We start from the raw sequence: 57,671 nt of genomic DNA on the forward strand, positions 1-57,671 counted from the left end.
AGAGACGATGGGGTTGATAGGCCGGAGGTGGAAGCACGGCAACGTGTGGAGCTGACCGGTACTAATAGGCCGAGGACTTGACCACAAAGCACCCAGACACCACACCCCTGCCAACCGATGGTTGGTTGTGGCTGGTGTGTGGGGGATGGTTGCAGCGCTCTGTACTCTTCGCCGGGTCCGGAGCAGCGCACCCCCCACGCGACGGCAAGCCCCTGTCAGGGGCAGGTGTGTGAGGTGTCTGATCTTGCTCGCGTCCACTACGCAATTCTGAGACAGCAAACATGTGCTGTTTCCCAGGGTTGCGGCGGTTATGGCGGGAAGGAAACACCCGGTTACATTCCGAACCCGGAAGTTAAGCTTCCCAGCGCCGATGGTACTGCACTCGGGAGGGTGTGGGAGAGTAGGTCACCGCCGCACAAATCATCACGTTGAAGGGGTCCAACCGTTGGTTGGGCCCCTTTTTCGCGTCCCCACACTGCACGCGCCGCCCTCGTGCCCGCACCTCACACCCCGCTCAGGTCCACTCCTGCCACACGCCCGCTCGGGCCCACGCCTGCCACACGCCTCCACCCGCACGCTCGGCCCGCACGCTTGGCCCGCACACCGCCTTGCCGCGCCGGCCTGCGCACGCCTCTGAGCCAGGCGCCCACACTGCTGCGCCATCACTCCGGCCGCTTCCCCAAGCGCCGGTGCGGCGAGCATCACGACAGGCGTGACCGGCGCAACGCGCACGGCCGCTCAACCACGCCACCGCGCCTGCGGGCGACCCGTACCTGGCCCACGCATCCCGCTTGCCCGCCTTTCCGCCGGACCACGTCTCCGCCTGCCTTGCTTGCTCGTGTCGGTGGGTAAGTGCCGGCGTGATCGGGGTGACGCGTGGGGTGGTCAAGACGCTGTGGAGGGCTGGGGGGTGGTTTGGGGGTGTGGGGTGGTCAGTAGGGTTGGGGGGTGGAATATCGTGCGGTTGAACGCGCGATCATGGATCGGGGCGTCGAGTGGGAATTCGAGCCGACCCTGGATCGGATCGCGGCTCTGTTGGATCTGCTTGGCTCGCCGCAGCGGGCGTACCCTGTCGTGCACATTGCCGGGACCAACGGTAAGACGAGTACGGCGAGGATGGTTGAGGCGCTGCTTCGGGAGCGGAATCTGCGGGTGGGGCGGTTTACCAGCCCGCATCTGGTTTCGATGCGGGAGCGGATCTGCGTGGATGGTGTGCCGCTGAGTGAGGAGCGGTTCGCTGAGGTTTATGAGGAGATCGCGCCTTATGTGGAGTTGAATGACACCACTGGGCGGCGGATTCAGTTTTTTGAGCTGCTTACCGCCATGGCGTTTGCGGCGTTTGCGGATACTCCCGTGGATGTTGCTGTGGTTGAGGCGGGGATGGGTGGCACGTGGGATGCCACCAACGTGGTCGACGGGCAGGTTGCTGTGATCACGCCTGTTTCGCTGGATCACACCGATCGGCTGGGGCCGGACATTCCGTCTATCGCGGGGGAGAAGGCCGGGATTATCAAGGCCGGGTCCACCGCGGTGCTGGCGCAGCAGGAGCTTGAGGCTGCCGAGGTGCTCGTGCGGCGGGCCGCTGAAGTCGGGGCGGTCGTGGCGCGGGAGGGGCTCGAGTTCGGGGTGCTCAACCGGGAGGTCGCCATGGGTGGGCAGCTGCTCACCTTGCGGGGGCTCAAGGGGGTTTATCCGGATGTCTATCTGCCGCTTTACGGGGCTCATCAGGCTGGGAACGCCGTAACCGCGCTGGCGGCCGTCGAGGCGCTGACCGCGGGCGACGATCCGCTTGACATCGAGCTGGTACGGCAGGCGTTCGCCCAGGTGACCTCACCGGGGCGGCTGGAAGTGGTGCGCAGGAGCCCGACCGTGGTCATCGACGCGGCGCACAATCCCGGGGGTGTGCTGGCCACGCTCGACGGGCTGCACGAGGCGTTCGACTTCGCCAAGGTGGTCGGGGTCGTCGCGGTCATGCGCGACAAGGACGTCGACACGATCTTGGACCTGCTGGAGCCGGTTCTGGACGAGATCGTCGTCACCCGCAACTCCTCGCCGCGGTCCATGACCGCGGAGGAACTGGGGGCGCTGGCCGAGGGGTACTTCGGCGCTGATCGGGTGCACGTGGTGGACCGTCTCGACGAGGCCATCGACCGTGGCATCGGGATCGCCGACGCCGAAGGGGAGTTCAGCGGGACCGGGGTGCTGATCACGGGTTCGGTGATCACGGCTGGTGACGCGCGTCACCTGATGAAGGTGGAAGGCCGGTGACGTCGCGCCGGCCGTACCCTGGGAAGAAGGGTGTGAGGTGAGTTTCGTCGTCACGCCGGGCATGCGGAGGCTTGGGGCCAGCGTGCTCGGGATGGAAGCGATCATGGCGGGGCTGATCACGCCCGTCGCGATTACGGTGAGTGGCGTCGCTCCGGCGCTGGCCATGGTGTCGGGGCTGGGGTTGTCGGTGCTGTGCATCGTCGCGATCGGGCTGCTCAAGCGGCCTGTCGGGTACGTGGTCGGCACGCTGGTGCAGGTGCTGGCGATCGCCACGGGGTTCCTTGTGTCCATGATGTTCTTTCTCGGCGCGATCTTCGCGGCACTGTGGATCACCGCGATATTCGTCGCTCGCCGTGTCGAGGGCGTGACTTCCCGCTAAAGTCGGCCTACATGGCCGTCCCCCCGATCCAGCGGTCCCCGAACGCGGCTGCCGCCGGGCCCACCGCAGGCGCGAAGTCGCCTTGGTTGCAGGACCTCGTGCTCGGTCTGCTCATCGTGGCAGCCCTGCCGTTGGCGATCATCGCGATCCCGAACACCGTCTCCGTCGTCGCCGATCTGCTGCCCGTGGAGATCGACCGGGTCGGGCTGATGCGCGCGCACGGGCTCGCCCTTCCGGCGATGATGCTGACCGTGCCGCTGGCCGCGGTGGCGTTGCGGCGCGTGCGTGTCACCTACGTCGTCGTCGCCGGGCTGGCCCTGCTGGCCGCCGCCGACGCGGCGGGCGGCTACGCGGGCACCACGTTCATGGTGGGCGTGCTGCGCGTGCTCCACGGTGTCGGCGCGGGCATCGTGCTCCCCGCCACGCTGGTGGCCGCCTGGGGGCGTCCGCCGGTGATCCGGGCCGTCTGGGCCGGAATGCTGGCCGTCAGCCTCCTGGCCGCCCAGGCGCTGGCGCTGTGGCCGCTGCACCGGGTCGATCGCTGGCAGGTCACGCTCCAGCCGTATCCGCTGCTGAGCGGGGTGGCGCTGGGGCTGGCGGCGGCGTACCTGCTGGTCTGGCTGTTGCAGGGCGAGGGCGTCACGCCGACGCCTCGGGCCAAGGAGCGCAGCCGGTTGCTGCTGGCGGCCGTTCCCGCCGCGGGCATCGCCGTTCTCGCCATCAGTACGGCCAGCCAGGACTGGAAGGCCGGGCTGGTGGTGCTGGTCGCGGTCTTGTCCATCGCGGCGCTGCTGGCGCTGGCCACGATCGGGACCAACGAGAGCCGGACGCTGGCCTACACGTTCGTCGCGGTCGGGGTGGTGCTGCTGCCTACGGTCGCGCAGGTGACCTATGTGGAGATGGGCGGGCTTGGCGGGCCTGGGCTGAAGGGGCTGTGGCTGCCGTTCGTCATCGCGGCGGTGCTGGCGGTGGTGGCCGGGGCCGGGGTGGCGTTGTTCGGCGGGTCGGCCGTGCGGTGGCTGGCGCCGGGCGGGCTGCTCGTGCTCGTGCTGGGGCTGGCCTCGGTGCGGCTCATGGTGCCTTCCGAGGACGGGACGGTGCTGGTGGTGCCGTTCACGCTGATGGCGGTCGGGGCGGCGGTGGCCGTCACGGCGGCGCTTCGGCAGACGAGTGTGGGCGTGGCGCTGTTCGGGCTGGCGTTGTGCTTTCCCGGGGTGCTGTCGGGGTACCTGCTCGGGACCGGGGTTCAGGTCATGATGCTGCGCGGGCAGCGGTCGGCGCAGGGCATCGTGGACGGGTTCGTCGAGGCGCTGCACACCTGGGCGTTGATCGGCGGGTTCCTGACGGTGGCGGTGATCGTGCTGGGGGCGTTGCTGGCTCGGCGGGCCGGTGGGGCTGTTGAGGACGGCGACGGGGAAGAGGCCCGCGAGGGGCTCGTGGTGGCCTTTGATCGGTCCTCGGATGAGGCCGCTGGGGTGGGCTCGGATGAGGCTGGCGGTGCTGGGTCGGGTCGGGACTCTGCGGGCGGTGCTGGGTCGGGTCGGGGTTCGGCGGGCGACGTCGGGGCCGATCGGGACTCGGCGGGCGCTGCTGGGGTGGCGCTGGGCGAAACCGCCGCTGCGACGGTGGACGATCTGGATGCTGCCGGGGACGATCAGGACGATCAGGGCGGTGCCGGGGATGGTCCGGGTGACGTGGATGCCGGCGGGGGCGGTCGGGGTGACGCTGGTGCCGGCGGGGGTGGCCGGGGGGAAGTGAGTGCGGCCGGGGTGGATCGGGATGATCCTCTTGCCGGTGGGGCGGTGCGGGATGAGGGTGATGACGTGCCTGATGCCGCTGAGCTGGACGAAGGGGATCGGCCTACCGGGGAGATTCCCCGGGTTGTGCTGCCTACGCCGGTCAACGGGGACTCGCCGGAGACGGCTGATCCCGCGCGGGCTGCCGGAGAAGTCGATGGGCGTTCGCCTGCCGTACCGCCGCCTGCGCAGTCGCCTGAGGACAATGAGCGGCCCTGAGCGCCGTGAGAGCAGGGGAACCGTCGCGGGACGGTAAGCTGTGCCGCGTCGCCGCTACGCGCGGACGTCGACCGTCCCGTGGCGCGGACTCTCGGAGCGAAAGCCGATGCTCGCCTCCACACATCCGTTCAAAGGAGAACCTCACGTGTCCGAGCGCACTCTTGTCCTGATCAAGCCTGACGGGGTGAAGCGTGGCCTCATCGGTGACGTGATCGCCCGCGTGGAGCGCAAGGGCCTCAAGGTCGCCGCCATGGACCTGCGCACGCTCGACGTCGACACCGCCAAGGCCCACTACGCCGAGCACTCCGAGCGGCCGTTCTTCGGCGAGCTGGTGGAGTTCATCACCTCGGGGCCGCTGGTGGCGCTGGTGCTGGAGGGGCCGCGCGCGGTCGAGGCGTTCCGGGCGCTGGCGGGGCTGACCGACCCGGTCAAGTCCGCTCCCGGCACGATCCGCGGCGACCACGCGCTGGAGATCGGCGAGAACGTCGTCCACGGCTCCGACTCGCCGGAGTCGGCCGCCCGGGAGATCAAGATCTTCTTCCCGGACCGGTTCTAGGTCTTCCCGGGGGATTTCCTCCCGCGCCCACGCAGCCAGTCTGCGTGGGCGTTTTCTTTTTCTGTTGTGCTTTCGTTCGTGGTGCTGGCCGTTGTTTGGGCTTTGGGTGGCTTTTGGGGTTACGGCAGGCCCCCGGACCGCCGACCGCCGCCGTGGGCTGAGGGCCTCGTCCGAGCGGCCGGCAGTCGGACGGGGTGCCCGCCGCTACAAGGCGCCCTTGGCCGGACGCCGTGGCCTGGCTGAGCGCCGTTCAGAGGCGCCGGGCTCCTCCGTGCCACGTCCCGCCGCGCGGCGCCTGAAAAGCGTCCTGGGGGCTGTGGCGGGGGTTCAGGCGTGAGGGCCAGAGCTGGGCGTGCCAGAGCTGGGCAGGCAGGTGCCACGCCTGAGGCTGGCCGGGTCCTGGGGTTGGGCTGGGTTGGGTTGGACCAGCGGATGGTGGCGGGTGGGCGTGGGATCGCGGGAGTGGGGTTGTGGAGTTCGCAGGCGTTGTGGCGTGGGGCGGCTGAAGGTGCGGGGGTTGTGGGTGGGGTGGCTGGAGGGTGTGGCGTTCTGGGCTGGGGGGTTTGTGGGGGTTTGGGGGTTGGGGCGGGGTGATCGCGGGCTGATGGGGTAAAGAGGGCGATACCGGAGGTACGCAAGATTTTTCTGGGGCGGTGGTGCTCATTGCGCTCACTGGTGGGTACGTCACGTTACGATTCGAATGCGATCCGTAGTCATCAGTGAAGGACGTTACGGAAGGCTCGTTCCCCATGGGCAGCAAGCTCGCCTTTCTCGGCCGCGACATGGCGGTCGACCTCGGCACCGCCAACACGTTGGTCTACGTGCGTGGCCGAGGCATCGTGCTCAACGAGCCGTCCGTCGTGGCCATCAACACGGCGACCGGCAAGATCGTCGCGGTGGGCATCGAGGCCAAGCGCATGATCGGGCGGACGCCCGGCAACATCGTCGCCGTACGCCCGCTCAAGGACGGCGTGATCGCCGACTTCGACGTCACCGAGCGCATGCTGCGCTACTTCATCCAGCGCGTGCACAAGCGCCGCCACTTCGCCAAGCCGCGCATCATCATCGCGGTGCCCAGCGGCATCACCGGGGTGGAGCAGCGGGCGGTGAAGGAGGCCGGGTACCAGGCCGGGGCACGGAAGGTGTACATCGTCGAGGAGCCCATGGCGGCGGCGATCGGGGCCGGGCTGCCGGTTCACGAGCCGACGGGGAACATGGTCGTCGACATCGGCGGCGGCACGACCGAGGTGGCCATCATCTCGATGGGCGGGGTCGTGACCAGCCAGTCGATCAGGGTCGGCGGTGACGAGCTGGACCAGGCGGTGATCACCTTCGCCAAGAAGGAGTTCTCGCTGATGCTCGGCGAGCGCACCGCCGAGGAGATCAAGATGGCGATCGGGTCGGCCTGTCCGACGTCCGACGAGTGCCATGCGGAGATCCGGGGACGCGACCTGGTCAGCGGGCTGCCCAAGACGATCGTGGTGTCCGCGGAGGAGATCAGGAAGGCCACCGAGGAGCCGGTGAACGCCATCGTCGACGCCGTGAAGACCACGCTGGACAAGTGCCCGCCCGAGCTGTCCGGGGACCTCATGGACCGCGGCATCGCCCTCACCGGCGGCGGCGCGCTGCTCAAGGGGATGGACGAACGGATCAAGGCCGAGACCGGCATGCCCGTCCACCTGGTGGAGAATGCGCTCGACTCGGTCGCGCTGGGCTCCGGCAAGTGCGTCGAGGAGTTCGAGGCACTGCAGCAGGTGCTCGTTCCGGAGTCGCGGCACTGATGAAGGACACGCGCCGCGCCCGGCTCATTCTAGGACTGCTGCTGACGGCGGCGCTCGTGTTCGTGACGGTCGACCACCGCACCGGCGACGGCTCGCCGTTCACCGCGCTGCGGTCGGCGGGATCGTGGGCCTTCGGCACCGCGGAGCAGGCGGCGACCACGCTGGCCAGCCCGGTGACCGGGCTCGTTCAGGCCCTGGCCAACGCGCCGGGCGCCCAGGCGGACATCGAGCGGCTCAAGGCCGACAACGCGCGGCTGCGCGCCCAGGTCGCGGCCGGACGGCTGGACGCCTCCCGCTCGGCGGAGCTCCGGCGGCTGCTCGGGCTGGCCGGGACGGGCGGCTACAAGGTCGTGACGGCCAACGTGGTGGCCAGGCGCGGGCAGCCGGGGTTCGAGGAGGCCGTGGAGATCGACGCCGGCACCGACGACGGCGTACGCGCCGAGATGACCGTGCTCAACGCCGACGGGCTGGTGGGCCGGGTGATCAGGGCGGCGGCGAGCACCTCGACGGTGGTGCTGCTCAGCGATCCCACCTCGGCCACGGGCGCGCGGTTGGAGGGCGGCAACGAGATCGGCGTCGTGCACGGGGTGGGGGAGAACGGGCGGCTGGTTCGCTTCCGGCTACTCGACTCGACCGCGCCGCTCAACCGGGGCGCGAGGCTGGTCAGCTTCGGCTCGCAGCGCGGCATGCCGTACGTGCCTGGGGTGCCCGTCGGGGTGATCGAGCGGGTCGAGGCGACGCCCGGTGAGCTAACTCGCATCGCGTACGCGCGGCCGTATGCCGATCTGACCGCGCTCGACGTGGTCGGGATCGTGGTGGAGGCGCCCAAGCGGGACCCGCGCGACGCGGTCCTGCCGGCGAGGGCGAGCGCGCGGTGATCGCGGTCCTGGTCGTGGTGGCGGCGGTGCTGCTGCAGCTCATCCTGGTCAACCGGCTGCCGCTGCCCGGCGGCGGCATGCCCGACCTGGTGCTGCTGGCGGTGGTCGGGGTGGCCATGACGCGGGGGCCGGCGATGGGGGCGGCGATCGGGTTCTGCTCGGGGCTGCTGGTGGACGTGGTGCCGCCGACGGCGCACGTGGCGGGGGAGTACGCGTTCGTGCTGACCGTGGTCGGGTTCCTGGCCGGGCGCGGGATGGGCGGCGTGGTGCCGACGGTGGTGGCCTGCGTCCTGGCCGCGCCGCTGCTGGCGGCGGTGGTCGGCGCGCTGGTCGGCGAGCAGGGGGTCACACCGGCCGCGCTCGCCGTGAAGGCGCCGGTCACCGTGGTCTACACGCTGGTCGTGGCACCGGTGGTGATCTGGGCGGTGACCCGGGGGAAGCAGCCGAGGTATGCGGTATGAGCAGGATGAGAACCCGGCTGGTCGTGCTGAACGTGCTGGTCGTCACGCTGATCGCGGTGCTGGCCGTGCGCCTGTGGCAGGTCCAGGTGGTACGCGGCGTCGAGTACGTGTCGGCGGCGGCCGAGACCAGGACCCGGGGCGTGGTCGTGCCGTCGGTGCGGGGGCAGATTCTGGACGCCGCAGGGCAGCCGCTGGTGCGCAACCGCACCGCGCTGGTCGTCTCCGTGGACAGGACCTCGCTGACCCGCATGCCCGGGGGCGGCAAGGAGGTGCTGGAGAAGCTCGCCGACGTGCTCGGGCGGCCGCTCAAGCTGCTGGAGAAGCGGATCAGGTCGTGCGGGCCGGGGGTGACCAGGCCGTGCTGGCCGGGCTCGCCGTACCAGCCGATTCCGGTGGACGAGACGGTCACGACGCGTGAGGCGCTGCAGATCCTGGAGCGGCAGGAGGAGTTTCCCGGGGTGACCGCGGAGGTGCAGGCGGTCAGGGAGTATCCGCACGGCAAGGGGGCGGCGCAGGTCGTCGGGTACCTGCAGCCGGTCACTCAGGAGGAGCTGGAGAAGCGCGACGGGCTCAAGGCGGCCTTCTCCGGCGTGGACCTGGTCGGGCGGGACGGTCTGGAGTCGGTGTACGACGAGGCGCTGCGCGGCAAGCCGGGGCTGCGCCGGGTCCAGGTCGACAGGCTCGGCAAGGTCATCGGGGTGGAGCAGCAGGTGGCGCCGGTGTCGGGGGACACGCTGATCACCAGCATCGACGGCCGCGTGCAGGCGGTGGTCGAGAAGGCGATCGAGGGCGCGATGAAGCGGGCGCCCAAGGCGGACGGCGCGGCGGGCGTGGTGCTCGACGCGCGCACCGGGCGGGTGGTGGCGCTGGCCAGCGCGCCCGGCTACAACCCGGCGATCTGGACGGGCGGGATCTCGGAGAAGGAGTACCAGGACCTGCTGTCGGACAAGGCGGGACGGCCGCTGGTGTCGCGGGCGATCAAGGGGACGTTCGCGCCCGGCTCGACGTTCAAGGTCTCCTCGGTGGCGGCCATGCTGCGCTCCGGCTACCCGCTGAACGGCACCTACGGGTGCCCGGGGTCGTTCATGGTGGGCGACCGGCCGTTCAACAACTTCCGCGGCATCGGGCTGGGCACGCTGACGATGCACACGGCGCTGGTGAAGTCGTGCGACACGATCTTCTACAAGTCCGCCTACGAGCAGTGGCTCAAGGACGGCGGCCTGCATCCGAAGAAGCCGCCGCGCCAGCCGTTCGAGAACACCGCCAGGGCCTTCGGCTTCGGCCGGCCGACCGGGATCGACCTGCCGGGCGAGTCGGCGGGGCGCATCCCCGACCGCGACTGGAAGAAGGACCTCTGGGGTCAGACCAGCGCCGTCAACTGCAAGCGCTCGCGCACCGGCTACCCCGAGGTGAAGAACGCCGCGCGGGCCGCCTTCCTCAAGCGCCTGGCCTACGAGAACTGCGTCGAGGGCTACCTGCTGCGTCCCGGTGACGCCGCCAACTTCTCCATCGGGCAGGGCGACGTGCTGGTCACGCCGCTGCAGCTCGCCGCCGCCTACGCCGCGCTGGTCAGCGACGGCAGGCTGCGCAGCCCGCGCGTGGCCTGGGCGAGGGTACGGCCGGACGGCACGCTGGTCCAGCGCATCGACCCGCCGGTCACCGGCAAGCTGCCGATCAGCGAGAAGGAGCGCGCCTACATCAAGAACGCGCTCAGCCAGGTCGCCTCCGACGGCACCGCGGCCGGGGCGTTCTCCGGCTTCCCCATGGACCAGGTGCGCATCGGCGGCAAGACCGGCACCGCGGAGGTGTGGGGCAAGGAGGACACCTCCTGGTTCGCCTCGTTCGCGCCCACCGAGAAGCCGAGGTTCGTGGTGGTTGCCATGGTCTCGCAGGGCGGGATGGGCGGGTCGACGGCGGCGCCGGCCGTACGGGAGATCTATGAGGGCATCTACGGGATCAAGCGGCCGGCCGCGCTGCCGGACGGGAAACCCGTCTCCAAGCTGCCCATGATCGCGCGGGACGGGACGGTCACCCGATGACGGAGCGGACACTGACGGCCAGGCGCCGCTCGTTCACCACCCGCGCCGTGGGCGCGCAGTCGACCGTGTGGCGGCTCGACGGGGTGCTGCTGGTCTCGGTCGCGGCCCTGTGCGTGATCGGGACGCTGCTGGTGTGGTCGTCCACCCGCACGTGGGCGCCGGGTTCCACGGGGCTGGTCAAGAAGCACGTGCTCAACCTGGCGATCGGCGCGGCGCTGTGCGGGGCGGTGGCGATGATCGACCATCGGCTGCTGCGCGCGTACGCGCCGGTGGTCTACCTGGTGACGCTGGCCGGGCTGGCCGTCGTGGCCACGCCGCTGGGCACCACGGTCAACGGGTCGCACTCGTGGATCATGCTGGGCGGCGGGTTCGCGGTGCAGCCGTCGGAGTTCGCCAAGCTCGGGCTGGTGCTGATGCTGGCGATGTTGCTGGCCCAACCGGCCGAGGGCACCGACCGGCCGCGTGGGCTGGACATGGTGTTCGTGCTGGTCGTGGCGGCGATCACGATGGGGCTCGTGATGTTGCAGCCGGACCTCGGCACCACGCTGGTGCTGGCGGTGATCACGGCCGGCGGGCTGGTGATCGCCGGGGTGCGCAAACGGTGGATGGTCCTGCTCGTGCTGGTCTCCGTGGCGGGCGCGGTGGCGGTGTGGATGATGGATCTGCTGGAGCCGTACCAGGTGGCGCGGTTCACGGCCTTCCTCGACCCGAGCGTCGATCCGCGCGGCGTCGGCTACAACTCCACGCAGTCGCTCATCGCGATCGGCTCCGGCCAGGTGTTCGGCAAGGGGCTGCTGGACGGCGGGCAGACGACCGGGCGCTTCGTGCCCGAGCAGCACACCGACTTCATCTTCACCGTGGCGGGCGAGGAGTTCGGCTTCCTCGGCTCGGTGACCGTGGTGGCGCTGCTCGGGGTGGTGCTGATCCGCGGGCTGAAGATCGCCCGGCAGTGCGAGGACCGCTTCGGGACGCTGGTCGCCGGCACGATCGTGTGCTGGCTGGCCTTCCAGACCTTCGTCAACATCGGGATGACCGTCGGCATCATGCCCATCACCGGGCTGCCGCTGCCGTTCGTCTCCTACGGCGGCACCGCGACCTTCGCGAATCTCATCGCGATCGGGCTGCTACAGGCGATAAGGATCAGGGAACAGGCGTTTAATTAGAAGCATGTTCGTGGCCTACTGCGACGAGTGCGGGGACCGCTTCCTGCTGCCCGCCAGCCACGTCGTCGCCCTGCACAATCTCGCCAGCGGAGTGATCGCCGTCGAGCTGACCTGTTACGAGAACCACCGGGTGCTCGTCCTGAGCGGGAACGACATCGACATCCCGGGCCCTGCCACCGTCTGAGCGCGGATAGGCTTGGTCACATGTCTGTCGAGTCGATTTTCCCACGCCTGGAAGCGCTGCTGCCCAAGGTGCAGAAGCCGATCCAGTATGTCGGCGGCGAGCTCAACTCGACGGTCAAGGACTGGGACGAGGCCGACGTGCGCTGGGCGCTGATGTACCCGGACGCCTACGAGGTGGGGCTGCCCAACCAGGGCGTGGCGATCCTCTACGAGATCCTCAACGAGCTGCCCCAGACCCTGGCCGAGCGGACCTACTCGGTCTGGCCCGACCTCGAGGCGCTGATGCGCGAGCACGGCGTGCCCCAGTTCACCGTCGACGGCCACCGCCCGGTGCGCGCCTTCGACGTGCTGGGCGTCTCCTTCTCCACCGAGCTCGGCTACACCAACCTGCTGACCGCGCTCGACCTGGCCGGCATCCCGCTGCTCGCGGCCGAGCGCGGCGAGGACGACCCGATCGTGCTGGCCGGCGGGCACGCCGCCTTCAATCCCGAGCCGATCGCCGACTTCCTGGACGCGGCCGTGCTGGGCGACGGCGAGCAGATCGCCATCGCCATCACCGAGGTCGTGCGCGAGTGGAAGCAGGAGGGACGGCCCGGCGGCCGCGACGAGCTGCTGATGCGCCTGGCCGAGTCCGGCGGCGTCTACGTGCCCAAGTTCTACGACGTGGACTACCACCCCGACGGCCGGATCAAGCGCGTGGCGCCCAACCGTCCCGAGGTGCCCTGGCGCGTGCACAAGCACACCGTCATGGACCTCGACGAGTGGCCCTACCCGAAGAAGCCGCTGGTCCCGCTGGCCGAGACCGTGCACGAGCGTTTCAGCGTGGAGATCTTCCGCGGCTGCACGCGCGGCTGCCGCTTCTGCCAGGCCGGCATGATCACCCGTCCGGTCCGCGAGCGCTCGATCACCACGATCGGCGCCATGGTCGACAACGGCATCAAGGAGTCCGGCTTCAACGAGGTCGGTTTGCTGTCGCTGTCGTCGGCCGACCACTCCGAGATCGGGGAGGTCGCCAAGGGCCTGGCTGACCGCTACGAGGGCACCAACACCTCGCTGTCGCTGCCCTCCACGCGCGTCGACGCGTTCAACATCGACCTGGCCAACGAGTTCTCCCGCAACGGCCGCCGCTCCGGGCTGACCTTCGCGCCCGAGGGCGGTTCCGAGCGCATGCGCAAGGTGATCAACAAGATGGTCACCGAGGAAGACCTCATCCGCACCGTCACCACCGCCTACTCGCAGGGCTGGCGGCAGGTCAAGCTCTACTTCATGTGCGGGCTGCCCACCGAGCGGGACGAGGACGTGCTCGGCATCGCCGACCTGGCCAAGAAGGTGATCCAGGCCGGGCGCGAGGCGACCGGCTCGCGCGACATCCGCTGCACGGTCTCCATCGGCGGGTTCGTGCCCAAGCCGCACACGCCGTTCCAGTGGGCCGCGCAGGCCGACCACGAGACCGTCGACCGGCGGCTCAAGGAGCTGCGCGACACCGTCAGGAACGACCGCCAGTACGGGCGGGCGATCGGCTTCCGCTACCACGACGGCAAGCCGTCCATCGTCGAGGGCCTGCTCTCGCGCGGCGACCGCCGGGTCGGCGCCGTGATCAGGGCCGTCTGGGAGGACGGCGGGCGCTTCGACGGGTGGAGCGAGCACTTCTCCTACGACCGGTGGATGGCCGCCGCCGCCACGGCCGGCGTGGACGTCGGCTGGTACACCACCCGCGAGCGCGAGGAGAACGAGGTCCTTCCCTGGGACCACCTCGACGCCGGGCTCGACCGCGAGTGGCTGTGGCAGGACTGGCAGGAGGCGGTCAACGAGACCGAGGTCGAGGACTGCCGCTGGACGCCGTGCTACGACTGCGGCGTCTGCCCCACGATGGGGACCGAGATTCAGATCGGGCCCACCGGCAAGAAGCTTCTGCCACTGACCGTGGTGTGAGCGCGACACGCGCGGGCTACCGGACGGGCCAGGGAATTGGTCAAGGTTTCGCCGTGACGGCGGGCTGTGTGTCCGACGTGGGCGGCGATCCCCATGATCGGCGCCCGCGCACGTCGGCGGGTGGCGTGGGGGCGGCTTTGCCGTAACGGTGGGGGAAAGCGGTGACGGAGAGCCACCGACATCGGCGCGCATAGAGAACAGCGCGTACAGTCTCCGCGCGAGGCGGCTTATCCTGTGGGGAGGAAACTCTGACACGGGAAGGACGCAACGCTCTGAAACCTGTTCCCGACGGGCCACCGCCCGCGCCCACGGTGCAGCGGCTTCGCGTCCGCTACGCCAAGCGCGGCCGCCTGCGCTTCACCAGCCACCGCGACATCTCGCGGGCCGTCGAGAGGGCGGTCCGCCGTGCCGGCATTCCGGTTGCCTTCAGCGCGGGCTTCTCGCCCCACCCCAAGATCTCCTACGCGGGTGCGGCGCCGACCGGCGTCGCCAGCGAGGCCGAATACCTCGAGATCGGTGTCACGGAGCCCTGCGACCCGGGGCGGATACGCGCCGACCTGGACGCTTCGCTGCCGCCCGGACTCGACGTGCTCGAAGTGGTCGAAGCACGCTCGGGTGGCCTGGCCGACCGCCTGGAGGTCTCCACGTGGGAGCTGCGGTTGCCCGGTGCGGATCCCGAGCTCGCCGGCGTTGCGGTGGAGAAGTTCCTCGCCGCCGGCACCGTCGAGGTGGAGCGCCTCACGAAGAAGGGCCCCCGCCGCTTCGACGCGCGGGAGGCGGTGCGGGTGCTCGAGATCTCCGAGGGAACGGAGAGAACCGCAGCTCAGGTGCCCGGACAGTCGTGTGTCATACTGCGCATGGTTGTTCGGCACGTGACTCCTGCCGTACGACCCGACGACGTGCTCACAGGATTGCGCCTTGTGGCCGACTTCGCGCCGCCGGTTCCCCCCGAGGTAACCAGGCTGGCGCAGGGGCCGCTGGACGCGTCCGGTGGGCCTGCCGACCCGTTCGACCTTGACCGCGACATCACGCGCGGCGGCGAAGCGGGACCGGCGGGCGAGCACGCCGCCGGATAGGAACCGCCTGGCGGCCCGCCAGGCGTATCCGCTGACAGGACTTGGCGCCAACACCCCACACGGGGCGGGGGCGGACAACGAGACACGAGGGCTCCTGCGCGGCGCGGCGACGCGCCCGGGAGCTGACGGGAGAGCGCCCGCATGCTCGAGAACGAGCCCAACGGCGGGGCCAACGGCCCCGACGGGGAGACAACTGAAGATCAGCCCACAACCAGGCCGCGCCGGGCCGCCCGGCCGGCCGGGCCGCCTCCGGAGTTGCCGGAGGAGGCCGCGCCTTCCGTGCTGACGGTTCCCGCCGGTGCGGCGGCCAGTGCTGCCGAGGAGACGGCTGAACCGCCCAAGCGGGCCACCAGAAGCCGGTCCACGGCGACGACGACGCGCCGCCGTACCAAGAAGGCCGACGAGGCCGAGGAGCCGGTCGCGGAGGAGAAGCCCAAGCGGGCCTCGCGGCGTGCGGCCGGGCCGCCGCCCGAGGTCGAGGATCTTCCCGCCGGTACGGCTGCCGCCCCCGGGAGCGCTCCCGCGGAGGAGGCGCCGGTGGTCAAGCGGACCAGGCGCACCACGAAGGCCAAGGTCGAGACCGCCGCCGAGGAGGAGGCCGCCGCACCGGTCAAGCGGACGCGGCGTACGCGCAAGAAGGCAGAGGAGCCGGAGAGCCCGGTCGAGACCGCGATCGAGACGGTCGTGGCCGAGGCCGCGATCGACGCGGCCGTCGAGGTCGCCGACGAGGTCGCCGCGGTGGCGGCGGCCGAGGCCGAGGTGCTGGACGAACTGCCCGAGGACGAGCCGCTCGACGACGAGCCCGCGGGCGAGGATCTCGACGAGGAGCAGCCCAACCTGCTGGCCGACCCGTTCGGGCTGACCGCGCGGCGCATGGAGCAGGGCGGCGCGTCCTTCCAGCGGCCGGCGGCGATCTTCGCCCCGCTGTTCCAGGCGCCCGACCCCAGCCAGGCACAGCCGGCGGCGCCGCGCCGTCCCGAGCCGGAGCCCGTCGTGGCCGAGGTGGCCGAGGTGGCCGAGGAGAGCGCCGACGCCGACACCGACGCGGAGCTCGACACCGACGCCGACAGCGAGGACGAGAGCGGCGGCCGCCGCCGACGCCGCCGTCGCGGCGGTCGCGGACGCGGCAAGTCGCGCGAGCGTGACGAGTCCGACTCCGAGGACGAGCAGGACGACGACGATGAGCAGGGCGAGGACGACTCCCAGGAAGAGGAGGCGTCCAGCTCGCGCCGTCGCCGTCGCCGCCGTCGCCGCGGCTCAGACGAGACGCCCGAGCCGGCCAGCGACGACCCGCCGAACACCGTGGTGCGCATCCGCGCGCCGCGCTCGGGCAGGGCCGCGGGGCTCGACACCTCCAGCGACGGCGTGCAGAGCGTGCGCGGCTCGACCCGGCTGGAGGCCAAGAAGCAGCGCCGCCGCGAGGGCCGCGAGCTGGGCCGCAGGCGTCCGCCGATCATCACCGAGTCGGAGTTCCTCGCCAGGCGCGAGTCCGTCGACCGGATGATGGTGGTGCGCCGCCAGGGCGACCGCACCCAGATCGCCGTGCTCGAGGACGGCATCCTGGTCGAGCACTACGTCAACCGCGAGGCCAGCCAGTCCTACGTCGGCAACGTCTACCTGGGCAAGGTCCAGAACGTGCTGCCGTCGATGGAGGCCGCCTTCGTCGACATCGGCAAGGGACGCAACGCCGTCCTCTACGCCGGCGAGGTCAACTTCGACACCGCCGGGCTGGAGGGCCAGCCCAAGCGCATCGAGGCGGCGCTCAAGTCGGGGCAGTCGGTGCTGGTGCAGGTCACCAAGGACCCGATCGGCCACAAGGGCGCCCGCCTGACCTCGCAGATCAGCCTTCCCGGCCGCTACCTCGTCTACGTGCCCGACGGTTCGATGACCGGCATCAGCCGTAAGCTGCCCGACAAGGAGCGCACGCGGCTCAAGAGCATCCTCAAGAAGGTCATGCCCGAGAACGCCGGCGTCATCGTGCGCACGGCCGCCGAGGGCGCCTCGGAGGACGAGCTGGCCCGTGACGTGGCGCGGCTGTCGGCGCAGTGGGAGGCCATCCAGAAGAAGGCCAAGTCCGCCAGCCCGCCCGAGCTGCTGTCGGCCGAGCCCGACCTGACGATCCGCGTCGTGCGCGACGTGTTCAACGAGGACTTCACCTCGCTCGTGGTCCAGGGCGAGGAGGCGTGGGAGACGGTCGACGAATACGTCAAGTACGTCGCCCCGCACCTGGCCGACCGCCTGAACCGGTGGGAGGAGGACGGCGACGTCTTCGAGTCCTACCGGATCGACGAGCAGCTGGGCAAGGCGCTGGAGCGCAAGGTGTGGCTGCCGAGCGGCGGCTCGCTGGTCATCGACCGCACCGAGGCGATGACCGTCGTCGACGTCAACACCGGCAAGTTCACCGGCCAGGGCGGCAACCTGGAGGAGACGGTCACCAGGAACAACCTGGAGGCGGCCGAGGAGATCGTGCGCCAGCTACGGCTGCGCGACATCGGCGGCATCATCGTGATCGACTTCATCGACATGGTGCTGGAGTCCAACCGGGACCTGGTGCTGCGCAGGATGCTGGAGTGCCTGGCCCGCGACCGCACCAAGCACCAGGTGGCCGAGGTCACCTCGCTCGGGCTCGTCCAGATGACGCGTAAGCGGGTCGGACAGGGGCTGCTGGAGGCGTTCTCGACGCCGTGCGAGTGCTGCAACGGGCGCGGCCTGATCGTCTCCACGGAGCCGGTCGAGGCCAAGCCGGAACCGCGGGGCACGCAGGGCAAGATGGCGGTCGAGAAGTCCGTCGCGGAGAAGGTCTCCGCGGCTTCCGCACCCGGGAACCGTGATACTGTGACCGGTGCGCTTGATGACGTCCCATCCGAGGATGACCAGGCGAACCAGACTTCCGGCAGGGGGCGGCGACGCTCCCGCCGAGCCAAGTCGGCCGAGTAGCCAGGCGCTCCCGCCAGGGAGCGCTCCTCGGTTGACAGTCCGTCGATCCGTCCGGTTCGACCAGGGCACCGCTCATCCGGTACCCTAGTCAATCGGTGCGTCCAGTGGCGCGCCCTGTTCGCGCGCCTCTCGGATCGTCGGTTTTCCCGACAGGTTCCGAGTGCTGGGCGCAGCATTCGGTGGTCGCCGATGGTGATCGGTGACCACAAGCAGACAGTAGAAGGGTTCCGCGGTGTACGCGATCGTTCGTTGCGGCGGCAGGCAGCAGAAGGTCTCCGTCGGTGACGTCCTCGAGGTGGACAAGGTCGCCGGCGAGGTCGGCTCTTCGGTTTCGCTGCCGACGGTGCTCGTCGTCAACGACGGCGATGTGACCACGGAGGCGGGCAAGTTCCTGGTGAGCGCCGAGATCCTCGGCGAGACCAAGGGGCCCAAGATCCGCATCCTCAAGTACAAGAACAAGACCGGTTACAAGAAGCGCCAGGGTCACCGTCAGCGGTACACCCAGGTGAAGATCACCGGCATCAACCAGGCCTGAGTCACGGGAGTTTTGCGAGATGGCACACAAGAAGGGCGCGTCGTCCACCCGGAACGGCCGTGACTCCAACGCACAGCGGCTCGGCGTCAAGCGGTTCGGCGGCCAGCTGGTCAACGCGGGCGAGATCATCGTCCGCCAGCGCGGCACCCACTTCCACCCTGGCGACAACGTCGGGCGGGGTGGCGATGACACGCTGTTCGCGCTGGCTGCCGGGCACGTGCAGTTCGGTCGTAAGCGCGGGCGTCGCGCGGTGAGCATCGTTCCGGTCGCGGAGTAAATTCCGTCCGACCGATGTTCCCAAGGGTGGGTCCGTAGGCTCGCCCGGTAGATGTTTCCTCCAGGGGTGGGTCCGCAGACCCGCCCCTGAGGCGTTTCTGCGCTTGGTTCTCTCACGCGCTCGGCGCTGTTGGGTTTGCGGCTTGAGCTCGTGGGCTTGAGCTCGTGGGCTTGAGCTCGTGGTTTGGGTTTTGACTTTGGGTTACGGCAGGCCACCCCGCCGCCACCCGCCGTCGTGGGCTCGCGCCGATCGTGGGGATCGCTTCTCACGTCGGACGTGGTGCCCGCCGTTACGGCGGTGCGTTGGGCGGGCACCGTGGCCGGGCTGAGCGCCGTACTTGCGGCGCCGAGTGCGGCCGCACGGCTTCTCGCCGCGCGGCGCCGGACAAGCACGGCTGGGCCAGGGCGCCCTGCCGGACCCCCGGTTGGGTGGCTAGGGGCCTCGTGGCCTGCCTGGCTGGGTTGGCTTCCTGGCTCGCCCAGTTGGGTGGCCAGGGCTGTGCCAGGGCTTTCTGGGCTGTCGGGGTGGGTGGCCAGGGCCCCGGTGGGTTGCCCTTTGGGGAGTCCTGTGGTTGTTGGGTCTGCTGGTCAGCCGGTGTCCCGTTGGTTGGGGTGTGGGCTGGGGTGGCGGGGCTGGGTGGTCTGTGGGATCGCCTGGGGTGTTGAGCTGGGAAGATGGGTTTGTGTTCCGTTCGGGAGCACGTGGGAAGTAAGGGGCGGTAATGCCGGACTTCGTGGACCAGGTGGTTCTGCATGTCAGGGCCGGTGACGGAGGGAACGGCTGCGCCTCCATCCACCGGGAGAAGTTCAAGCCGTTGGGCGGTCCCGACGGAGGGAACGGCGGGCGGGGCGGGGATGTGATCCTGGAGGTCGATCCCAACACCGCCACCCTGCTCGAGTACCACCGCCGCCCGCATCGCAAGGCGGACAACGGTAAGCAGGGTCAGGGGTCCAACCGGGACGGTGCCAACGGGGCGGACGTGGTGCTCACGGTGCCCAACGGGACCGTGGTCAAGGACGCCGACACCGGCGAGGTGCTGGTCGACCTGGTCGGAGCCGGGACGCGGTATGTGATCGCGGAAGGCGGCCACGGCGGGCTCGGGAACGCGGCGCTGGCCAGCACGAAGCGGAAGGCGCCGGGGTTCGCGCTGCTCGGGGAGCCCGGTGACGGGCTGGACGTGATGCTGGAGCTCAAGAGCGTCGCGGACGTGGCGCTGGTCGGGTTCCCCAGCGCGGGCAAGTCGTCGCTGATCGCGGCGCTGTCCGCGGCCCGGCCCAAGATCGCGGACTACCCGTTCACGACGCTGATCCCCAACCTGGGTGTGGTGACGGCCGGGGAGACGGTGTTCACGGTCGCGGACGTGCCGGGGCTCATCCCCGGCGCCTCGCAGGGGAAGGGGCTCGGCCACGAGTTCCTGCGGCACGTGGAACGCTGCGACATGCTCGTCCACGTCATCGACTGCGCCACCCTGGAGCCGGGACGTGACCCGGTCACCGACTACGAGGTCATCGAGGCCGAGCTGGAGGCGTACGGCAAGCTGGAGGACCGGCCCCGCATGGTCGTCCTCAACAAGGCCGACGTGCCCGACGCGCGCGAACTGGCCGAGATGGTCCGGGCCGATTTCGAGGCCAAGGGGCTGAGGGTCTTCGTGATCTCGGCGGCCACGCATGACGGGCTGCGGGAGCTGACGTTCGCGATGGGCGAGTGGGTCGCGGCGGCCCGCGCGCAGAAGCCGGTCGAGGAGCCGACCCGGCTGGTCATCCGGCCCAAGCAGCTCGGCGAGGCCGGGTTCAGCGTGCGGAAGGTCACCGAGAACCAGTTCCAGGTCACCGGCGAGAAGCCGGAGCGCTGGATCCGCCAGACCGACTTCACCAACGACGAGGCGGTCGGGTACCTGGCCGACCGGCTCGAACGGCTCGGCGTCGAGGAGGCCCTGTCCAAGGCTGGGGCCGTGGCGGGGGCCGAGGTGATCATCGGGCCCATGGAGGGCGGCTACGTCTTCGACTGGCAGCCCACCCTCTCCGCCGAATCCGCCCGCCAAGGCCCCCGCGGCTCAGACTCCCGCCTGGCATAGACGACCCGCCGCCCGCCCAGGCCCAGTTGCTTGTGCGGGCCGTGTGCGGCTTTTGCCCGTGCGGGCCGTGTCCAGGTGGGGCGTCCGTCTGTGAGACGTTCCATCCGTTACGGCAAGCCGCCCCCACCCCCGCCCGCCGACGCGCGTCGGGGTGTCGGAGCGGCGCCCGACAGCCGGACGTGGCGCCCGCCGCAACAAGCCACGTATGCCCGGCTGGAGGGGGCTTGCGCCCAGGTGACAACCGTGTTGCCCAGGGCGGCTGCCGGACGCGGGCCCGCCGCTCCGAGCCCCGCGTGCCCGGCTGGAGAGGCCGGCACCCGGGCGACAGCCTTGTTGCCCGGTGGTAGTTGGGCGTGGTGAGCGCTGTGACAAGGCGGGTTTCTCTCCTGGGGGGGTTGGATACTGGAAGGCGGGCGGGTGGGTGGCTCGGATAGGGTCGTGGGGTGCGAGATCGGATCAGCTCCGCGTCCAGGGTCGTCGTCAAGGTCGGCTCTTCTTCGCTGACCACCCCCCAGGGCACCATCGACGTCGACCGGGTCGACGCGCTGGTCGACGTGCTGGCGGCGCGCCGGGGTGTGGGGGCGCAGATCGTGCTCGTGTCCTCGGGGGCCATCGCCGCCGGGCTCGGGCCGCTGGGGCTTGCCGTACGACCTAGGGATCTTGCCACGCAGCAGGCTGCCGCTTCCGTCGGGCAGGGGGTGCTGGTGGCTCGCTACACCTCGTCCTTTGCCCGGTATGGGGTGCGGGTGGGGCAGGTGCTGCTGACCGCCGATGACATGATGCGGCGTTCGCATCACGTGAACGCGCAGCGGACCCTCAGCCGGTTGCTTGAGCTGGGCATCATGCCGGTGGTCAATGAGAACGACACCGTGGCCACCGATGAGATTCGGTTCGGGGACAATGATCGGCTTGCCGCGCTTGTCGCCCATTTGACGCGGGCGGATGCGCTCGTGCTGCTGTCCGATGTGGACGCGCTCTATGACGGGCCGCCCAGCCGGGCGGGGTCGCGGCGGCTGGCGGAGGTCCGGGGGCCGGAGGATCTCGTCGGCGTCGAGCTGGGGAGGAACGGCGCGGCCGTCGGCACCGGTGGGATGATCACGAAGGTCCAGGCGGCCAAGATCGCTACCGGGGCGGGCATTCCTGTGGTGCTGACCGCTGCTGCTCATGCCGCGCAGGCGCTGGCCGGGGCCGACGTGGGCACCTATTTTCACCCTGGCGGGCGGCATCCTGGCACGCGGCTGCTGTGGCTGGCGCATGCCACCACCGGGCGCGGGCGGCTGCACCTGGACGACGGCGCCGTCGAGGCGGTCGTCACGCGGCGCAAGTCGCTGTTGCCCGCGGGCGTGACCTCCGTCGAGGGGGATTTCTCCGCCGGTGACCCGGTCGATCTGTGCGGGCCGCGCGGGCGGGTGGTGGCCAGGGGGCTGGTGAACTTCGACGCCGTGGAGATCCCGGGGTTGCTGGGGCGTTCGACGCGGGAGCTGGGCAGCGAGCTCGGTCCGGAATATGAACGCGAGCTGATTCACCGCGACGACATCGTCATACTGGAGGCCCACCAGTAGCGAATGGAGCGTGCGATGTCCGAAGAGTTCCTGAAGGTTGCCCGCGCGGCACGTGAGGCCGCCGCCGAGCTGGCCCCGCTGCCGCGGGCGCCGAAGGACCGGGCGTTGCGCGCGATCGCCGACGCGCTGGTCGCGCGGGCCGGAGAGATCGTCGAGGCCAACGCCAAGGACGTCGAGCGGGCCCGCGAGCAGGGCACCTCGGAGGCGATGATCGACCGGCTGCGGCTGGACGCCAAGCGGGTGGAGGCCATCGCCGAGGCCGTCAGGCAGGTGGCCGACCTGCCCGACCCGGTCGGCGAGGTGCTGAGGGGCAGCACGCTGCCCAACGGGCTCGAACTCCGCCAGGTCCGCGTGCCGCTGGGCGTGATCGGCATCATCTACGAGGGCCGGCCCAACGTGACCGTGGACGCCGCCGCGCTCTGCCTCAAGAGCGGCAACGCCGTACTGCTGCGCGGCTCGTCGAGCGCGTATGACTCCAACACGGCGCTGGTGCGGATCATGCAGGCGGCGCTGGAGGGCACCGAGGTGCCGTCGGGCGCGGTGCAACTGGTGCCGGGGCAGACGCGGGAGTCGGTCAAGGAGCTCATGCGGGCGCGCGGGCTGGTCGACGTGCTGATCCCGCGGGGCGGCGCCTCGCTGATCAACTCGGTGGTCGAGGAGTCGACGGTGCCGGTGATCGAGACCGGGGTCGGCAACTGCTACGTGTATGTGGACGCGGACGCTGATCTGGGGTTGGCGCTCGACATCCTGGTCAACGCCAAGACGCAGCGGCCGTCGGTCTGCAACGCGGCCGAGACGTTCCTCGTGCACGCCGACGTCGCGGCGGACTTCCTGCCCAGGGCGCTGGCCAGGCTGGCGGAGGAGGGCGTGACCGTCCACGGCGATGAGCGGGTGGCCGCCCATCCGGGCGTGGTGGCCGCGACCGAGGACGACTACTACGCCGAGTACCTCTCGCTGGACATCGCCGCCGCCGTCGTCGACTCGCTGGAGGACGCGGTGGCCCACATCAGGAAGTACGGCTCCGGCCACACCGACGCGATCGTCACCCGGTCGCAGCGGGCCGCCCGCCGGTTCGTGGCGCTCGTCGACTCGGCGGCCGTGGCGGTCAACGCCTCGACCAGGTTCACCGACGGGGGCGAGTTCGGGTTCGGCGCCGAGATCGGGATCTCCACCCAGAAGCTGCACGCCCGCGGCCCGATGGGGCTGCCGGAATTGACGTCAACCAAGTGGGTTTACACCGGCGAGGGGCATCTGCGCACGTCAGAAGGCACGGTTATCTCAGCGTGTCAAGGTGGCGACGGAGAGTGACATTGATTTGACTGGGGCGCATGGAGATTGTGATCGCCCTGGTCTTCGCCGGCGCCGTGCTGTTCGGCGCCGACCGCCTGCTGCTGTGGCTGGAGAGCCGCGGGCACGTCAACTGGCGTCGCAAGGGGCGCAGGGACCTGTCGAAGGAACCCAGGACGGAGCTCGACGACATCTTCGGGGACGCGAGTTTGGGCGACACGAGCGTCGGCGACAAGTCGAACCGATAAACACGGCGCGCCTCGGGCGCTTTCCGGGCACACCCCGCTAGGGTTGTGCCCCTTATGGGTGCGCCGAGCGGGGAGGGACGGTGAGCAAGCTCGGCAAGGTCGGGCCGTACACCCTTCTCGAACGGCTCGGCCGGGGCGGTATGGGCGAGGTGTACCTCGCCGGAACCCGCCGTGGCGAGCGGGTCGCGATCAAGGTTCTCCGGGATCTGGTCGAGGATGAGTCCGCCCGCATTCGCCTGGAACGCGAGGTCCGTGCGCTGCGCCGGGTCGAGAGTCCCTACGTGGCCAAGGTGTTCGACGCCGATCTCGACTGCGCGCGGCCGTACCTCGTGATGGAGCACATCGAGGGCGCGACCCTCCTGGAGGCGGTACGGCAGGGCGGCCCCCTAGACGTCGCCGGCCTGGTCGAACTGGCCCACGGCATCGCCACCGCCCTGGCGATCACGCACGCGGCCGGGGTGATCCACCGCGATCTCAAGCCGGCCAACATCCTCATGAGCGAGCGCGGGCCGGTGCTCATCGACTTCGGCATCGCGCAGGTGCTCGACGCGACCCGGCTGACCATGACCGGCACCTTCCTCGGCACGCCCGGCTACACCGCGCCGGAGATCTTCGCCGACGAGCAGGTCGACTCGCCCGCCGACGTGCACGCGTGGGCGGCGACGGTGGCGTTCGCGGCGACGGGGCGGCCGACGTTCGGGCGGGGGACGGCCGAGGCGCAGATGTACGCGGTACTGAACGGGCAGGCCGACCTCAAGGGCGTGCCGGTGGAGCTGCTGCCGCTGGTGCGGGCGGCGTTGCACCGCGAGCCGGCCAAGCGGCCGACCGCCGCGCTGCTGACCGACCGGCTCTCCCGCCTGGCGCGGGCCACCGCCACGGACGCGGCGCCGGTCGAGGACGGGCGCAAGGTCACGCCGGAGGTGCCGGCGCCCAGGGGGCGGGTGCGGGCTCGGGCCAAGGAGGAGTCCGGGCGCGGGCGGGTGGGGGAGGACGTCGCGACCCCGCCGCCCCGTACGCGGCTGCCGCGGGGGCGGGGCAAGGATGAGCCGAACACGCCGGTGCCCAGGGGGCGCGCGAAGGACGATCCGGGCACACCGGTGCCGCGCGGGCGCGCGGTCAAGGACGAAGGCGCGCGTGGGCGGGCGGTCAAGGACGAGAGTCCGCGTGGGCGGGCGGTCAAGGACGAGACTGCGCGGGCGAGGGCCGTCAAGGACGAGACTGCGCGGGCCAGGGCCGTCAAGGAGGATTCGGGGCGGAGCCGTACCTCCAAGGAGGATCTCGCGCGCGGGCGGGCCAAGGAGGAGCTGGTCAGGGCGAGGTCCAAGGAGGAGGCGCCGCCGCGTACGCGGGTCAAGACGGGGGACAGTCCCAAGACGCCGCGCGTCCGGGCCAAGGCGGGTGAGGGCGCGCGGCGCACGCGCGGCGCGGAAGCCACCACGCTGCCCGCGGGGAACACCGCGTTGCTGCTGCTCGCGGTGCTGGCGGTGCCGTGCGTGGTGGCCTCGGTGGTCTATCCGATCGCCTCGATCGGGATCACCGCCGCGCTCGTGGTGCTGACCAGGACGTTGTGGATGAGCCACTGGATGGTACGCAACCGCGCCAGCAAGCGGGTCAGGGTGCTGCTGCGGGTGGTGCTGTTCCCGTTCGCGCTGGCCGGGTCGGCCGTGACCGCGGTGGTGTGGCCGGGCGCGCCGGTCGCGGTGGCGGCCGGGGGCGCGCTCTGGGTGACCGGCGGCGGCGAGATCGCCTCCGACTGGTGGTTGCAGGCGGCGCCGGTGACGGCCGCGGCCGTGGTGTTCGGGGTCCTGTGCGGGGGGATCACCGGGCGCGAGATCGAGCGGATCGGCGCCCGGCTGCCGAACCTGCGCAGGGAGGGGCTGCGGGCCCTTGCGGTGCTGGGCGGGTTCGTGGCGTTGTGCGCGGCTGCGGTGAAGGCGATCGCGCTGCTGCTGTGACGGTGTAGCGGGTTATGTGGTGCGGCGGGGTACCTGGGCCACGGTGTCCGGTGCACGGATCGCCGTGACGGCGGGTACCCCGTCCGACGTGAGAAGCGACCCCCACGATCGGCGCCCGCCGGCGGCGGGTGGCGTGAGGGTGGCTGCGCCGTAAGGGATGGAAGGCCCTTTGACGGGGTCAGTTGTCGCGGCGGGAGAAGCGGTTGAAGATGCGCTCTCCGGCGTTGACGGCGCCCTCGGCGACGTCGCGCAGGACGCCGATGAAGGGGTCCTGGGACTCCGACCAGGAACGGCGGTAGGACTCGGCCGCGGCCTTGATCTCGTCGGTGACGCGGGCGTCGGCGTCGTCCTCGCGGCGCGGGTAGTCGCCGCCGATGATGCGGTCGTACTCGCCGCTGCGCTGCCACTTGTCCAGTTCGGCCACGCGTACCACGGCGAACGGGTGGGTGGTGCCGAGCAGGTTGAGCACCTTGAGGAAGCCGTCACGCAGGTCGCCCGCGGTGTCGTACTCCTGGTACTGGGCGAGGAAGGCCTCGATGTTCATCTCGTGGGTGTAGTCGCCGCCGGCGAGCTTCATCAGCGCGCGCTTGGCGGCGTCGGGGTTCTGGCCGGTGAGCAGGCCGCCGCGGTCGGAGGACAGCTCCGACTTGCGGTACCACTCCTCGAGCCCCGCGACGATCGCGCGCAGGCCGATGTAGCCGAGCGGGATCCAGGCCACGCGCGTGGCGAGCGTGGTGAGGATGTCGAGCATCGTGCGGTAGACCGCGTGGCCCGACAGGATGTGCGAGGTCTCGTGGCCGATGACGAAGCGCTGCTCCTCCTCGTTCATGAGGTTGAGCAGGCCGGTCGTCACGACGATGAACGGGTCGTCGAAGCCGATGGCCTTGGCGTTGACCGAGGGGTCCTGCTGCACGTAGATCTCGGGGATGCGGTGCAGATCCAGGATGTACGCGGCGTCGCGCCCCATGTCGTACAGGGAGCGGAACTGGGTCTCGCTCACCCGCACGGCCGAGGCGAGGTACATGAGGCGGAGGCGCCGCTCGCTCACGAGGCCGGACATCTGCTTCAGAACGGTGTCGAACCCACTCAACTTGCGCAGAGCGACCAGAGCGGACCGGTCTGCGGGGTGTTCGTAGGCACGAGACGAGATGCCGGGTAGTTGGATGCGGTTGCGATCCGGGGTGGTCGTCATGCCCGGCATGCTACGTCGGCTGCGGGAGTGATGCGCGGTTCCTTGGTAAGGGGGTGGCTATGAGGCGGTGTACGGCTGGCGCGTAAGGTCCCAATCATGATGAATGCGCCCATGGTGCAGGGGAAGCGCCGTGTGGGGGTGATGGGCGGGACGTTCGATCCCATCCACCACGGCCACCTGGTCGCCGCGAGCGAAGTGGCCCACCATTTCGACCTGGACGAAGTGGTGTTCGTGCCTACGGGCCGGCCGTACCAGAAGTCCACGCGCGAGGTCAGCGCGCCCGAGGACCGCTATCTCATGACGGTCATCGCGACGGCGTCGAACCCGCGTTTCTCGGTTTCCAGGGTGGACGTGGACCGGCCGGGGCCGACCTACACCATCGACACCCTGCGGGACATCTCGGAGATCTACGGGCCGGACGCCGAGCTGTTCTTCATCACCGGCGCCGACGCGCTGGAGGCGATCCTCGGCTGGCAGGATGCCGACGAGCTGTTCGACCTGGCGCACTTCGTGGGGTGCACGCGGCCGGGGCACACGTTGCACGATCCCGGGCTGCCCGAGGGCAAGGTGACGCTGCTGGAGATCCCGGCGCTGGCGATCTCCTCCTCGGAGTGCAGGCAGCGCGTGGAGAAGGGCGAGCCGATCTGGTACCTGGTGCCGGACGGGATCGTTCAGTACATCGGCAAGCGTCGACTGTATCAAGCGCAGATTGTATAGCGCGGGATAGCCGCCTTTGTGGCGATCATGGGGGTATGGCGGATGATTCCCTCGACGGATTAGAGCTCAACGAGAAGTCCTGGTGGGCGCACCGCACGGAGGTCAGCACGACCGGCCTGTTCGCCATGGTACGGCGGCTGCCCGCGCTGATCAGGGACGTGCTGAAGCTGAGCTGGCAGACCAGCAAGGTGGACACCGTCGTCATGATGAGCTCCACGATCGTGTCGGAGATCTTCACCGCGCTGGGGCTGCTGGCCACGACGGACGTGCTCGTCCGGCTGTTCTCGGCCATGCCCACCCCGGAGCGGCTGGTCGCCGCGGTGCCCGGCATCGCGACGGTGGTGGGCGCGGCGGTGCTGCGCGCGGCCTTCGGCGAGGCCGCGCAGTGGGCGCGCGACCGGCTCGATCCGCTGCTCACGCAGAACGTCGACAACCGGATGGTGCGGCTGACGACCGCGGTGGAGCTGGTCGCGTTCGACGATCCGGTCTTCCACGACCAGGTGCAGCGGGCCTCGATGACCGCGTCGAGGGGGCCGTCGATGTTGTTGTGGGCAGTGATGTCCACTGTTACCGGATTTATCGGCCTTTTGGCGGTTTCAGGGGCGCTTGGGGTGCTTCATCCGGTACTGCTGCCGCTCATCCTGCTCTCCGTGGTGCCCAGCACGTGGGCGTCGATCCGCGTCGCCAGGCTCGGCTACGAGGTCACCGCCGGGATCGCGGCCGCCAGGCGCAGGCAGCACACGCTGGAGCACCTCATGACCCAGCGGCCCGCCGCGGCCGAGATCCGGTCGTACACGATGCGTTCGTACCTGCTCGCCGAGTTCGCCCGGATCTACCGGTGGGTGACCCGGTACGAGCTGCGGGCCGTACGCCGCCAGCAGGTGGCCGGGATCTGGGGGAGGTTGTTCGGCGGGCTGGCCACGGGGCTGGTCTACGGGACGCTCGGGCTGCTGCTGTGGACCGGGGAGGTGCACCTGGCCGTGGCGGCGACCGCCGTACTGGCCATCCAGCGGGCAGGAGGCGCCACCGAGCAGGCGTTGCACGGCGTCAACCGGGCCTACGAGGCCGGCCTGTTCTATGAGGACTACATCCGCTTCTGCGCCGACGCCGAGGCGCGCGCGGAGGTCTCCGGCGGTACGGCGCCGCCCGCCGAACCCGACCGCATCCGCGTCGAGGGCGTCGACTTCACCTACCCGGCCGCCGACACGCCCGCGCTGTCCGGCGTCTCCATCAGGATCGAGCCCGGCGAGATCGTCGCGCTGGTCGGGGAGAACGGCTCGGGCAAGACCACGCTGGCCAAGCTCATCGGCGGCCTCTACCTGCCCGAGTCGGGAACCGTCTCCTGGGGCGGCGTCGACCCAGCGCCGGATCGACCGGCCCGCGTTGCGCGAGCGGATCGCCGTCATCGCCCAGGACTTCACCCACTGGCCGATGTCCGCGGGTCAGAACATCGCGATCGGGCGGCACGACTCGGGCGAGTCGCTGGAGGGCGTGCTGGCCGCCTCGGGGGCGGACGCGGTCGTGAGCCGCCTGCCGTACGGGCTGGAGACCATGCTCGACCCCAGCTACAAGGGCGGGACGGAGCTGTCGGGCGGGCAGTGGCAGCGCATCGCGGTCGCGCGCGGCCTGTACCGCGACGCGCCGCTGCTCATCTGCGACGAGCCCACGGCCTCCCTCGACGCGCGGTCGGAGCACGCCATCTTCGAGAGCATCCGGCGCCACGCCGTGCAGCGCACCGTGCTGATGATCACGCACCGGCTGGCCAGCGTACGCTGGGCCGACCGCATCTACGTGCTCGAACGCGGGAAGGTAGTGGAGGAGGGGACCCACATCTCGCTCATGGAACGTTCTGGCATCTACGCCGAGATGTTCACTCTGCAGTCGAGGGCCTACACCGAGGAAGGGTAATCTCGTAGGTAGCCGATAGAGGAGGACTGACCCGCATCGTGACCGCATCCGACAGAGCCGTCCAGCTCGTCAAGATCGCCGCCGAGGCCGCGGCGGACAAGCTGGCCGATGACATCCTCGCCTACGACGTGAGCGAGCAGCTCGTCATCACCGACGCGTTCCTGCTCTGCTCCGCCACCAACGACCGCCAGGTCCGCGCCATCGTCGACGAGATCGAAGACAGGCTGCGCATCGAGGCAGACGTCAAGCCGGTACGCCGCGAAGGTGAGCGCGAGGGGCGCTGGGTGCTCCTCGACTACATCGACCTCGTCGTCCACGTCCAGCACGAGGAGGACCGCACCTTCTACGCGCTGGAGCGCCTGTGGAAGGACTGCCCGGCGATCGGCCTGCCGGAGAGCGTCACCCACGCCAACATCCAGCGGGCCCGCTCTTGAGTAGACGCATCGTCTGCCTGCGGCACGGCCAGACGCTCTGGAACGTCGAGCACCGCTTCCAGGGCCACACCGACATCGCACTCGACGAGACCGGCCAGGCCCAGGCGGCCAGGGCGGCGTCGCTGCTGGCCGCGTTGAAGCCCACCCTCATCGTCTCCTCCGACCTGAGCCGCGCTCACGACACCGCCATGGCGCTCGCCAGGATCGTCAAGCTCGACGTCGCCGTCGACAAGGACCTGCGCGAACGCGGCGGCGGCGCCTGGGAAGGGCTGACCAGGGAGGAGATCCGGGCCCGCTGGCCCGAGGAGTACATCGCCTGGGAGGCCCCGGACGGCGAACCGGTCACCGAGGTCGCGGCCCGCGTGGTCGCCGCCATGCGCCGGTGGGCGGCCCAGCTCGACGACGACGGCCTGCTCGTCATCGCCTCCCACGGCGCGGCGCTGCGGCTCGGCATCTGCGAGCTGCTCGGCCTGCCGGAGGAGCTCTGGCACAGCCTCGGCGGCCTCGGCAACTGCAGCTGGTCGGTGCTGGAGGAGGGCCGCAAGGGCTGGCGTCTGCTGGAGCACAACGCCGGTACGCTGCCCGAACCCGTCAACAGCGACGACATCGAGACCTAGAGACTGATCGCCTCGGCCGCCTTGCTCGTGTTCAGGAGTCTGGGCGGCACGAGGCGGACAATCTGGTTGCGCATCCAGATGTGGGTGCGTTTCGAGGGCACCAGGAACCTGTCGGCGCCTCTGGCCTGCTTCTGACAGACGGCCACGTAGGGGCGCATGCGGGCTTCGTAGGTGGTCAGGGCGGTTTCGACGGCTTGTCTGCTGAGCTCTTCGGCCAGGATGTAGGCGCCGACCACCGCGAGGCCGGTGCCCATGCCGCCGGGGCCGGGGGCGTGGGCCGCGTCGCCCAGGAGGACGGTGCGGCCCTTGCTGTAGGTGGGGGCCTGGATCTGGGTGGCCTGGGAGAAGTAGAGGTCGTCGGCCTGGTGCATGGCTTCGAGGAGTTCCGGGGTTCTCCAGCCCATGCCTGCGAAGGCTGATGCGATTGCGGCGCGTTCGTCCTGGATGTGGATCTCGGGGGAGGCGAAGTCCAGAGCGGCTCTCGTTTCCGTGAGGGTTATGCAGCGGCCCGGGACTGTGTACATGACTGGGGTGGGGTGCCTCTGCTCTGTTGAGAAGATCGCGCCGTACATGCCCAGGTGTTGGGTTGGCACCTTTCCCCATCGGAGGCGGCGGACTGTGGAGTTCTGGCCGTCCGCGCCTACTACCAGGTCGAATGTTTCCTCCTTGGCTTTGGCGAAGGTCGCTGTCACCGCTGGTCCGGTGTCGTGCAGTGCGGTGATGGTGTCGTTCCAGACGTAGTTCGTGGTCGAGGCTTCTCTGAGGATTTCGGACAGGGTGCCGCGCAGGATTTCCACGTCGCCGCTGAAGGCTTCGGCTGGGAGGGTGGAGACCGGGGTTCCGGCCTTGTTCAGGATGGTGATGGGGGCCGGGGTTTCTGCTGCTGCCCTTATCTTTTCCAGGAGGCCCATGGCCTCCAGGACCTTAAGTTGGGGGCGGCCGCGGAAGTCGACTGCCTGGCCGCCCTGGCGTGGGGATGGGGCTCGTTCCACCACTGTGACCTTGTGGCCCTGTCTTGTGAGCCAGTGGGCCAGGGCTGGTCCGGCTATTCCGGCGCCGGAGATGAGAATGTTCATGGGATTCCTTCGCTCAGGGTGTACGCCGTAGTCTCCGGGGAGGCGGGGAGGTTCGCGAAGGGTGCACTAGTGCGGTGATTTTTCGGGATATTGCGGGGGAACTGCGGGTTCGGATTGTTTCGGGGGAGTTGACGGAGGGGGAGTTGGTGCCGTCCACTCGGCAGATCATGCGGGAGTGGGGGGTGGCCATGGCTACTGCCTCCAAGGTGCTGGCGGTGTTGCGGGAGGAGGGGCTGGTGCGGATGGTCCCGGGAGTGGGGACCGTGGTGGCGTGGTCTGGGCGCTCGCGGGGCGTGTCCTCCTCGGCCGGCTCGCTCGGCCCGTCTGGCTCGCTCGGCCCGTCTGGCTCGCTCGGCCCGTCTGGCTCGCTCGGCCCGTCTGGCTCATTCGGCCCGTCTGGCCAGGCTGGGGCGTATGGCCTGACTGGGTCGTCCGGTGGGGCCTTGGCAGGGGGCCCGCTGACGGCGGAGATGGTCGTGCGGGCCGCCATCGACCTGGCCGACGAGGAGGGGCTGGCCGCGGTGACGATGCGCCGCGTGGCGACGGCGCTGGGGGTGTCGACGGTGGCCCTGTACCGGCACGTGCGGGGCAAGGGTGAGCTGGTGCGGGAGATGGTCGATCAGGTGTACGGCGAGGCCCGGCTGCCCGCCCGCGTACCGGTGGGCTGGCGCAAACAGGTCGAACTGTCACTGAGGCTGCAGTGGGGCATACACCGGCGCCACCCATGGCTGGCATACGCCTACCCCCTGACCAGGCCGCCCCTGGGACCCAACGGACTGGCCCACACCGAGTGGATCATGCGAGCGGTATCGGGGCTGGGCCTGGACCCGAACACCCTGTTGCACGTGGCGGTCTCGCTGGCCGCGTTCATCAGGGGTTTGGCGGCCAACTTGGAGCCGGAGGCGCTGGCCGTACAGGACACCGGGATGAGCGACGACGAGTGGATGGCCACAAGAGAAGCAACCCTGAAAAAACATCTCCCCAACCACCCAATATTGGCCAAAGTCCTCCGCAACCAGCAGCTTGACCTGGACCTGGACACCCTGTTCGAGTTCGGCCTGAACCGCCAGCTGGACGCCCTGGCGGTGCTGGCGACGCCCGATTAGGCGAAACGACAGGATGCCGATATGCTCACCGAGCGCCGCAACGAGCAGACTCGAAGCGGTGACCAGGGGCTATGGCGCAGTTGGTAGCGCGCTTCCATGGCATGGAAGAGGTCTGGGGTTCGAATCCCCATAGCTCCACAAGCAAGGTCCTCCACATCGGCGCGCTTCGCGCGTTCGGGTTCCAGGCGTTTCTCCAGTCGAGCTGAAGCTCGACCCCTGAAGGTCCTCCCTCCGGTCGGGCGTTCTTTCTGGCTAAGGGCATGGTGCTGCGCGCGTTCTTTCAGTCGGGGCGCGGCCCCGACTCCTGGTCGTCCTCGCTGCGCTCGGGCGTTCTTGTGGTCCCGCCCGTTGCCCAGCTAGGTGGTTGGGCAGTTGGATCCCACCCTGATCTGTGGCCCTCGCTGCGCTCGGGCGTCTTGACCGTGCGCCTTCGGCGCGGCTTGCGCGTCTGATGAGGCACGGATGCGGTTTGGCGAGGTCAGGTGCCGAGGTCGCGTAGGTGGACGAAGCGATTCGTTGACCCCTGCCACATACCCCATGCACTCTCGACACGCTCGTAGTGCGGGCAGGTCGAGGCTCCCCGCGGAAGCGTCATAGGTAGTCAGCACGCGTTGCAGCTGGCCGGCGATGGGGTGAAGAACGTCAACAGAAGGCTCACTGATCAGCGCCGCGACAAACACGTCCAACACGCGGGCATGCGCTCGGCCGACGGGCGTGGATCAAACTCATGCGGGACAAGCAACTCGGCAGGAAAGGCGTCGGCGTTGGTGTCCGCCGGTGCGGGAGCGGCACATGGTGACAAACCCGCCAAGCCGGGCACGCGAGCCCAACGCGAGGCACTACGCCTGGAGATGCTGGTGCTGGAAGGCAGCAGCGCCCACATCGCCGCAGAGATGCGAGCGTGGCGGTGCGCCGAACTGGCCGGCCACGACGACCTGCGCTCCTGGGCGCTGACCGCCCGCCACCCGAGAAGGCCGTGCCCGCTCGACCGCCGAGGAGAAGCAACCCAACTACGTCGCCCATCTTTACGCCGGTCCGCGCGGTGCTGTCGTCCAGAAGCCTGCACGGCGCCTGCGCTCGCGGCGAGGCTACGGGGTGAGGGGTTCAGGGGTGTGGGGGTCGCAGAGGTAGCGTTGGAGGATGGGGGCGAGCCAGGAGACGACCTCGTCGCGGGACAGTGCGGCGACCGGTGGCAGTCGCAGGATGTAGCGGGTGAGGGCGAGGCCCAGGATCTGGGAGGCGGCCAGGCCGGCGCGCACGGGCGCCTCCTCGGGGCCGGCCAGCGCGGCGACCGTGGGGCCGAGCTGGGTGGCGAAGATGGAGCGGACGCGTTCGGCCGCCGCCTCGTTGGTGACGCCGGTGCGCAGGAGTACCTGGAGGGCCTCGTTGTTCTCCCACAGGTCTAGGAAGTGGCCGCTTAGTACGGCACCGATCTGGGCGCGGGGCACGGCGGAGAAGTCCGGAAATTTCAGGTCGATGTGGGCGGCGGCGGCGAACAACTTCTCCTTGGTGCCGAAGTAGCGCATCACCATGGCCGGGTCGATGCCGGCATCGGCGGCGATCGACCTGATCGTGGTCTTCTCGTAGCCGTCGGCGGCGAAGCGCTCGCGGGCGGCGGACAGGATCGCGGCCTTGGTGTCGGCGGAACTCCTTCTCATGTCAACGACTGCAGGCCACCAAGCGTGGGCTTGGGCTGGTCGGCGCGTTCCACCCGGCCCTCGTGCCAGCGCGGCTCGGCGCTCTCCTGGACGGTGCCGTCCGACCTGAAGATCAGATAGCGGTCGAAGTCGGCGGCGAACCAGCGGTCGTGGGTGACGGCCAGGACGGTGCCGGAGAACCCGGCCAGCCCGCGCTGCAGGGCCTCGGCGCTCTCCAGGTCGAGGTTGTCGGTCGGCTCGTCGAGAAGCAGCAGGGTCGCGCCGGACAGCTCCAGCAGCAGAATCTGCAGCCGGGCCTGCTGGCCGCCGGACAACGTCTCGAACCGCTGGTTCGCCGCGGGCGCCAGCTCGTAGCGGGCCAGGGCGGCCATCGCCTCGTTCAGGGTGAGCGCGTGGCCGTCCATGGCCAGCTCGGCCGGGGTACGGCCGTGCAGCTCCGACCGGGCGTGGGTCTGCACGAAACGGCCGGGCACGACCCGGGCGCCCAGCCGTGCCGAGCCGGTGTGCCGGACCTTGGGCACCGCGCCGTCGGCGGCCTCTTCGAGCAGTTGCAGGAAATGGGACTTGCCCGAGCCGTTCGAGCCCAGCACGCCGATGCGCTCGCCGTACCAGATCTCCGTGTCGAAGGGGCGCATCAGGCCCGTGAGCTCCAGCGCTTCGCAGACGACCGCGCGCTTGCCGGTGCGTCCGCCGCGCAGCCGCATGCGTACGTTCTGCTTCTTGGGGGCACGCTCTGGCGGGCCGACCTCCTCGAACCGGCTGAGCCTGGTGCGCGCGGCGCGATAGGAGGAGGCCACGGCGTCGTTGTTGGCGGCGGTCTGCTGCAAAGTGCGTACCATCTGGCGCAGCTTGGCGTGCTCCTCGTTCCAGCGGCGGCGGCGCTCCTCCAGCCGGGCGATGCGGTTCTCCCGGCCCTCGGCGTAGGTGGCGAAGCCCCCGCCGTGAACCCAGACGCCGCGCGACTCGACCGTGACGATGCGATCGGTGGCGTTGGCCAGCAACTGCCGGTCGTGGGAGACCAGCATCACGGTCTTGGGAGTGGCGCGCAGGTGCGCCTCCAGCCACTCCTTTCCCGGCACGTCGAGGTAGTTGTCCGGCTCGTCCAGCAGCAGGACCTGGTCGGGGCCGCGTAGCAGGGCCTCCAGGACGAGCCGCTTCTGCTCGCCGCCCGACAGGGTGTTGACCGGGCGGTCGCGGACCGCGTCCCAGGGCAGGCCGAGAGCGGCGGTCGTGCAGGTGTCCCACACGACCTCCATGTCGTAGCCGCCGACGTCGGCGTAGTCGGTGAGCGCCTGAGCGTAGGCGAGCTGGGTCGCCTCGTCGTCGTGCGCGGCGATCGCCGCCTCCTGGCGCTCCAGCTCGGCGGCGGCGGCCTGGATCTGGCTTGACGCCGCCGACAGCAGCAGCCTGTGCAGGGTACGGCCGTCGCGGACGCTGCCGATGAACTGCGGCATCACTCCGAGTCCGCCCGACTGCACCACCCGGCCTTCGTCCGGCTGGAGCTCTCCGGAGACCAGCCGCATGAGGGTGGTCTTGCCCGCACCGTTCGGGCCGACCAGTCCGGCCTTGACGCCGTCGCCGATGCGGAACGACACCTCGTGCAGAAGCAGCCGCCCATCCGGCAGCACGTAGGTCAGCCGGTCCACTTCGACATGACCCGCCATGGTCACCTGTTTCCTTCGCTCGACGTAGACTAGATCATCGTTCGAGTCGCCGGATCAATGATCCGGTCACGATCATCATACTCGTCTCCTGGCGGAGGGGCCAGGCGCGCCCGCCGGGGCCCGGGCCGGTCGATCGCGTGTTCAGAACCCGGGCGCGGCCGACGGAGCCCGCAGTTCGCCCAGGTACGGATGCCACAGGTGGTCGGGATCGTCCTCCACGGCCCTGACGATCTCCCGCATGGTGGCCAGCACCTTCGGCTCGTCCTCGTACACGTCGCCCTGGAGCATCTTCAGCACGTCGATCCGGTAGCGGTCGTCCTGGACGAACGCGGTGAACAGGATGTTCAGCCGGTAGTACATGGAGATGAACTCGTACCAGTTCTGTACGGCCCTGCGCAGCTTGGACTCGTAGGCGGCGAAGCGGCGCCTGGAGAAGTCGTCGGCCCGCGCCGCGGCGATGATGTCCTGGCAGGCGATGCGGGCGCTGTTGAGCGCCACGCTGACCCCGCTGGAGAAGATCGGATCGACGAACCGCGCCGCGTCCCCGATGAGCACGTACTTGTCGCCGACGATCTGCTTCATGCCGTAGCTGTAGTCGCCCTCCGCCTTGAGCGGCCTGACCTGCTGCGCGTTCTTCAGCACGTCGAGCAGTTCGGGACGGCTGGCGATGGTGTTCCAGAAGAACTTCTCCTGGTCCCCGCTGTAGGAGCGCAGGCGGGCACGCTGGCTGACGACGCCGACCGACGTGATCGTGTCGGTGATCGGGATCTGCCACACCCAGGTGTCGGCCACCGGCAGGAAGTGGATGAAGATGTAGTCGGCCTGCTCCTTGTCCACCGCCAGCGCGGCCCGGTCGAGGTTGTCGAACCACGTGTGGACGGCGTACTGGTTGAAGACCGGGTCGACGATCTTCGTCTTGAGCTGGGTTCCCAGATGGGTGCGCCGGCCGCTGGCGTCCACCACCATCCGCACGGTGATCGGCACGGACTGCCCGCCGATCCGGACGCGCATCACCGGCCGCTCACCGGAGAGGTCGACCTCGCCCACCGGCACCCCCTGGTAGACCGTGGCGCCAAGGCTCTCGGCGTTCTTCAGCAGGATCTGGTCGAACAGTCCCCGGTCCACATGGAAGGTGTAGTCACGGTCCACGCCGAGCTGCTCCCGCTCCGCGAAGAGCACCTCGGCCGAGCGGAAGCCGTTGGTCAGATTGCGGAAGCCCATCTGGTCGATGTCACGTTCCTCGGCGGAGGTCCACGCCGCGCCGTACTTCTTCGGGAAACCGGCCTGCTCGACCTTGTCCATGCACCCCGTCTCGATGAGCACCGGGGTGGTGGCCGGGACGAGCGACTCTCCGACGTGCTCTCGGGGGAAGGTCTCACGCTCGAAGACGGCCACGGACAGGTTGGCCTTGGCCAGATAGGCGGCGGCCGTCGCGCCCGCCGGTCCGCCCCCGATGATGCCGATGTCGAAGTCTGTTTTCACCGTGTTCTCCTGTCTACTTCCCGGCGGACAGCTCGTGGACCATGTCGGTGATGGCCCTGAGGCTCTGGAAGTGCCGCATCGTGATGTGCGTGGGCGGGACCGTCACGCCGAGCTCCTTTCTGATGTAGGCGAGCAGCATCGTGGTGTTCATGCTGTTGAGAACCCCCCAGTCGACCAGGGGCGTCTCCTGGTCGAGCTCGGAGACCTCGCTCTCGTCAAGGAACTTCGCGCTCACGTAGTCGGTGATCGCGGTGTTGATCCGCGCACGGTCGGCGACGGCCATCGGTCCTCCCTAGACGTCATGGCGTGATCCGTTGCTGGCCTCGATCGTCGGCAGCTCCGGTGGAGGCACGCTTGGGCCCGGCTATCGGGACGCGGTCCGCGGGCGGCCGGGCGTTCGAGCCGGACCCAAGCGGCGGCGGTGACGATCGTCGGCACTGGAGGCGCGACGTGCCGGAGAGGAGACCCAGATGTCGGATCACCTGGGAGAGCCGAGCCCCGATGACATCGCGGTGGTCGGCGTCGGATGCAGATTTCCCGGCGGGGTGCGCACCATGGAGGACCTGTGGCGGGTCCTGCTGGACGGAGTGGACGTCCTGGACACGGTGCCCGGCGACCGGTGGAGCGACGCCTTCCACAGCACCGACCAGAAACAACCCGGCACCATGTACGCCGACCAGAGCGGCCTGCTGGCGGACATCGACCGGTTCGACGCCGGCTTCTTCGGGATATCGCCGCGTGAGGCGGCCGAGATGGACCCGCAGCAGCGCATGCTGCTGGAGGTCGCGGCCGAGGCGATGGAGGACTCCGGCCTCCCCCGGCACCGATGGGAGGGCAGCCGCACCAGCGTGCACGTGGGCCTGCTCGGCTCGGACTACATGCTCCTGCACGCCAAGACGCTGGGCGTCGAAGGGATCGACCAGTACTTCGCCAGCGGGAAGGAATCCAGCTTCGCGGCAGGCCGCATCGCCTACGCCTTCGGTCTTCGCGGTCCGTCCATGGCCGTCAGCACCGCGTGCTCGTCGTCGCTGAGCGCCGTCCACCTGGCCTGCCGGGCATTGCGCGACGGCGAGGCCGACACCGCGCTCGCGGGCGGCGCCAACGCGCTGATCACGCCCGAGCTGTCGGTGTTCATGAGCAAGGCGCGAGCGCTGTCACCGACCGGCCGCTGCCGTCCCTTCGACGCCGCCGCCGACGGCATCGCGCGCAGCGAGGGTTGCGCGGTGGTGGTGCTCAAACGGTACGGCGATGCCGTCCGCGACCACGACCACGTCCACGGGATCATCCTCGGCAGCGCCATGAATCACGACGGGCAGAGCGCGGGCCTGACGGTGCCCAGCGCGGTGGCCCAGCAGGAACTGCTGCGGCAGGCGCTGGTCTCGGCCGGCGTCGGCGCGGACGTGCCCGCGTACGTGGAGGCGCACGGCACGGGCACCCCGCTCGGCGACCCGTTGGAGCTTTCCGCGCTGGCCGAGGTCCTGGGCAAGGGGCGTCCGCCGGGGAGCCCCCTGCTCGTCGGCTCGCTCAAGGCCAACTTCGGGCACATGGACGCCACCGCCGGGGTGGCCGGCCTGCTCAAGGCGCTCCTGGTCGCCCGGCACCGCGTCGTGCCGAGGCAGATCCACTTCGACGCGCCCACCCCGATGATCGACTGGGTGGCCGGCGGGCTGGCCGTACCCGGGCGGAACCTGCCTCTGACCGGGCCGGCGGTCACCGGCGTCAGCGCCTTCGGCCTGTCGGGCACCAACGTGCACGTCGTCGTCCGGGCGCCGCAACCGGCCGAGCCCCCGGCGACGCCCGGGCCCGCGGCGCCCGGCGCCCTGCTGTTGTCCGCCACCACCGCGGAGGGCCTGCGCGCCCTCGCCGCCGACCACAGCGAGGCCCTCGGCGAGGATCCGGGCGAGCTGAGCGGGCGGCTGACGGCGGCGGCCGTGCGCCGCACCCATCACGTCCACCGGCTCGCCGTCGCCGGGTCCGACGCGGCGGAACTACGCGCGGGACTGGCGGCGTTCCTCGACGGCCGCGAGCACGACGCGGTCTCGGTGGGGTCGATACGGCCGGCGGACCTGCCGGTGGTGTACGCCTTCTCGGGGCACGGAGCCCAGTGGCCCGGCGTCGGCACGGACCTGTACCAGCACGACGCCGTGTTCCGCGAGGCACTCGACGAGTGCGACGCCGAGCTGCGCCCGCACAGCGGATGGGCGCTGCTGGACGTGCTGCGCGACCCCGGCCCCGCCGCCCTGCGCGCGACCGTGACCGGCCAGCCCGCGCTGTTCGCCCTCCAGATCGCGCTGGCCAGATCGTGGAGCGCGTGGGGAGTGCGGCCGGACGCGGTGATCGGCCACAGCATGGGAGAGATCGCCGCGGCCTGCGTCGCGGGAGCCATGACGCTCTCCGAGGCGGCGCGGCTGATCGTCGAGCGCAGCCAGGCGCTGGAGCGGGCCAAGGGCACCGGCGCCATGGCCTCGATCGACATGGGCGCCGGCCGGGTACGCGAACGGCTCGCCGAATGGGGTCTCGAGGTGTCGGTCGCCGCCGTGAACGGCCCCCGCTCGGTCGTCGTCAGCGGCCCGGTCGAGCAGGTGGCCGAGGCCGTACGCCGGATGAAGGCGGAGGGCGGCACGGCCGTCGAGCTGTCGGTCGAGTACCCCTCGCACGGACCGCTGATGCTGCCCTACGGCCGGGAGCTGCGCCGCAGCGTGGCGCCTCTGCGCACGTCGGAACCGGCGATTCCGATGCTGTCCACCGTGGACGCCGAGGGCGCTCCCGCGGCCCTGGACGAGGCGTACTGGGAGCGGAACCTGTGCTCGCCCGTGCTGTTCTGGCCCGCTGTCGACCGGCTGCTAGCGGAGCGGGACGCGGTGTTCGTCGAGATCGGGGCGCACCCCGTACTGTCGCGCCCGCTGCGCGACGCGCTGGCCCGCCGCGGCCGGCAGGGCATGGTGGTGAGTTCGCTGGCACGCGGGGAGAGCGGTCCCGCGATGCTCGCGCGCTCGCGCGCCGACCTGCACGTCGCCGGCGTCGGCGTCGACTGGGCGCGGGGCTGGGACGGACCGGTCGCCACGGTCGCCCTCCCGCCGCCTCGCTGGGCCGGCACACGCTTCTGGCTGGCCGGCGTGCCGCGCGGCGTCCAGTCCACCGCGCCCGCCACGCCGCGCACGCCCGTGGCCGCGGCGGGGGCCGCGCCGGAGGCGGGGCACAAGGACATCAGGGCCGCCGTGCACGAGCAGCTCGCCCAGGTGCTGGGACACCCGGAGGGCACCCGGTTCCCCGAGACGCGCGGCCTGTTCGAGCTGGGGCTCGACTCGATCGGCCTGATGGATTTCGCCGAGCGTCTCCAGACGGTCGCCGGCCAACCCGTGGAGGCGGCCGACGTGCTCGCCCACGCCTCCGTCGCGGCGCTCACCGGCCACCTCCTGAGCCTCATGGACACCGAGCCGGAGGCCGCTCCCGCCGCGGAACCCGCCTTCACCGGCCCTGAGCCCGTTGCCGTCGTCGGGCTGGCCTGCCGCGTCCCCGGCGCACGGGACGCGGAAGCCTTCTGGACGCTGCTGAGCGAGCGCCGCGATGCCATCGGCCCGGTGCCGCCCGCCCGCTGGGACGCCGACCGGCTGTTCGACGCCGGCGCCACGGCCACCACCATGGGCGGCTTTCTGGAGTCCGTGGACGGGTTCGACCACGGCTTCTTCCGCGTCTCTCCGCGGGAGGCGCGCAGCATGGACCCCCAGCAGAGGCTGTTCCTGGAGGTCGCCTGGGAGGCGCTGGAACACGCCGGGCTGCCCGCCGAGGATCTGCGCGACAGCCGTACCGGCGTCTTCGTGGGCCTGAACTCCACCGACTACCAGCAGTTGGTGCTGAGCGGCGACGCGGAGGTCGACCTGTACTACGGCACGGGCAACTCCTTCTCCGGCTCGGCGGGGCGGCTTTCGTACCTGCTGGGGCTGCGCGGGCCGAGCCTCGCCGTGGACACCGCCTGCTCCTCCTCGCTCACCGCGGTGCACCTGGCCTGCCAGAGCCTGCGCGCGGGCGAGAGCGAGGTCGCGGTCGCGGGCGGGGCGAACGTCATGGTCACGCCGACCATCTTCCGTGCCATGTCCGCCGCGGGCGCGCTGTCCAGGGACGGCAGATGCAAAACCTTCGACGACTCCGCCGACGGCTACGGGCGCGGGGAGGGCGCGGGCGCGGTCGTGCTGAAGCGGCTGTCTGACGCCCGCAGGGACGGCGACCAGGTGCTCGCCGTCATCCGCGGCAGCGCGGTGAACCAGGACGGCGCCAGCGGCGGCCTGACCGTGCCGAGCGGCGTGGCGCAGCAGGAGGTCATCGGCGACGCCCTCCGGCAGGCCGGCCTCGAGGCGGCGCAGGTGGACTACGTCGAGGCGCACGGCACGGGCACCCGTCTCGGTGACGCCGTCGAACTGCGCGCGCTGGCCACAGCGCTCTGCGCCGGCAGGTCCGCGGCGCGCCCGCTGCTGGTCGGCTCGGTCAAGACCAACATCGGCCACCTGGAGGCCGCGGCGGGCATCGTCGGACTGATCAAGGTGGTGCTGGCGCTCGGCCACGGCCGCATCCCCGCGCACCTGCACTTCGACCTGCCCACCCGGCAGTTCGCATGGGAACGGCTGCCGCTGCGGGTGCCGGGCGAGGCGGTGCCGTGGAACGGCGAGGGCGGTGCCCGCGTCGCCGGAGTGAGCGCCTTCGGGTTCACCGGCACCAACGCCCACGTCGTCCTTCAGGAGCCGCCCGCCGCGTCGCCACGCCCCGCACGTCCGGACAGGGCGATGACACTCGCGGTGTCCGCGCGCACCGAGCAGGCGCTCGACGAAGCCGTCGCGCGGATGCGGGAACGACTGGCCGCCACGCCGGAGGAGGAACTCGCCGACCTGTGCTGGACCTCTCTGGTGCGGCGCACCCACCACGAGCACAGGATCGCCGTCGTGGGCTCGTCGGCCGGGGAACTGGCCGACCGGCTCGCCGAGCCGCGCCACCGCGGGCACGTGCCGGCGGGGGAGGCCCGTCCCGTGCGCTTCCACCTTCACTCCGCCGCGCCGGACGCGACGTGGTACGCACAGGCCGAACGGCTGCTGCCCGGCCTCGGCATCGAGCGGATCTGGGAACGCACGCGAGACGAACTGCGGGCCACCGACGTGCCGGGAGCGGAGGAGCTGGCGGGTCACCTCGCGGCCGTCGAGGTGTGGCGGACGCTGGGCGTGACCCCGGCAGAGGTGAGCGCCGACCCCGGGCCCGGCACGTACGCCACCGGCGGACTGCCGCCCAAGGAGGCGGCCAGGGCGCTGGCGGCGGGAACACCGCCCCGCGGGCGAAACGGCGCCGAAGGGGCCGATCTGGTCCTCGGTCTCGGGCCCGGCGGCTGTACGGTCTCCGGCGAGGATCCCGGTCCCGGGCCGCTGGACGTGATGGCCGCGCTGCACGTGCGCGGTGCCAGGATCGACTGGGACCTGACCGCCCATCCTGGCCGCAGAGTGGTGCCGCTGCCGCGATACCCCTGGCAGCGGGCGCGGCACTGGGTCGACGCCGTCGTCGCGGTCCCGGAGGTCGTCGCCGAGGCGGCGGCCGGCGTGCCGGCCGAGGAGACGCCGCTGACCCGGCTGGTCCGGGCGACGCCCGCCCCGCTGCGCGAGGAGATCCTGTTGCCTCCGCTGCTCGACCTGGTCGCCGACGTACTCGGTGGAGCTGACGACATCGACCCTGACCAGGGGTTTTTCGGGATGGGCATGGATTCTGTGCTCTCGCTTCGGCTCAAGGCCGCCACCGAGGCCGCGCTCGGCACGACGCTTCCCAACACGGTCGTGTTCGAGTGCCCCACTCCCCGGTCCTTCGCCAGGTTCATCGTGGCCGAGCTCTCGGGCGAGGCGGACGACCTCGCCGGGCTGAGTGACGAGGCGCTGGCGGCTCGGGTCTCGGGCGTGCTGGCGAACTCCGCCTCCGCTTTGGGCGGCTCCTGACGACTCCAGTCGTACCCAAGCGCCGATAGAGGACGCGCGCCTTGACTCGACACCAGCGACGCCAATGGAAGGAAGCGAGAGATGACCCAGGCTGATCTTCGCGCCCAGCTCATCGAATCCCTGCGGATGATCGAACGCCTGCGGAGCAGGCTCGCCGAGAAGGGCGACGCCGCGCGGCGGGAGCCGATCGCGGTGATCGGCGCGGGATGCCGGCTGCCCGGCGGTGTCGACGGGCCCGACGCGTTCTGGCGGCTGCTGCGCGCCGGGCGCGACACGGTGCGTCAGTTCCCCGCCGACCGCGCCGACCTGCGGGCCTGGTACGACCCTGACCCCGACACGCCGGGCACCACCTATACGCTCAACGGCGCGTTCGTCGACCAGGTGGACCGCTTCGAGCCCGAGGTGTTCGGAATCTCGCCGCGCGAGGCGATCGGCATGGACCCGCAGCAGCGCCTGGTCCTCGAAGTCGCCTGGGAGGCCCTGGAGCATGCCGGGTACGCGCCGGACTCGCTCGGCGGCAGCGCCACCGGGGTGTACCTGGGTGTGAGCACCACCGACTACGTCCGGCTGCGGCAGGAACGCGGCGACGCCGCCGACGTCGACGCCTACCAGCTCATGGGCGAGCCCAGCTTCACCGCCGGGCGGCTCTCCTTCGTGCTGGGCCTGATGGGGCCGAGCCAGGTCGTCGACACCGCGTGCTCCTCGTCCCTGGTCGCGCTGCACGACGCCTGCCGTGCCCTCTCGCTGGGAGAGTGCGACCTCGCCCTGGCCGGCGGGGTCAACCTCATGCTCAGCCCGTACTCCTTCGTCCTGCTCAGCAAGTTCCGCGGCCTGGCGCCCGACGGGCGCTGCAAGACCTTCGACGCCTCCGCCGACGGCTACGGGCGCGGCGAAGGCGCGGGCCTGGTGGTGCTCAAGAGGCTCGCCGACGCCGAACGGGACGGCGACAACGTGCTCGCCGTCGTCGCCGGCACCGCGGTACGCCACGACGGGCACAGCAGCGGGATGACCGTGCCCAATCCGGCCTCCCAGCAGGCCGTCATCGCCGCCGCGCTGGAGCAGGCCGGCCTGGACCCCGCCGACCTCGACTACGTGGAGGCGCACGGCACCGGCACCGCGCTGGGCGACCCCATCGAGCTGCGAGCGCTGGAGGCGGTCGTCGGCAGCGCCCACCACCCCGCCTCCCCGCTGCTGGTCGGCTCCGTCAAGACCAACATCGGCCACCTGGAAGCCGCGGCGGGCATCGCCGGGCTGCTCAAACTGGTGCTGTCCGTGCACCACGGGGAGATCCCCGCGCATCTGCACTTCACCGACCCCAACCCGAACGTGGACTGGGCCGGGCTGCACCTGCGCGTCGTGGAGGAGAATCAGCCGTGGCCGGCGCGGGGCGGCGTCAGGGCCGGTGGGGTGAGCGGATTCGGCGCCAGCGGCACCAACGCGCACGCGGTGCTCACCGAACCGCCGCCGCGCCCGCCGGAGGCACCGCGAACGGGCGCGTCCCGCGAGCACGGCGTGCTCACGCTGTCCGCCAGAACGGAAGGCTCCCTGCGCGCCTTGGCCGCGAACCACGCCGCCCATCTGCGCGAGCAGGACACCCTGTCGCTCGACGACGTCTGCCGCACCACCCAGACCGGGCGCGGCCGCATGGCCAAGGGACTGGCCGTGACCGGCGACTCGCCGCGGGAACTGGCGCGGGCGCTGGACGCCTTCGCCCGCGGCGATCACGATGACGCCTGCACGACGGTGCCGCTCGCCCCGCACCGCAACCGCGGCCTGGCCTGGCTCTTCACCGGTCAGGGCGCCCAGTACGGCCGGATGGGGCAGGAACTGCGGGCGGAACCGCGCTACCGCCAGGCGATCGAGCAGGTCGCGGAACTCATGGACCCCCTGCTCGACCAGCCGCTGTCCGTTCTGCTCGACCTGCCCGACGGCACGGACTCCCCGATCCACCGCACGGGCAACACCCAGCCCGCGCTGTTCGCCGTCGGATACGCGCTGGCCCAGCTCTGGTCGTCCTGGGGAGTACGGCCGGTCGCCGTCATGGGCCACAGCGTGGGAGAGATCACGGCCGCCTGCGTAGCCGGCGTGCTCGACCTGCCGGACGCGGTGCGGCTCGTGGCCGCCCGGGGCAGGCTCATGCAGGCTCTGCCGGAGGGCGGCGTCATGGCCACCCTGGTATGCGACGAGGAACGGGCCAGGCGAGCCATCGAGGGCACGGACCTGGTGTCGGTGGCGGCGGTCAACGGCCCGTCCGACACCGTCATCGCCGGCCCCGCGGGGGAGGTCGCCGCGGTCACCGGCAGGTTGCTGGAAGAGGGAGTCAAGAGCCGTCTGCTGAAGGTGTCGCACGCCTTCCACTCGCCGCTGCTCAACCCCATCCTGGACGACCTGCGCGCGGTGGCCCGCGACATCACGCACCACGAGCCCGCCATCCGGCTGGTGTCGAACGTCACCGGCGCGGACTGGGGCGAGGACCAGCGCGACCCCGAGTACTGGGTACGGCACGCGCTGGCACCGGTGCGGTTCCACGACGGCGTCCATCACCTCCACCACGCCGGACTGCGCACCTTCCTGGAGATCGGCCCGCAACCGGTGCTGGCCGGCCTGGGCGCCCGCAGCGTCGACGACCCCGGCTGCCTGTGGCTGCCCTCGCTGCGGCGCGGCCACGACGGGTCCCGGCGCATGGCCGCCACGCTGGGAGCGCTGCACCTACGAGGGATGCCCGTGGACTGGACCGCCTACCACGCCGGTCCCCGGTTCAACCGCGTCCCGCTTCCCACGTACGTGTGGGAGCGCGAGCGGCACTGGTTCCGCGAGGTTCCGCGCCTGCCCGATGAGGCGCCGCTCGCGGTCGCGGGGCTCGTGCCCAGCCACCGGATCCAGCTCGGCGAGGACGCCGGGCTGGCTCGCCTGACCGAGCTGGCCCGCGAGGCCGCGGTGAACACGTTCGGCGGAGCGTGGCGGCAGGCCGCTCGCGCGACCCTGCACGAGCCGGTGGGCGCGGAACGGACCGTGTGGCTGTCCGTCGAGCTGAACGAGGAGGATGACGAGGCGGTCTTCACCGTCCGCGGCCGGGGCGAAGCCGAGGCGGCCGCGCAGGCCCCGTGGCGGGTCCACGCGCGCGGGGTGCTCCGCCGCGCCCCTCTGCGGGCGACGCCCTCCGGCACGAAGGACGGCGTGGTGGTCCCCGCGGGCGATGGGCACCCCCTCGCCGCCCTGGGCGAGGATCTCGTCGAGATCGGGGGACTGTCCCTGGATCTCGACGAGCCCGTCGCCGCCGTCCGCTTCCACTCCCGGACGGGCGCCGCCGCGTTCCTCACCGCGGACGGGCAGGTGGCGGGCCTGGCCACCGGGCTGCGGACGGCGCCCGCCGGAGACCTGACCGCCAAGCAGCCCTGGCGCGACCCGGCTGAGCTGTTGTTCGACCTGGACTGGCAGGATGCGGACCTGCCGGCCCCCGCCGACCTGCGCGGGCAGCAATGGCTGCTGCTGGGCGACGGCGGCGGTGTCGGCGAACGGCTGGCCGGCCAGGTGCGCGCGCGAGGCGGGAGCTGCCGGCTCGTCAGCGCCGTGCCGGAGGACCGGCTGGCCCATCTGATCACCGAGCTGCCTCCGCACCGGGTCGTCATCCTCACCGGCCTCGACGCCCCTTCCCTGGAAGAGGCGGACGAGGCCACGCTCGTCGCCCACCGCGACAGGTCCGAGCTGCTCGCCGTCTCCGTGATGCAGACCCTCAACGCGCATTTCAGCCTCGCCGACACGAAGGCCCATCTAGTCACCCGCGGCGCGGTCGCCGCCACCTCCGCCCAACGCCGCCATCACCCCGCAGCCACCCCGCTGTGGGCACTCGGCAGGGTGTTCGCACTGGAACACCCCGCCCTGTGGGGCGGCGCCGTCGACCTCGATCCCGACGACCCGGCGAGTGAGGCGTCCCTCGCCGACGCCTTGGCGCACGGCAGGACCGAGGACCAGATCGCGTTGCGCGGCGGACGGGCGCTGGTCTGCCGGCTGGAGCCGCGGCCCTTGTCGCAGGAGCAGCTCCAGGCCACGCCGCCGGTACGGCAGGACGCCGCCTACCTGATCACGGGGGCGTTCGGCGGCATCGGCACCGCGGTGGCCCGCTGGCTGGCCGGTCAGGGTGCGCGACGGCTCGTGCTGCTGGGCCGTACCCCGTTGCCCGAGCGCGGACGCTGGGACGAGGCGGACCTCTCGGCCGCGGAGGTGAGCAGGATCGCCGCCGTGCGCCGGCTGGAGGCGGCCGGCGCCGAGGTGGAGGTGGTGGCCGCGGACGTCGCCGACCTCGCGGCGGTCCAGGCGGTGATCTCCCGGCTGAAGGCGGGAGAGGTGCCGTTGCGCGGCGTGGTGCACGCGGCAGGCGTCTCCTCGCCGCAGATCGTCGCGGAGGTGGACCGCGCGGGCTACGACACCGTATGGCGGCCCAAGGTCATCGGCGGCTGGGCGCTGCACCGCGCCGTCGGGGACATGGAGCTGGACTTCTTCCTTGGCTTCTCCTCCATCGCCGCCGCCTGGGGCTCGCTGCACCTGGCCGGTTACGCCGCCGCCAACGCCTTCCTCGACGGGCTGGCCCACCACCGGGCTTCGCGGGGGCTGGCCGGCATGAGCGTCAACTGGGGCCAGTGGGAGCTGCCGTCCAAGCTCTACGGCGAGGACGTCCGCTCGTTCCTCGCCGCGACCGGGCTGAAGCCGCTGCCCGCCAGGCAGGGCCTGCGGCTTCTGGGCGCGCTGCTGGCCGCGGACCGCGTCCAGCCGGTGGTGTGCGCGGCCGACTGGGCTCGATACAAGCCGGTCCTGGAGGTCAGGGGCGCCAAGCCGCTCCTGGCCAACATCACGGTGGCCGAGCAGGACGCGGAGACCGGGGAGAACCCGTCGGTGCTCAAGGAACTGCGGACCTGCCCGGCGGAGCAGCGCCTCCCGCTGGTCGCCGGGTATCTGCGTGACCAGCTCGCGCAGATCCTGCGCGTGGATCGGGGACGGCTGGACGCCGGATTCCAGCTCCTCGACCTCGGCATCGACTCGCTGATGGTCATGGAGCTGCTCAGGCGGGTCAGAAAGGACCTGGCGATCGACTGCTCGACCGCCGAGTTCTTCGCCACCGACGCCGCCGGGTGGGACGCCTTCCTCCTTGACCAGGTACGGCAGAGCCACAAGCTCGACAATCCCGACAACACCGAGGGGAGCGTCATCAAGTGACCACGGATGGCTACGACGTGGCGATACTGGGGAGCGGCATGGCCGGCTCCATGCTCGCCGCCGTGCTGGCCCGCAACGGCGTCAAGGTCCTGCTGGTGGACCAGGGCACTCATCCCCGGTTCGCCGTCGGGGAGTCCACCATCCCCTACACGTCGGCGATGACACGGATCATCGCCGACCGCTACCGGGTGCCGGAGATCGCGGCGCTGGCCAGCTTCAAGGGCATTCAACGGCACATCTCTCAGAATTCGGGTATCAAGCAGAACTTCGGCTTCGTCTACCACCGCGAGGGCGTACCGCAGAATCCGGAGGAGATCAACCAACTCAAGATCCCCACCGCCCTGCGCACCGAGTCCCACCTGTACCGCCAGGACACCGACGCCTACCTGTTCGCGGTCGCGGTACGGCACGGCGCCCACCCCCGGCCGGGCACCCGCATCGAGGAGATCACCATCGACCCCGACACAGGGGTCGAGCTGCGGGCCGCGGGGGGCGTGCGGTTCCGCGCGAAGTACGTGGTGGACGCCAGCGGCTTCCGTTCGCCGCTGGCCGACGCCTTCGACCTCAGGGAGCAGCCGACCCGGGCACGGCACCACTCGAGAAGCCTGTTCACCCACATGATCGGGGTGCGTCCCTTCGACCAGGCCCCGGCGGCGGCCCTGCACCGCCAGCCCAGCCCCTGGCACAGCGGCACCCTGCACCACATCTTCGAGGGCGGCTGGCTGTGGGTCATTCCCTTCGACAACCACCCGGGCTCGACCAACCCGCTGTGCAGCGTCGGGCTCACCCTCGACCCCAGGCGTCACCCCAAGGACGAGCCGGACCCGCAGCGCGAGTTCGACGACTTCCTGACACGCTTCCCCGAGATCGCCTGGCAGTTCAGAGGCGCCGTCACCACCCGGCCGTGGGTCTCCACCGATCGGCTGCAGTACTCCGCCAAGCGCATGGTCGGCGACCGGTTCTGCCTCACCTCCCACGCGGCGGGCTTCATCGACGCCCTCTACTCGCGCGGACTGACCAACACCATGGACGTGATCAACGCGCTCGCCTGGCGGCTCATCGCGGCCGCCAGGGACGACGACTGGTCCACCGAGCGGTTCGAGTACGTGGAAACCCTCCAGCAGGGCCTGTTCGACGTGCACGACGACCTGGTCTACAGCTCCTTCGTCGGGTTCCGCGACTACGAGTTGTGGAACGCCGTCTACCGCACGTGGAAGATCGGCACCGTTCTCGGCACGCTGGTGCTGGAGGACGCGTACGTCAAGTTCCTGCGCACCGGCGACGACGGGTTGTTTCGCGCGCTGGAGCAGGGCGAGCATCCCGGCTCGCCGTTCCCGGTCAGCGACCAGTTCAACCGCTTCGGCCCGTACACCCGCGACCTGTGCCTGGCCGTGGAGAACGGCTCGCTGAGCCCCTCCGCGGCCGCCGCCAAGGTGTTCCACCACATCGAGGACGCCGACTACATCCCGCCGGTGTTCAATCTCGCCGACCCCGCCAACCGCTTCTTCCACGCGACCCCGCCCAAGATGCTCCGCGCCGCCCAGTGGGGGAGGAAAACGGCGCCCCCGCACGTCGGCAGCGTGATCACCGGAGCCATCGGCGGCGTGCTCCGCAGCCGGTTCAGCCGTCGTCACTGACCCTTCGAACGTAGAAAGGCCCATCACCAGATGCGAAGCAGCAGTATGGAGAAGACTGTCTACGATGTCGCGATCCTGGGCTCAGGCATCGCGGGCTCGCTGCTGGGAGCGATCCTGGCGCGACACGGCGCGAAGGTGCTGCTGCTCGACGCGGCGTCGCACCCCCGGTTCGCCATCGGCGAGTCGACGATCCCGTACACCCTGCTTTACCTGCGGGTTCTCGCCGAGCGCTACGACGTCCCGGAAATCAAGGCGCTGGCCACGTTCACCCAGACCAGGAAGGCGATGGGGGAGCGCTTCGGCGTCAAGCGGCACTTCGGCTTCCTGCTGCACCACGAGGGCCGGCCGCAGAACCCGCGCGAGACCAACGAGTTCAACACGCCGAAGAACCTCCTCAACGAGGCCGCCCACTACTTCCGCCAGGACACCGACGCCTACCTGTTCCACGTCGCGATCAAGTACGGCTGCAAGGCGCGGCAGAACTTCCGCGTCGAGGAGGTCGACTTCGACGACTCGGGAGTGACCGTCAGCGGCGGGGACGCGCAGTACCGGGCCCGGTACGTGGTGGACGCGAGCGGATTCCGGTCGCCGCTGGCCGAGAAGTTCGGCCTGCGGGAGACCCCGTGCCGGCTCAAGCACCACTCCCGCTCGATCTGGAACCACATGCTCGACATCACGCCCACCGACGACCTGTGGCGGCACGGGCCGGAGAACCGGCCGCCGTTCCCGTGGTACGAGGGCACGGTGCATCACATGTTCGAGCGCGGCTGGGCATGGGTGATCGCGTTCGACAACAACAAGTGGTCCACCAACCCGCTGTGCAGCGTCGGCATGACCGTGGACCCGCGGACCTACCCCAAGCCCGACCACCTGACCCCGGAGGAGGATTTCTACGCTCTCGCCGCGCCGTACCCCGACATCGTCCGGCAGTTCGAGGGGGGCAAGCCGGTGCGCGAGTGGGTCTCCACCGGGCGTCTGCAGTACTCCTCCAGCAGGTGCGCGGGGGATCGGTGGTTTCTGCTGTCGCACGCGGCGGGGTTCATCGACCCGCTGTTCTCCAGGGGGCTGTCGAACACCGCCGAGTCCGTGCACTCGCTCGCCTCGCGCCTGCTCGACGCGGTCAAGGACGACGACTTCTCCGCCGAACGCTTCGAGTTCGTCGAGCGGCTGCAGCAGAGGCTGTTCGACTACAACGACTCGCTGGTCAACGCCGCGTTCATCTCGTGGCGCGAATACGACCTGTGGACCGCGGTGTTCAGGTTCTGGGCCTGGGGAGCGAACGCCGGCTGCTACCAGATCCAGCGGGCGCTCAGCCGGTTCGCCAAGGATGGAAACGACAGGCACTTCCGCGAGCTGGAGCAGGCTCCGCACCTGGGCCACTACTGGGGCTTCAACGACGGCTTCGCCAAGGCGTACGACAGCATGGTCGAGCAGGTGGACGCGGTCGAGGCGGGCCGGCTCGCGCCTTTGGAGGCGGCCGACGACCTCTACGACCAGATGCGGCTGGCCGACTTCTGGCCCAAGCACTTCGGCTTCGCCGAGCGTGACGTGCGTTTCATCAGCCCCGGGCCCAAGACCTTCTTCAAGATGGCGCGCTGGGCCAAGACGGAGGCCGACCCCGAGCTGGGCGGGCTGATGATCGAGACCGGCAAGGCGGCCATCAGGTCCCGCGTGCTCAAGGGACGCAAGCTCTTCTGAGACGGTGCCCGGAAGGAGGACAGGTCATGACCACAGCGGTTCCCGGCGCCCGGTTCGACGTCGCCGTGCTCGGCACGCACCTGGCGGGCAGCCTGCTCGCCGCGGTGCTGGCCAGGCACGGCGTGCGGGTGCTCCTCGTGGACGCGCCGCCCGACCAGGAGGAGTTCGCGGGGGAGACGACCGTGCCCTACACGGCCGAGGTGTTCTTCACCCTGGCCCGTCGCTTCGACATCCCCGAGCTGGCCGCGTTCGGGCTCACCAGCGCGCTGCCCTCCCCGGTGCGGCGTTCCAGCGGGATCAAACGGAGCCTGGGCTTCGTCTACCACCGCCAGGGGCACGAGCAGGAGCCCAGTCAGGCCGTGCAGTTCAACGTGCCGGGTGAGCACGCCGAGTGGCACCTCTACCGCCCGCACGTGGATCGGCACGCCTTCACCCTCGCCCTGCGGTACGGGGCCAGGGCCGTGGCCCACCGCTCCCCGCTCGCCGACGTCCGTGTCGGCGAGCACGAGGTGGACGTGCTGGTGCGGGACGGCTCCGTCTACCACGCCGCCTTCGTCGTGGACGGCAGCGGGGCCGCTTCCCCCCTGCTGCGCAGGCTCGACGTGGAAGACGCGGAACCGAGGCTGCGCACGCGCTCCCGTGTCCTGGCGACCCACATGTCCGGGGTGACGCCCTTCGAGGAATGCGTCACGCTGACCGACTACCGGCAGGCCACGCCGTGGTCGAAGGGGACGCTCAGCCACCTGTTCCCCGGCGGCTGGCTTCAGGTGGTGCACTTCGACAACGGCGAGGATCCGGTCAACCCGCTCGCCAGCGTCGTGCTCAGCGTGGACCCGGTGAGGTACGCCGACCTGCCCGCCGACCCCGAAGAGGCCTTCCGCACGCTGATCGGCCGCTTTCCGACGCTGTCCCGCTCGTTCTCCGGCGCCGCCGCGGCCCGCCCGTGGGTGTCCTCGCGCCGCTGGCAGCGTACGGCCGGCCGTACGGTGGGCGAGAGGTGGTTCCTCTACGACCGCACGGCCAGCCGCAACGATCTGTTCCTGTCCAGAGACGTCACCATGAGCGCGGAGATGGTGCACGCGCTGGCACCGGTGCTGATCGAGGCCACACGTTCGGGTGACTGGTCGGCACCGCGGCTGGAGCCGGTGGCGCGGCTGCAGGAGCGCCTGGTGGACTTCAACGACCGGCTGCTGTCGGCCGCCCGTGCCGCCAGCGGCGACTTCCGGTTGTGGAACGCCTACTCCCGCGTCTGGCTGCTGTGGTCCATGCTGGCGGCGCTGTCGCTCAAGAGCGCACGCAACCGGTGCCTTGCTCAGGGCCGCTGGGACGAGGTGGAACTGCGGCGCGACGACGCGTTCTGGTTCGCGCCGCCCAAGGGGCTGCGCGAGCTGCTGGAGCGGGCACTCGGCGAACTGCACGAGGCCGGAGCCGGCACCCGCTCGGCGAGCTCGGCCGCGACCAGGATCTTCGCCCTGCTGCGCCGGGCGCCCTTCGTGCCGCCGGTCTACCGCTTCGCCGATCCGCGCGCGCGGTACTACCACTTCTCCACGGTGCGCAGGCTGCGCATGCTGTTGTGGGCGAAGACCACGGCGCCGGTGGAGTTCCGCACCATGCTGACCAAGGAGAACCTCACCAACGTGCCGCCGCCCGCGATCCACTGAGAAGGCCAAGGCGCCGGCGGACCAGGTCCGCCGGCGCCTTCATGTCCTGCTTCAGCCCAGTACCTCCACGTAGGCGCCCCTCCAGTACGTGAGCGGCCGGCGTTCGGGACCCAGGCCGCCGCCGATGAGCCTGCCCACCAGCAGCGTGTGGTCGCCCGCCGGCACCGACTGGTCCAGCTCGCACTCGGCGTAGGCGACGACGTCGACCAGCACCGGCATCCCGCTCACCCGGCCGCGGTCCCACCTCACCCGCTCGAACTTGTCCTTCACCAGCGAGGCGAACACCTGCGACACCCGCCGGGCGTCGTGGTTCAGCATGTTCACCGCGAACCGTCCCCGTTCCACCGCGGCCACCAGCGAGCTGCTGCGATTGCTCACCGCCGCCAGCAGCAGCGGCGGATCGGCCGACACGCTGCACACCGCCGAACAGGTGAAGCCCTTCGGCAGACCGGCGGCGTCGGTGGTCGTCACCACGCACACGCCGCTGGCGAACGACCCCATGACGGTGCGGAAGGTGTCGCGGTCCACAGAGGGCGGACGCCCGGCCGGCTCGTGGTCCAGCCCACTCATCGGGAACATGTCCATCGCGGCGGACTCCGGCCCCGTGCAGGCCATGGGGAACTTCTCCCAGGCGCTCATCGCGGCCCTCCGTTCTCCGTCAGCCCCAGCAGCCGCTCGCGGTCGATCTTGCCGTTTGGTGTCCTGGGCAGGGCGTCGACCACCCGCAGGCGGTCCACGATCATGTAGGCGGGCAGCCGTTCCGCGCAGTGGCGCTTGGCCGCCAGCAAGGAGGGACGCTGATGCGGCGCGGCCACCACGAACGCCCACAGGCGCGCTTGTTCCTCCTCCCCGACCGCCAGCACGGCCACGTCGGAGACGGACTCCATCGAGCCCAGCGCCGTCTCGACGTCGCCGAGTTCGACCCGGTGCCCGCCTACCTTGACGAGGTGGTCGCGCCGGCCCACGAAGTGCAGCTCGCCGTCCGCGCCGAAACGCCCGAAATCTCCCGTCCGGTACGGCAGGGCCGGCGGCTCGCCTCCCCAGTAGCCCCGCATGACCGTCGGCCCGCTGACGGCGATCTCGCCGACGCCTGAGGCGTCGGGGGCGAGCACTTCGACGGTGTCCCCGCTGCAGGCGTACCCGATCGGCAGCGGACGGTCGCGGTCCACGTCGGCCTCGCCCACCTCATAGGAGGTGCACACGTTGGTCTCCGTCGGCCCGTACCAGTTGAGCAGCCGTACCAGGGGCCAGTGTTTGCGCAGCGCGCGCACGTAACGCAGGGCGAACGGCTCCCCGGCGAACACGCACGCTCGAAGACGGGGCGGAGGCTCCCTGTCCAGCAGGCCGCCCTCGCGGATCATCAGGCTCAGCGCGGAGGGAACCGAGTACCAGACGGTGATGTCCCGCTCGTACAGGAACGCGGTGAGCAGTTCCGGAGCGTACGCCGTCTCCTCGGGAACGAGGTGCACGGCGGCGTTCGCGGCGAAGGCGGCGTAGAGGTCGAACACCGACAGGTCGAAGTTGAACGGGGCGTGGTTGGACAGCCGGTCCTCCGCCGTCACCCGGACCTCGCGCACCGCCCACTCGACGAACGCCAGCGCGTTGCGATGACTCAGGCAGACGCCCTTGGGCGAGCCGGTGGAGCCGGAGGTGTACAGGATGTAGGCCGGGTCGTCGTCCGGCGCGGGGTCGTCGCGCGGCGGGTCGCCCGGCCCCGGGCTCTCGATCAGCGCCGCGAGGCCGATGACCGGCGCCCCGATCGGTTCGCTCATGGCCCGCCGCACGTCGTCGGTGACGACCAGCGCGGGCGCGGCGTCCCTGACGATCCGCGCGAGCCGGCCCACCGGGTTGGTGGCGGCGACCGGGACGTAGATGGCGCCGATGCGTAGCGCCGCCTGCATGACCGCGATGGCCTCGACGCTTTTGCCGGTCCACACCACGACCCGGTCGCCGCGCCGTACCCCGTGCGCACGCAGCGACAGGGCGAGCAGGGCGGACAGTTCGTCCAGCGCCCGGTAGGTGACCGGGCCGTCGCGGTCGTGGACGGCGATGGCGCCGGGACGGCGCCGCGCGGCCTCGATGAGCAGGTGGTGAAGCTTCACAGGCCAAGCTCCCTCGCTATGAGCTGTCGTTGGATGTCCGAGGTTCCGGAAAAGATCACCGTGGGCACGGTGTCGCGCAGCGCCGCCTCGACGTCGCCGTCGAGGTAGCCTCGGGCGCCGAACAACCGGACGGCGTCCAGAGCGCTGTTCAGCACGCCCTCGGAGACGGCCAGTTTGGACAGGGCGATGGCCAGCTCGGCCGGATCGTCCCGGTCCATCTGCCAGCACGCGCGGTACAACAGCAGGCGGGCACCCTCGATCCGCAGCACCATGTCGGCCAGCCGGTGCGACACCGCCTGGAAGCGGGAGAGCGGCAGGCCGAACTGCCGCCGCGCGCGCACGTGCGCCGTGACCTGTTCGACCAGCCGGTCGGCCAGCCCCAGGAACCCCGCGAACAAGCAGGCCCGCTCCCATCCCATGGACCGTTGGAAGATCGGCCCGCCCTGCCCCGGCTCGCCCAGCACTCGCTCGTCGGGGACGAAGCAGTCCGCGAAGCCGACCGGGCTCGCCAGGCAGTCACCGAGGCCCATCTTGGCCATCGGCGCGCCGACGCGGACTCCTGGGGCGGCGCGGTCGACCACGAACGCGGTCTGCCCGAAGTAGCCCGCGTTCGGGTCGACGCTCGCGTAGGTGATGAGGACGTCGGCGACCGGGCCGTTGCTGACAAAGGTCTTCTCCCCGCTCAGCAGCCAGCCGCCGGCGGTGCGCCGGGCCGTCGTCGCGAGCACGGAGACGTCCGACCCGGCTTCCCGTTCCGTCATCGCGTTGCCCGCGATCACCTCGCCGGCGCACATGCCCGCCAGCAGCTTGTCCCGCAGGCCGGGCCGGCCGAACTCGGCGATCGGCATGGCGCAGGCGAACAGATGCGCGCCCGCGCCGAACACCAGCCCGGTGTGTGAGCACCCGCGGCCGAGCGCCTCGAAGAGCCGGGCCGTGTCCAGCGCGCCGAGGTCCTGACCGCCGTACGCGGCGGGGACGCAGGAGCCGAGCACTCCCAGTTCCCCCAGGCGCAGCCAGTGCCGCCGCTCCGCGCCGAGAGGCCCGCCGGCCTCGTGCGAGTCCGCGCACACCGCACGGACCTCGGCCAGCAGGCGCTCGTAGCGGGCGGACTGTTCCTCGCTCCAGCCGAAGTCCACCGTTTCTCCTCCTCGGTAGGGCGTGCCGTCAGCGTGTGGACAGGGCCGAGACCGGCGGGTCCAGCCGCAGGTCGGGCTCCAGCGTCAGGGGCTTCGCACGGCGCAGCGTCAGCGTCAGCAGGGGGGAGGCCATGGCCGTGGTCACCACCGCCATGACGACCATCGCGCTGAACAGTTGCGTGTTGAGCAGGCCCAGGCTCAGGCCGACGTTGAGGATCACGAGTTCGGTCAGCCCTCTGGTGTTCATGAGCAGCCCCAGCACGATCGAGCCGTTCGTGCTCATCCCGCTGAGCCTGGCGGGTATGGCGACGCCGCCGAGCTTGCCGAGGCACGCCACCGCGATGATGGCCACCGTGACCAGCAGGGTTGGGCCGGAGAGCGTGGTCAGGTCGACCGACAGGCCGGTGACCACGAAGAAGACCGGCATCAGCAGCGTGCCGGCCCGTTCCAGGGGCTCGCGCACCGCCGAGCGCAGCAGGCCGGGGGAGGAGCGCGGCATCACCAGACCGAACATGAAGGCACCGAAGATGGCGTGGATGCCGATCGTGGAGGTGGTGTAGGCCGACAGCAGGACTCCGGCGGCGGCCGGCATCGCCAGCCAGGGCCTGGCCGCCTCGCCCGCCCGCCGTACGGCGAAGGCGAGCAGCGGCCGCACGACCCACAACATGACCGCGACGTAGAGCATCGACCAGACGATCACCATGACGAACCCGCTCGCCCCGGCCGCGGTCACCAGCGCGACGACCACGGCCAGCACCGACCAGGCCAGCACGTCGTCGGCGGCCGCCATCGCCAGCGCCAGC

General features: G+C 70.7%; 40 protein-coding genes, 1 tRNA gene, 2 rRNA genes and 2 pseudogenes (1 of these 45 running past the window's edge). 35 read left to right on the forward strand and 10 right to left on the reverse strand.

What is annotated here, in order from left to right; genetic code table 11:
* The 22 genes from ACIBEJ_RS08535 to ACIBEJ_RS08640 all read left to right on the forward strand — a co-directional run.
* Nucleotides 1-85 (forward strand): 23S ribosomal RNA (locus ACIBEJ_RS08535); the annotation flags it as partial.
* A 215-nt stretch (nt 86-300) separates the two neighbouring features.
* Nucleotides 301-417 (forward strand): 5S ribosomal RNA (gene rrf, locus ACIBEJ_RS08540).
* A gap of 561 nt (nt 418-978) precedes the next feature.
* Entirely contained in the window at nt 979-2,268 is a 1,290-nt protein-coding gene (locus ACIBEJ_RS08545; protein WP_397183237.1) for a bifunctional folylpolyglutamate synthase/dihydrofolate synthase, read from the forward strand.
* Between the two features lie 37 nt (nt 2,269-2,305).
* Nucleotides 2,306-2,647, forward strand: coding sequence for a DUF4233 domain-containing protein (locus ACIBEJ_RS08550; RefSeq protein WP_397182008.1), 342 nt, complete (start codon nt 2,306-2,308; stop codon nt 2,645-2,647).
* 11 nt (nt 2,648-2,658) lie between these two features.
* Nucleotides 2,659-4,662: a hypothetical protein gene (locus ACIBEJ_RS08555; RefSeq protein WP_397182009.1), complete on the forward strand. Its 2,004-nt coding sequence runs from the start codon at nt 2,659-2,661 to the stop codon at nt 4,660-4,662.
* A gap of 106 nt (nt 4,663-4,768) precedes the next feature.
* Nucleotides 4,769-5,218 (forward strand): nucleoside-diphosphate kinase, encoded by a 450-nt coding sequence (gene ndk, locus ACIBEJ_RS08560; protein WP_397182010.1) that lies wholly within the window; start codon nt 4,769-4,771, stop codon nt 5,216-5,218.
* Between the two features lie 749 nt (nt 5,219-5,967).
* Entirely contained in the window at nt 5,968-6,999 is a 1,032-nt protein-coding gene (locus tag ACIBEJ_RS08565; protein ID WP_184973123.1) for a rod shape-determining protein, read from the forward strand.
* On the forward strand, nt 6,999-7,877 hold the full coding sequence (gene mreC, locus ACIBEJ_RS08570) for a rod shape-determining protein MreC (protein WP_397182012.1): 879 nt from the start codon (nt 6,999-7,001) through the stop codon (nt 7,875-7,877). Before ACIBEJ_RS08565 ends, mreC begins: the two co-directional genes overlap by 1 nt.
* Nucleotides 7,874-8,338, forward strand: a complete 465-nt coding sequence (gene mreD, locus ACIBEJ_RS08575; RefSeq protein ID WP_397182013.1) for a rod shape-determining protein MreD — start codon at nt 7,874-7,876, stop codon at nt 8,336-8,338. The genes mreC and mreD overlap by 4 nt, the downstream gene beginning before the upstream one ends.
* On the forward strand, nt 8,335-10,377 hold the full coding sequence (mrdA, locus tag ACIBEJ_RS08580; protein ID WP_397182014.1) for a penicillin-binding protein 2: 2,043 nt from the start codon (nt 8,335-8,337) through the stop codon (nt 10,375-10,377). The genes mreD and mrdA overlap by 4 nt, the downstream gene beginning before the upstream one ends.
* Nucleotides 10,374-11,540: a rod shape-determining protein RodA gene (gene rodA / locus ACIBEJ_RS08585; RefSeq protein WP_397182016.1), complete on the forward strand. Its 1,167-nt coding sequence runs from the start codon at nt 10,374-10,376 to the stop codon at nt 11,538-11,540. The genes mrdA and rodA overlap by 4 nt, the downstream gene beginning before the upstream one ends.
* A 4-nt stretch (nt 11,541-11,544) precedes the next feature.
* A complete protein-coding gene (locus tag ACIBEJ_RS08590) occupies nt 11,545-11,724 on the forward strand; it encodes a hypothetical protein (RefSeq protein ID WP_397182017.1) in 180 nt (59 codons plus the stop codon).
* Nucleotides 11,725-11,744: 20 nt separating this feature from the next.
* Entirely contained in the window at nt 11,745-13,655 is a 1,911-nt protein-coding gene (locus tag ACIBEJ_RS08595; protein ID WP_397182018.1) for a TIGR03960 family B12-binding radical SAM protein, read from the forward strand.
* A gap of 311 nt (nt 13,656-13,966) precedes the next feature.
* Nucleotides 13,967-14,731, forward strand: coding sequence for a TIGR03936 family radical SAM-associated protein (locus ACIBEJ_RS08600; protein ID WP_397182019.1), 765 nt, complete (start codon nt 13,967-13,969; stop codon nt 14,729-14,731).
* Nucleotides 14,732-14,872: 141 nt separating this feature from the next.
* Nucleotides 14,873-17,668 (forward strand): Rne/Rng family ribonuclease, encoded by a 2,796-nt coding sequence (locus tag ACIBEJ_RS08605; RefSeq protein WP_397182020.1) that lies wholly within the window; start codon nt 14,873-14,875, stop codon nt 17,666-17,668.
* A 232-nt stretch (nt 17,669-17,900) separates the two neighbouring features.
* Nucleotides 17,901-18,203: a 50S ribosomal protein L21 gene (gene rplU, locus ACIBEJ_RS08610; protein WP_183647442.1), complete on the forward strand. Its 303-nt coding sequence runs from the start codon at nt 17,901-17,903 to the stop codon at nt 18,201-18,203.
* Between the two features lie 19 nt (nt 18,204-18,222).
* Nucleotides 18,223-18,480: a 50S ribosomal protein L27 gene (gene rpmA / locus ACIBEJ_RS08615; RefSeq protein WP_184973142.1), complete on the forward strand. Its 258-nt coding sequence runs from the start codon at nt 18,223-18,225 to the stop codon at nt 18,478-18,480.
* Between the two features lie 721 nt (nt 18,481-19,201).
* The gene (gene obgE, locus ACIBEJ_RS08620; protein ID WP_397182021.1) at nt 19,202-20,554 is read left to right on the forward strand and encodes a GTPase ObgE; all 1,353 of its coding nucleotides are present in this window, start codon (nt 19,202-19,204) and stop codon (nt 20,552-20,554) included.
* 443 nt (nt 20,555-20,997) lie between these two features.
* On the forward strand, nt 20,998-22,116 hold the full coding sequence (gene proB / locus ACIBEJ_RS08625) for a glutamate 5-kinase (RefSeq protein WP_397182022.1): 1,119 nt from the start codon (nt 20,998-21,000) through the stop codon (nt 22,114-22,116).
* 15 nt (nt 22,117-22,131) lie between these two features.
* Nucleotides 22,132-23,424: a glutamate-5-semialdehyde dehydrogenase gene (locus ACIBEJ_RS08630; protein WP_397182023.1), complete on the forward strand. Its 1,293-nt coding sequence runs from the start codon at nt 22,132-22,134 to the stop codon at nt 23,422-23,424.
* A 20-nt stretch (nt 23,425-23,444) separates the two neighbouring features.
* Nucleotides 23,445-23,651 (forward strand): hypothetical protein, encoded by a 207-nt coding sequence (locus tag ACIBEJ_RS08635; RefSeq protein ID WP_397182024.1) that lies wholly within the window; start codon nt 23,445-23,447, stop codon nt 23,649-23,651.
* Between the two features lie 80 nt (nt 23,652-23,731).
* A complete protein-coding gene (locus ACIBEJ_RS08640; RefSeq protein ID WP_397182025.1) occupies nt 23,732-25,606 on the forward strand; it encodes a protein kinase in 1,875 nt (624 codons plus the stop codon).
* A 178-nt stretch (nt 25,607-25,784) separates the two neighbouring features.
* Here the strand turns inward: ACIBEJ_RS08640 and ACIBEJ_RS08645 are convergent, their stop codons facing one another.
* Nucleotides 25,785-26,807: a M48 family metallopeptidase gene (locus ACIBEJ_RS08645; RefSeq protein WP_397182026.1), complete on the reverse strand. Its 1,023-nt coding sequence runs from the start codon at nt 26,805-26,807 to the stop codon at nt 25,785-25,787.
* Nucleotides 26,808-26,894: 87 nt separating this feature from the next.
* Between ACIBEJ_RS08645 and nadD the strand changes: the two genes are divergently transcribed.
* From nadD to ACIBEJ_RS08670, 5 genes and pseudogenes are all read left to right on the forward strand, one after another.
* Nucleotides 26,895-27,515, forward strand: coding sequence for a nicotinate-nucleotide adenylyltransferase (nadD, locus tag ACIBEJ_RS08650; RefSeq protein ID WP_397182027.1), 621 nt, complete (start codon nt 26,895-26,897; stop codon nt 27,513-27,515).
* A gap of 797 nt (nt 27,516-28,312) precedes the next feature.
* Nucleotides 28,313-28,822, forward strand: a pseudogene (locus ACIBEJ_RS08655) (ATP-binding cassette domain-containing protein); the annotation flags it as partial.
* A gap of 76 nt (nt 28,823-28,898) precedes the next feature.
* Nucleotides 28,899-29,423 (forward strand): ATP-binding cassette domain-containing protein, encoded by a 525-nt coding sequence (locus tag ACIBEJ_RS08660; RefSeq protein WP_397183238.1) that lies wholly within the window; start codon nt 28,899-28,901, stop codon nt 29,421-29,423.
* Between the two features lie 38 nt (nt 29,424-29,461).
* A complete protein-coding gene (gene rsfS, locus ACIBEJ_RS08665) occupies nt 29,462-29,857 on the forward strand; it encodes a ribosome silencing factor (RefSeq protein WP_397182028.1) in 396 nt (131 codons plus the stop codon).
* Entirely contained in the window at nt 29,854-30,474 is a 621-nt protein-coding gene (locus ACIBEJ_RS08670; RefSeq protein ID WP_397182029.1) for a histidine phosphatase family protein, read from the forward strand. Before rsfS ends, ACIBEJ_RS08670 begins: the two co-directional genes overlap by 4 nt.
* On the opposite strand, the gene ACIBEJ_RS08675 is transcribed toward ACIBEJ_RS08670, so the two are convergent.
* Nucleotides 30,471-31,550 (reverse strand): FAD-dependent monooxygenase, encoded by a 1,080-nt coding sequence (locus ACIBEJ_RS08675; RefSeq protein WP_397182030.1) that lies wholly within the window; start codon nt 31,548-31,550, stop codon nt 30,471-30,473. The genes ACIBEJ_RS08670 and ACIBEJ_RS08675 overlap by 4 nt on opposite strands.
* A gap of 146 nt (nt 31,551-31,696) precedes the next feature.
* Here ACIBEJ_RS08675 and ACIBEJ_RS08680 point away from each other — a divergent pair.
* The 3 genes and pseudogenes from ACIBEJ_RS08680 to ACIBEJ_RS08690 form a co-directional block, all read left to right on the forward strand.
* A pseudogene (locus ACIBEJ_RS08680) lies at nt 31,697-31,759 on the forward strand (hypothetical protein); the annotation flags it as partial.
* A 234-nt stretch (nt 31,760-31,993) separates the two neighbouring features.
* Nucleotides 31,994-32,656, forward strand: a complete 663-nt coding sequence (locus tag ACIBEJ_RS08685; RefSeq protein ID WP_397183239.1) for a TetR/AcrR family transcriptional regulator — start codon at nt 31,994-31,996, stop codon at nt 32,654-32,656.
* Nucleotides 32,657-32,721: 65 nt separating this feature from the next.
* Nucleotides 32,722-32,794: transfer RNA gene (locus ACIBEJ_RS08690), tRNA-Ala, on the forward strand.
* A 950-nt stretch (nt 32,795-33,744) separates the two neighbouring features.
* On the opposite strand, the gene ACIBEJ_RS08695 is transcribed toward ACIBEJ_RS08690, so the two are convergent.
* From ACIBEJ_RS08695 to ACIBEJ_RS08710, 4 genes are all read right to left on the reverse strand, one after another.
* Nucleotides 33,745-34,314 (reverse strand): TetR family transcriptional regulator, encoded by a 570-nt coding sequence (locus ACIBEJ_RS08695; RefSeq protein ID WP_397182031.1) that lies wholly within the window; start codon nt 34,312-34,314, stop codon nt 33,745-33,747.
* Nucleotides 34,311-35,978 carry an ABC-F family ATP-binding cassette domain-containing protein gene (locus tag ACIBEJ_RS08700; protein WP_397182032.1) on the reverse strand — a complete coding sequence of 556 codons (1,668 nt, stop codon included), beginning with the start codon at nt 35,976-35,978 and terminating at the stop codon, nt 34,311-34,313. The genes ACIBEJ_RS08695 and ACIBEJ_RS08700 overlap by 4 nt, the downstream gene beginning before the upstream one ends.
* A gap of 141 nt (nt 35,979-36,119) precedes the next feature.
* Nucleotides 36,120-37,460 carry an NAD(P)/FAD-dependent oxidoreductase gene (locus tag ACIBEJ_RS08705; protein ID WP_397182033.1) on the reverse strand — a complete coding sequence of 447 codons (1,341 nt, stop codon included), beginning with the start codon at nt 37,458-37,460 and terminating at the stop codon, nt 36,120-36,122.
* Between the two features lie 13 nt (nt 37,461-37,473).
* Nucleotides 37,474-37,743 carry a phosphopantetheine-binding protein gene (locus tag ACIBEJ_RS08710; protein WP_397182034.1) on the reverse strand — a complete coding sequence of 90 codons (270 nt, stop codon included), beginning with the start codon at nt 37,741-37,743 and terminating at the stop codon, nt 37,474-37,476.
* Between the two features lie 187 nt (nt 37,744-37,930).
* Between ACIBEJ_RS08710 and ACIBEJ_RS08715 the strand changes: the two genes are divergently transcribed.
* The 5 genes from ACIBEJ_RS08715 (at nt 37,931) to ACIBEJ_RS08735 (ending at nt 53,630) form a co-directional block, all read left to right on the forward strand.
* On the forward strand, nt 37,931-43,423 hold the full coding sequence (locus ACIBEJ_RS08715; protein WP_397182035.1) for a beta-ketoacyl synthase N-terminal-like domain-containing protein: 5,493 nt from the start codon (nt 37,931-37,933) through the stop codon (nt 43,421-43,423).
* Between the two features lie 81 nt (nt 43,424-43,504).
* Entirely contained in the window at nt 43,505-48,634 is a 5,130-nt protein-coding gene (locus ACIBEJ_RS08720) for an SDR family NAD(P)-dependent oxidoreductase (protein WP_397182036.1), read from the forward strand.
* Nucleotides 48,631-50,271 carry an NAD(P)/FAD-dependent oxidoreductase gene (locus tag ACIBEJ_RS08725; protein ID WP_397182037.1) on the forward strand — a complete coding sequence of 547 codons (1,641 nt, stop codon included), beginning with the start codon at nt 48,631-48,633 and terminating at the stop codon, nt 50,269-50,271. The genes ACIBEJ_RS08720 and ACIBEJ_RS08725 overlap by 4 nt, the downstream gene beginning before the upstream one ends.
* Before the next feature lie 45 nt (nt 50,272-50,316).
* Complete coding sequence (locus ACIBEJ_RS08730; RefSeq protein ID WP_397182038.1) at nt 50,317-51,969, forward strand: NAD(P)/FAD-dependent oxidoreductase; 1,653 nt, start codon at nt 50,317-50,319, stop codon at nt 51,967-51,969.
* A 26-nt stretch (nt 51,970-51,995) separates the two neighbouring features.
* Nucleotides 51,996-53,630, forward strand: coding sequence for an NAD(P)/FAD-dependent oxidoreductase (locus ACIBEJ_RS08735; protein WP_397182039.1), 1,635 nt, complete (start codon nt 51,996-51,998; stop codon nt 53,628-53,630).
* 51 nt (nt 53,631-53,681) lie between these two features.
* On the opposite strand, the gene ACIBEJ_RS08740 is transcribed toward ACIBEJ_RS08735, so the two are convergent.
* The 4 genes in view from ACIBEJ_RS08740 to ACIBEJ_RS08755 are tightly spaced (at most 28 nt apart) and all read right to left on the reverse strand, a layout consistent with a single transcriptional unit that may run on beyond the window.
* Nucleotides 53,682-54,269 carry a flavin reductase family protein gene (locus ACIBEJ_RS08740; RefSeq protein WP_397182040.1) on the reverse strand — a complete coding sequence of 196 codons (588 nt, stop codon included), beginning with the start codon at nt 54,267-54,269 and terminating at the stop codon, nt 53,682-53,684.
* Nucleotides 54,266-55,732, reverse strand: a complete 1,467-nt coding sequence (locus ACIBEJ_RS08745; RefSeq protein WP_397182041.1) for an AMP-binding protein — start codon at nt 55,730-55,732, stop codon at nt 54,266-54,268. The genes ACIBEJ_RS08740 and ACIBEJ_RS08745 overlap by 4 nt, the downstream gene beginning before the upstream one ends.
* Nucleotides 55,729-56,868 carry an acyl-CoA dehydrogenase family protein gene (locus ACIBEJ_RS08750; protein WP_397182042.1) on the reverse strand — a complete coding sequence of 380 codons (1,140 nt, stop codon included), beginning with the start codon at nt 56,866-56,868 and terminating at the stop codon, nt 55,729-55,731. Before ACIBEJ_RS08750 ends, ACIBEJ_RS08745 begins: the two co-directional genes overlap by 4 nt.
* A 28-nt stretch (nt 56,869-56,896) precedes the next feature.
* Nucleotides 56,897-57,671 carry the 3' portion of a cation:proton antiporter gene (locus ACIBEJ_RS08755; protein WP_397182043.1) on the reverse strand. 497 nt of this gene lie beyond the right edge of the window, so only the last 775 of its 1,272 coding nucleotides appear in the window; its start codon lies off the right edge, out of view; its stop codon occupies nt 56,897-56,899.

This window comes from Nonomuraea sp. NPDC050790, from assembly GCF_044456745.1.
Lineage (GTDB): Bacteria > Actinomycetota > Actinomycetes > Streptosporangiales > Streptosporangiaceae > Nonomuraea.

Coding starts and splice junctions, on each gene's coding strand:
- ACIBEJ_RS08545 (WP_397183237.1), top strand. CDS start 979: ATGGATCGGGGCGTCGAGTGGGAATTCGAGCCGACCCTGGATCGGATC.
- ACIBEJ_RS08555 (WP_397182009.1), top strand. CDS start 2,659: ATGGCCGTCCCCCCGATCCAGCGGTCCCCGAACGCGGCTGCCGCCGGG.
- ndk (WP_397182010.1), top strand. CDS start 4,769: ATGCTCGCCTCCACACATCCGTTCAAAGGAGAACCTCACGTGTCCGAG.
- ACIBEJ_RS08565 (WP_184973123.1), top strand. CDS start 5,968: ATGGGCAGCAAGCTCGCCTTTCTCGGCCGCGACATGGCGGTCGACCTC.
- mreC (WP_397182012.1), top strand. CDS start 6,999: ATGAAGGACACGCGCCGCGCCCGGCTCATTCTAGGACTGCTGCTGACG.
- mrdA (WP_397182014.1), top strand. CDS start 8,335: ATGAGCAGGATGAGAACCCGGCTGGTCGTGCTGAACGTGCTGGTCGTC.
- rodA (WP_397182016.1), top strand. CDS start 10,374: ATGACGGAGCGGACACTGACGGCCAGGCGCCGCTCGTTCACCACCCGC.
- ACIBEJ_RS08590 (WP_397182017.1), top strand. CDS start 11,545: ATGTTCGTGGCCTACTGCGACGAGTGCGGGGACCGCTTCCTGCTGCCC.
- ACIBEJ_RS08595 (WP_397182018.1), top strand. CDS start 11,745: ATGTCTGTCGAGTCGATTTTCCCACGCCTGGAAGCGCTGCTGCCCAAG.
- ACIBEJ_RS08605 (WP_397182020.1), top strand. CDS start 14,873: ATGCTCGAGAACGAGCCCAACGGCGGGGCCAACGGCCCCGACGGGGAG.
- rpmA (WP_184973142.1), top strand. CDS start 18,223: ATGGCACACAAGAAGGGCGCGTCGTCCACCCGGAACGGCCGTGACTCC.
- obgE (WP_397182021.1), top strand. CDS start 19,202: ATGCCGGACTTCGTGGACCAGGTGGTTCTGCATGTCAGGGCCGGTGAC.
- ACIBEJ_RS08630 (WP_397182023.1), top strand. CDS start 22,132: ATGTCCGAAGAGTTCCTGAAGGTTGCCCGCGCGGCACGTGAGGCCGCC.
- ACIBEJ_RS08635 (WP_397182024.1), top strand. CDS start 23,445: ATGGAGATTGTGATCGCCCTGGTCTTCGCCGGCGCCGTGCTGTTCGGC.
- ACIBEJ_RS08645 (WP_397182026.1), bottom strand. CDS start 26,807: ATGCCGGGCATGACGACCACCCCGGATCGCAACCGCATCCAACTACCC.
- nadD (WP_397182027.1), top strand. CDS start 26,895: ATGATGAATGCGCCCATGGTGCAGGGGAAGCGCCGTGTGGGGGTGATG.
- ACIBEJ_RS08675 (WP_397182030.1), bottom strand. CDS start 31,550: ATGAACATTCTCATCTCCGGCGCCGGAATAGCCGGACCAGCCCTGGCC.
- ACIBEJ_RS08695 (WP_397182031.1), bottom strand. CDS start 34,314: ATGAGAAGGAGTTCCGCCGACACCAAGGCCGCGATCCTGTCCGCCGCC.
- ACIBEJ_RS08700 (WP_397182032.1), bottom strand. CDS start 35,978: ATGGCGGGTCATGTCGAAGTGGACCGGCTGACCTACGTGCTGCCGGAT.
- ACIBEJ_RS08710 (WP_397182034.1), bottom strand. CDS start 37,743: ATGGCCGTCGCCGACCGTGCGCGGATCAACACCGCGATCACCGACTAC.
- ACIBEJ_RS08715 (WP_397182035.1), top strand. CDS start 37,931: ATGTCGGATCACCTGGGAGAGCCGAGCCCCGATGACATCGCGGTGGTC.
- ACIBEJ_RS08720 (WP_397182036.1), top strand. CDS start 43,505: ATGACCCAGGCTGATCTTCGCGCCCAGCTCATCGAATCCCTGCGGATG.
- ACIBEJ_RS08730 (WP_397182038.1), top strand. CDS start 50,317: ATGGAGAAGACTGTCTACGATGTCGCGATCCTGGGCTCAGGCATCGCG.
- ACIBEJ_RS08735 (WP_397182039.1), top strand. CDS start 51,996: ATGACCACAGCGGTTCCCGGCGCCCGGTTCGACGTCGCCGTGCTCGGC.
- ACIBEJ_RS08740 (WP_397182040.1), bottom strand. CDS start 54,269: ATGAGCGCCTGGGAGAAGTTCCCCATGGCCTGCACGGGGCCGGAGTCC.